A 45,704-nucleotide genomic window follows, 5' to 3' on the forward strand; every position below is an offset into this window, starting at 1 on the left:
CCAGTCCCTTGGGCGTCCGGTCAGGTGGAACGGCTCGGCCACGAGCCGCTCGACGGTCCAGCGCGGATCGAAACTGCCGAAGGGATCCTGGAACACGACCTGCATCCGGGCGCGCAGAGCCGCAGGGATTTTTCGCCCCGCGCGGATGTTCTGGCCGGCGAGCCGGATCGTGCCGCCCTCGGGCATGTCGAGGCCCAGAATCAGCCGCGTCAATGTCGATTTTCCGCAGCCCGATTCCCCGACCAGGCCGACCGCCTCGCCTTCATGGATGGTCAGGCTGACCCGGTCGACCGCCTTGATCCGCGGCGTGGGGCCGGTCTGGCGGCTGCGGCCAAGCCCATAGGAACGCGAGACTGCCTCGACCTCGAGCAGGGCGGGCGAGGGGGCGCTCAGGATCAGCCGTGGCATCGACCGCGCCGCGGCCAGCAAGTCGCGCGTATAGGAATGCTGCGGGGCCCGGAAAAGCGGCTCGGTCGGCCCTTGTTCGACAATCGCCCCGCGCTGCATGACGGCAACCTCATCTGCCAGGCTGGCGACCACGGCGAGGTCGTGGGTGATGAACAAAAGCGCCATCCCCTCGTCCCGCACCAGGCCGCGCAGCAGGTCGAGGATCTGCGCCTGCGTGGTCACGTCCAGCGCGGTCGTGGGTTCATCCGCGATCAGCAGATCGGGGCGGCGCGAGATCGCGAGTGCGATCGCGACCCGCTGGCGCTGCCCGCCGGACAGTTCATGCGGATAAAGCGACAGGGGAAAGCGCGGTGCCGTCAGCCCGACGCGGTCAAGCCGCTCGCGCGCTCTTGCCAAGGCAGTCTTGTGGTCCAGCCCCTCATGCAGATGCAGAGCCTCGGCGACCTGCTCCCCGATCGACATCAGCGGGTTGAGCGCGGTCATCGGCTCTTGAAAGATCATCGAGATGCGCTTGCCCCGGATGCCGGCAAGGACGCTTTCGGGCAATCCGACCAGATTGCGACCTTGCATGTCGATCATCCCCTCGACCGACATGCCGGGTGGCAAGAGGCCGATCATCGCCAAGGCGGTCAGCGACTTGCCCGAGCCACTTTCCCCGACCAGCCCGGTGATCTTGCCGGGGGTCAGCTTTAGGCTCACGCGATGCAAGAGCACCTGCTCGCGATGGGTGACGGTCAGCTTGCGCGCCTCGATCATCGCGCCCCGCGCAATCTGGGGTCCAGCGCATCGCGCAGACCATCGCCCAAGAGGTTGAGCCCAAGCACCGTCAGCAGGATCGCAAGCCCCGGCACGATCGCGACATGAGGGGCCAGGGATGCCATGGTCTGCGCCTCGGCCAGCATCCGGCCCCAGCTTGGCGTCGGCGGCTGGGCTCCCAGCCCGACATATGACAGCCCCGCCTCGGCCAGGATGCCAAGGCTGAACTGGATGGTCGCCTGCACGATCAGGACATTGGCGATATTGGGCAGGACATGTTGCAGGCTGATCCGCGCCATGCCCTTGCCTGCGACGCGGGCGGCGCGGATATAGTCCAACGTCCAGATCGGCAGGGCCGAGCCCCGCGTGACCCGGGCGAAGACCGGGATGTTGAAGATGCCGATGGCAATGATCGCATTCACCGCCGAAGGCCCCAGCGCCGCCGTGATCAGGATCGCGATGACAAGGCTCGGAAAGGCAAAGATCAGATCATTGGCCCGCATGATGATTTCATCGAGCCAGCCGCCGCGATCGGCGGCGGCGGCCAGTCCCAGCGGCACGCCGATCCCCATGCCGATCCCCACCGCGACCAGCGCGACCGCGATCGAGGTCCGGGCGCCCACCATGATCATCGAGAACATGTCGCGCCCCAGATGATCCGTTCCCAGCCAATGCGCGGCCGATGGCGGCCGCAGCTTCTGCGTGACGGCAAGCTGGGTCACGTCATAGGGCGTCCAGATCAGCGAGAGCCCCGCCGCGAACAGCGCCAGCCCGGCCAGCAGAAAGCCGAGAAACAGCGAAAGCCTCATTTGCGCCGCAGCCTCGGGTCGATGGCCGCATAGCCCAGATCCACAAGGAATGTGACAAGGATCACCGCCGCGACCAGCACCAGCACCGCGCTTTGCACCACGATCAGGTCGCGCTGGTTGATCGCCTGAAAGATCATCCGGCCCAGTCCCGGCAAGTAGAAGACATTTTCGATGATGATGGCCCCTGCGAGCAGGAACGAGAACTGCATCCCCATGATGGTCAGGACCGGGATCAGCGCATTGCGCAGCGCATGGCGGCGCAGCGCCTGTCCCTGCGTCAGCCCTTTGGCGCGGGCGGTGCGGATGTAATCCTGCCCCAATGCCTCGACGAGCGCCGAGCGCAGGACGCGGGCAAGGATCGCGGCCTGCGGCAGAGCCAGCGCGACCGCCGGTAGGAGCAGGGATTTAAGCGCCGAGATCGGCTGGCCCCAGCCGGGAAAGCCTCCGGCGGGCAGCAGGCGCAGATGGACGGCGAAAAGCAGCACCAACAGCATGGCGAACCAGAAATTCGGCAGCGAGACCCCGATCTGCGACGCCCCCATCAGCATGGTGTCCGAAGCCCGGCCCCGCCTTGCGGCGGCGATCATACCGACGGGAAAGGCGACCAGAACGGCCAGGGCCAGAGCCAGCAGGGCGAGCGGCAGCGAGACCTGAAGCCGCTCGAGGATCATCCCGGCAATCGGCGTCTTGTAGGTGAAGCTGTGGCCCAGATCGCCGTGCAGGATGCCGGCCAGCCAGCTGGCATAGCGCAGCGGCCAGGGCTGGTTCAGGCCAAGTTGCTCGCGCAGGGCGGCAAGGGTCTCGGGCTGGGCGCCGGTTCCCAGCATGTAGCTGGCCGGGTCGCCGGGCACCAGTTCGACCACGCCGAAAATGACCGCCGTGGCCACAGCAAGGCTGAGGCCAAGAGCAATCAGGCGGCGCAGAAGATAATGTCCCATGGCTGCCAAGCTAAACTCCGGCCCGGATTCGGTAAAGCCATGGAGCGCAAAGGCTTGCGCGAAAGTCACGGAAGTTCGAGCTTGCCGATCAAAGGCAGGTCGTCGCTTGCATCGACGGAATGTCTTTCGATCATCCGGTGAACCAGCGGAGGCCTGTCGCCGCGATGCAGCCTGTGCAGCGCCTCATAGCTTTCGAAATCGGCCTTGGTCCGGCGCAGGTTGTGGCGGACATATTCGTCCCAGGTCGCGATATGATAGCTTTCGGACCATTGCTCGGGATGTTCCAGATCGCGCAGCAAGGCCCAGTTCCGGGCCCCGTCGCGGCGGCGGATGTCGCGCCGCTGCGCCATGACGCGCAGGAATTCCGGGACGTCCTTTTGGTCGATCAGATAGTCGATGATGATATTGATCGGTCCGGACCGCCCGCGCAGATCGATTTTCAACTGCGGCTCGCGGAATCTGTTCACCGGATCAAGGTCCAAAGTGCCGAATTCCGGCGCGCGGAACCAATGCCCGATCAGCGCGCCCGCGATCAGGGGCAGGGCGGCCAGCGCCAGCGCCCTGTCGATCCCATGTCCCGAAGCAATGCTGCCCCAGACCCAGCTGCCCGCCGCCATACCGCCAAAGGTGGCGGTCTGATAGAGTGCGAGCGCGCGCGCCACGACCCAGCGCGGGGTCGAGAGCTGGACGGTGACATTGAACAGCGAAAGCGCAAGCACCCAGCTTGCGCCTGCGGGCAGCATGGCCAGCGCATGCAACCAGACCCGATCGGTAAAGGCCAGGACGAGCGCCGCGAGGGCAAATCCCAGAAACGCGAGACGGACGATGTTTTCATTGTTCAGCCGTTCGCGGAGGCGCGGATTGAGCAGCGCACCCATGATCGCCCCCAGCCCGTAGCACCCCAGCAGCAGCCCGAAGAGCATCGAGCCGCCTTCGGGATGCGATTTCGCGACCAGAGGCAGAAGCGCCAGGATCGCCACCGCCGAAAAACCGAACAGCGCGCCCCGCGCCAGCACCCGCATCAGGTTCGGGGACAAGGCGACATAGCGCAGTCCCGCGCCCACGGCCGAGACAAAGGGCTCACGCGTGGTCAGTCGTTCGGGCGTGCGGGGATGCCAGCGCAAGAGCGCGCCCAGCAGCGGGATGTAGCTGCAGGCATTGACCGCGAAGGCCGCCGCCGCGCCAAAGGCCGCGGTGATGATCCCGCCCGCCGCCGGGCCGACGCTGCGCATCAGGTTGAACCCGACCGAGTTCAGCGTCACCGCAGCGGGCAGGTCCTCGCGCGGGACCAGATCACCCATGCTGGCCTGCCAAGGAGGGTTGTAGATCGCCTGCCCGACGCCGATCAGGAAGGTCAGCGACAGCAGCAGCAGCGGTGTCATCCAGCCCTGCCAGGTCAGGACCGCCAGCAAAAGCGACACGCTGGCCATGAAGACCTGCGCGCCCAAAAGCAATGTCCGGCGGTCGAAATTGTCGGCAAGTGCCCCGGAGGCGAGGGCGAAAAGCATGATCGGCAGCGTATTCGAGGCCTGAACCAATGCGATCAGGGTGGGCGACTCGGTCAGTTGGGTCATCATCCATGCCGCGCCGACGGCCTGAACCAGACCGCCGAAATTCGAGATCAAAGTTGCGGACCAGAGCAGTCGGAAATCCCCGTGCCGAAACGGGGCGAGGGCGTTCTTGCGCGGCTGTACGGGCATGGTCTCACCTGTGCTTCGCGCCAAGCTTAAGCAGCGCCGAGGACGGCGACAACCTCTGCGGCGTGCTGCCTGATTCCGCGGAGATGCGGGCATATTTGCCGGTCGGTTCCAAAATTGCCGAAGAATATGTCGCGAAAGGCCATCATGCGCGAAGAAACTCGCGCTGCCATTCAAGTCTGCGGGCAAGTTCGGGATTTCCTTTCGGCCCGTTGCGCTATCCTTCGGGCAAGTTCAGTGAAAGGCGCGCAGCATGAAGGTCCTCGTTCTGGGAGCAGGCGTAATCGGCGTTACCTCGGCTTGGTATCTTGCCAAGGCGGGGCATGAGGTGACGGTGATCGACCGCCAGTCCGGCGCCGCGCTCGAGACCAGCTATGCCAATGCCGGCGAGATTTCGCCCGGCTATTCCTCGCCCTGGGCCGCGCCGGGCATCCCGCTCAAGGCAATGAAATGGATGTTCCAGCGCCATGCGCCGCTGGTTCTGCAGCCGCGTCTCGACATGCACCGGCTGGGCTGGTTGGCGCAGATGTTGGGGAACTGTACCAGCGCCGCTTATGCCGTGAACAAGAGCCGGATGGTGCGCATCGCGGAATACAGCCGCGACTGCCTGGGCGAACTGCGTGCCGAAACCGGCATCCAGTACGACGAGCGCACCCAAGGCACGCTTCAGGTGTTCCGCAAGCAAGAGCAGCTTGACGGTGCGGGCAAGGATATCGAGGTTCTGCGCGCCGATGGCGTCCCCTTCGAGGTGCTGGACCGTGCGGGCTGCATCGCGGCAGAGCCGGGGCTCGCGCGCTCGGCCGAGAGGATCGTCGGCGGCTTGCGGCTGCCGGGCGACGAAACCGGCGATTGCTTCAAGTTCACCAACAACCTTGCGAAAATGGCCGAGGCGCTGGGCGTCACCTTCCGTTGGGGCGTGACCGTCCAGGCGATCGAGGCCGAGGCCGGGCGGATCAGCGCCGTGCAGACCGATCAGGGTCGCCTGAGTGCGGATCGCTATGTGCTGGCGATGGGGCCGCATTCGCCGCAGATGGTCCGTCATCTGGGCCTGAAATTGCCGATCTATCCGCTCAAGGGCTATTCGTTGACGATACCCGTCGAGGATGCCGACCGTGCCCCGGTCTCGACCGTCATGGATGAGACCTACAAGGTGGCGATTACCCGTCTGGGCGACCGGATCCGGGTCGGCGGCCTGGCCGAGATTGCGGGCTATGACCTTAGCCTGAACGATCGCCGAAGGGCCACGCTGACCAAGTCGGTGACCGATCTCTTCGGAGGGGCGGGCGATCCGGCGAAAGCCGAGTTCTGGACCGGGCTGCGGCCGATGACGCCTGACGGCACGCCCATCGTCGGCGCAACCCCGATTCCGAACCTGTTCCTGAACACCGGTCACGGCACGCTGGGCTGGACCATGTCGGCGGGCTCGGGGCGGCTGCTGGCCGACCTGATTTCGGGGCGCCGCCCCGAGATCGAATCCGAGGATCTGGGCTATGCGCGCTACATGCGCCGCGGCAAGACCAACGTGACCGGGGCGCTGCAACCCGCTCGCGCCTGAAAGCTAATGGCGGACCGGGGGCGCATCGGCCCCCGGCTTATGCTTCATGCGCGCCTGATCAGGCGAAGGATGACAAGCAATATCACCGCGCCGATGGTCGCGTATATGATGGATCCGAGGATCGCGTTGCCCTCGCCCATGCCAAGGCCGACGGCCGGAAAAAGAAAGCTCGCGATCACCGCGCCGACGATGCCGACGATGATATTGGTGATCAGATCCTGACCGTGGCCCTTGACGATCAGGCCCGCGAGCCATCCCGCGATGGCGCCGACGATGAGTGTGACGATAAGTGCCGTGAGTGTCATGTTTGACGTCCCTGTCCAGCATTGAATCGGCGCGGCTTGTGCCGGGCCGGAGTCAGGCCATAACCCGCTGGCGGCAAACCGGTTCCCCGCCCCATGGGCGAAGTGGGTACAAGGCCACAGTCATATAGCGAAAACCGGGCCGCTTACTGGCTTGTACTTGACGCATGGACTAGGCAGGCGACTCATGTAGATATCGGACTCGAATCCGCTCTGCTCGGCGATTCCGGTTTGGCGATATCTTTTCTGCTGCCACCGGCCGTGCCTTGCGCGGCCGCGTAAAGAAGGGAAACCCGATGCGTCTTATCCCCTTGATGCTTGCGATTGGCCTAGGTCTTGCCGCTTGCGCACCCACTCCCACCACGCCGGTTCAATCTTCGGTCGGCGACGGGGTCTATGGCGCGCGTGTCGATTCCGGCCCCAGCGGCGAGCCGATCGAGATTCACGCCGTCCGCAAGGCCTATCTGACCGATCGCAATGTCCGCCAGCGCGTCGCCTATGCCGGTTCTGAAGCGCCCGGCACGATCGTCGTGGACCCCTATGCGCGCTTTCTCTACCACGTCATCGCACCGGGAGAGGCGATGCGCTATGGCGTCGCGGTCGGCCAGGCGGGCAAGAATTTCTCGGGCGGGGCGACCATCGGGCGCAAGGAAGTCTGGCCGAGCTGGACGCCCACCGCGAATATGGTGCGTACGATGCCCGATCTTTACGGGCCGCTGCGCAATGGGCTTGGCGGTGGTCCCGAAAACCCCTTGGGCTCGCGGGCCTTCTATCTGTATCAGGGCGGCCGCGATACGCTTTACCGCATCCACGGCACGCTTGACCCATCCTCCATCGGCAAGGCGACCTCGGCCGGATGCATCCGCATGTTCAATCAGGACGTCATGGACCTGTTTGGCGAAATCCCGACCGGCACGCGCGTCAAGGTGCGCAGCCGCGCGGAAAGCCTCGCGCTTGAAGGGGAACTGATCCAGATGCCCGACGGCTATTTGCAGCCTGCCTCTGTGGCGACCACTGCTGCGACCGCCCCGTGACTTAGGCGCAACCCGGCGTCAGGAATTCGCCCCGGCCCTTTGGTCGGGGCGAATTTTTCTGGAGCGTCCAGCTTCCTCATGGCAGATTCGCAGTAGCGCATTTGCAGAGGAATATCGAATGTCCGACACGACCGAGACGATTGCCCCCGCTACTGCCGATCTGGCCGCCATGGTCGAACAAACCCATCCGGCGGCCCTGCGACTGCTTGACGACAAGGCGCTGGCCGCGATCTTGCGTGACCTGCGCAAGATGAAGGCCGCCGAGACCGAGCAGAAGATGCAGAAGGTGCTTGGCCAGGCGATCCGGCGCGCCGCTGCCGAAAAGCAAGAGCGGGCCGCCCCGGCGGAGGATGCGCCCGAAACCGCGCCCGAGACGTCGGACAAGCCCGGAAAATCCGAGAGAATCGAAGCCAAGCGCCTGAAAGAGGCCGAAAAAGCCGAGAAAAAGCGCGTGAAGGACGCCGAGCGTTCTGAGCGCAAGGCCGCCAAACATGCCGAACGCGACCGGATCAAGGCCGAGAAACAGTCGCTCAAGGCCCAATCCAAGGCAAAGCAAAAGCCCGCCTGACCGCGTCGCGGTTTCAAGGCGGTTGTGTTCCTGATATCACTGCGTCTCCCTCCGTTCCGAGTAGCCCATGCGTCGTCTGGTTCTTGCCCTTGCCGCCCTTTTCGTCGCCACTCAGGCCCCGGCCTATGAGGCGCTGGACGCCGTGAACGGGATGCGGGCACCGATCGTTTCAAAGGTGCCGGTTGCTTCCCCGACGCCCGCCGATCCCAGCAAGCGGCGCTGCACCGATGATGGGGTGTTTTGCATCTCGGTCGCGAATTACGTCCCCGATGTTTGCAGCGCCATCGAGCGGGCGGCAGGTCACAATGGCTTGGACCCGCATTTCTTTGCCCGTCTCTTGTGGAAGGAAAGCCTGTTCGAGCCGAGCGCGGTCAGCCCGGTCGGGGCCATGGGAATCGCGCAGTTCATGCCGGGAACGGCCAAGATGGTCGGGCTGGACGATCCTTTCAACCCGGCAAAGGCCATCGTCGCCTCGGCCCGCTACCTGCGCAACCTGACCGATGGTTTCGGCAATATCGGGCTGGCCGCCGTGGCCTATAACGGCGGCGAGAACAGGGCCGCGCGCTTCATCTCGGGCGGGGGCGGCCTGCCCTGGGAGACGCAGGACTACGTCCAGGCGATCACTGGCCTGACTGCCGCAAGCTGGCGCGACAGCCCGCCCAAGGAAACCGACCTGCGGCTGGACAAAAAGCGCGAGTTTCTGCCCGCCTGCATGGATCTGGCCGCGAGCCGCAAGCTGCGTGAATTCACGACACCCGAGCGGGTCTGGCCCTGGGGCGTGATCGTCGCGACCCATCCCAGCCAGGCGGGCGTGAACAGCCAGGTCTCGCGCCTGAACAAGACCCTGCGCCCGATCCTTGGCGGCAAGCGCGTCAGCTATGTGCGGCGCAAGATCTCGGGTGGGCCGCGCCGGGTCTATACCGCGCAGATCGGCTATTCCTCACGCAATGAGGCCTTTGCCTTCTGCACGCGGCTGCGGAGTTTCGGCGGGCGCTGCATCGTCCTGAAGAACTGAGGCAGCGCCCCCCGCGCTTATTCGCTCCAGCGTACCTTGGTCAGGTCATTGGCCGGCATGGGAGCGTTTTCCCAAAGTCCCTCGATCCCGGCCTTGGCCACGCCGGTTTTGGCCAGTTGGAACAGGAAGCCATTGGCATAATCATCGGCAAGAATTTCCTGCGCCTTTTTCAGCAGGTCCGAGCGGGCAGCCGGCTCGGTCGCGGCCCCGAGTTCCGCCATCACGCGTGCAAATTCCTGATTGGCATAATTGAAGTAATATCCGTCGCGGGCATAGATCCCGATATCCATCGGCTCGACATGGCTGATCACCGTCAGGTCGAAATCGGCATTCTTGAACACCTGCTCAAGCCATTGGGCCCATTCCATATTCGTGATCTCGGTCTTGATCCCGACCGCTGCCAGTTCGGCCTGAATGATTTCACCGCCCCGGCGCGCATAGGGCGTCGGCGGCAGGGCAAGCCGCAGCGTCAGGTTTTCGGCCCCGGCCTCGGCCAGAAGCGCCTTGGCCCGCTCTGGGTCATGGCCCGATTTCGCCGTCAGATCGACATAATCGGGATTGTGGGGGGCGAAATGCGTGCCGATCGGCGTACCATAGCCGAACATCGCGCCTTCGATGATCTCGCTGCGGTTCAGCGCGTGGGCAATGGCCTCGCGGACCTTGATATCGGCAAGGGCGGGATGCTTGTGATTCATCGCGAGAATCGTCTCGCCTTCGGTGGTGCCGACAAGCACCTTGAAGCGGGGATCGGCCTCGATCTGCGCCAGTGTCTCGGGCGCGGGATAGATCGGGAAAGCGTCGATATCACCGGCCATGATCGCGGCATAGGCGGCACTCGGGTCCGGGACAAAGCGGAAGGTCGCGGATTTGAGCATGGGCTTTTCGCCCCAATAGCCGTCGAAGGCGGTCAGGGTGATATGGTTGCCCTGTCCCCATTCCTCGAAGCGGAACGGTCCCGTGCCGACGGGCTTAGTCGCGTTCGACGCGGCGCTTTCGGGCGCGACCATCACCGCGTCGCCCCAGGCCATCTTGAAGGGAAAGCCGCCATCGGGCGCTTTCAGCGTCACCCGGACGGTCTGTGGATCGACCGCCTCGACCTTGTCTATCCCCTCGAACAGGGCCTTCTGCGCATTCGTGCTGTCGGCTCCGCGTGCGCGGTCGAGCGAAAAGATCACGTCCTGCGCGTCAAAACCGGTGCCGTCATGGAAGCTGACACCGGGGCGCAGGTGGAATACATAGCTCGCGCCCCCCTCGGTCACATCCCAGGACGATGCGAGCCCCGGCGCGACGCTGCCATCCGGGCCGATCCGGGTCAGACCCTCGAACAGATTGGCATAGACAACCTCGTCGATGGCGGCGGCCGCATTGCCCGTCGGGTCCAGGTTTGGCGGCTCAAGCACCATGCCCAGAGTGATCCGGTCCGAGGCGGCCCAGCCGGCCGAGGCCGACAGGGCGGCCAAAGCCGCAGCAGCAAGGAATCGTTCAAGCATCATATGTCCCCCAAGGCATCCTGAGAGACAGCTTTTCAACCAAAGAAAGCCGTGTTCAAGCCCGCTTCTCGGTCAGCTGCTGCAGAAAGCCCGCACAGCTCAGCCAGAGCGAGGTCAGCAGCAACCCCCACCGGGCCAGGCTGTCGGGGTGGAAATTGACCAGCACGGCCCAGACCGCAAAGCCGACCCAGGCCATCGTCACCGGCAGCGAGATCGCGCGCCAGCGCCGGGTGCGGACAGGATGGATGAATTTCACATTGCTGAACATGGTCGCCGTGAGCGCGACCACGACGAAGAGAATGATCCAGAAATTCGGCTCGAGCGCGAAAAGGACCAGCACCACCATGTTCCAGCAGGCCGGAAAGCCGGCAAAGGAATAATCCTTGGTCTTCATCCGCGTATCGACGAAATAGATCACGCTGCCATAGGTGATGGCGATGATCGCGATCCAGCCCGTCCAGCCCGGCAAGAGGCCGGATTTGAACAGCGCATAGGCCGGGATGAACACATAGGTCAGATAGTCGATGATGAGATCCATCAGGACCCCGTCATAGGTCGGCCAGTTGACCCGGACATGGTAGCGCCGGGCCAGAGGCCCGTCGATCCCGTCGACGATCAGGGCGATCACCAACCACAGGAACATCAGTGACCATTCGCCATCGGCGGCGGCCAGCAATGCAAGCATGGAGAGGACCGCGCCGGTCGCGGTCAGAAGATGGACAGACAGGGCTTTGTAGCGAAGGTTCATGACCCGCTTCTGTCATCGAATGGTCGCATTCGCAAGTTCGCGGTCCCGTGAATGCGCGTCACGCCCCGGCAATGCTCAGCAGATGAACTCGTCGGCGGCATAGCCCTGAAGATAGAGCAGCGCGGTGAGATCGGCGTGATTGATCCGCAGCGCGACCTGTTCAGCGACGACCGGCTTGGCATGAAGCGCGACGCCGCTGCCCGCAAGCTGCAACATACCGAGATCATTCGCGCCATCGCCCACGGCCATCGCGTCGGCCGGGGTCAGGCCGCGTGCGGCGGTGATGGTTTCGAGCGCCTCGACCTTGGCTTCGCGGCCCAGGATTGGCAATCCGACATGGCCGGTCAGCACGCCCTCATCGGCCAGAAGGTCATTCGCGCGATGTTCGTCAAAGCCGAGCGCGGCCGAAACCGGGCCGGTAAAGACGGTGAAGCCGCCCGAGACCAATGCCGTATAGGCACCTTGCGCGCGCATGGTCGCGACCAGTTCCTTGCCCCCCGGGGCCAAGGTGATCCGGCTTTCGAGCACCTCGCCGATCACCGATTCCGAAAGCCCCGCGAGCAGGCCGACGCGGGCGATCAGCGCCTCGTGGAAATTCAACTCGCCATTCATCGCCTGTGCGGTGATGGCGGCGACACGCTCGCCCACGCCCGCGAAATCGGCCAGTTCGTCGATGCATTCCTGCCGGATCATGGTCGAATCCATATCCGCCAGCAGGACCGATTTGCGGCGTCCTTGCGTCGGCTGGATCGCCAGATCGAAGCCCTTGGCTTGCAGGATCGCCCAGATGTTCCAGAAATCTGCGGGCAGGGTTTCAACCGGAAATTCCGCAGCGATTCCCTGATTGAGCCAGAGGACATGGCCGCCATTCCAGTCCTGCCGCAATTCGTCGACAAGCGCGGTTGCGAGATTGGCGCGATCAGGGGCGGCAAGGACGGTGATGGTGAACATGGGGCCTCCGCAGCAGATAGTTGCGCGCAGGACTAGCCAAAGCGCGCCCCGGCTTCAATCGAACAGGGCGGATTAAAATCTTTTGCGTCACCCTGGAAAAAATTCTTGCCTGAATCATGGGCGGGTTATATGGCCGTCAGCGGGACACGCCGCCCCAACGCGGCGCTATCTAGCTGGAAGGCTACACATATGAGCATGACTGCTCCGGCTGCGCGCCCGGTCAATCCGCGCTTCTCTTCGGGCCCCTGCGCGAAGATTCCGAATTTCTCGCTCGACATGCTTGCTGATGCGCCTCTGGGCCGCTCGCACCGTGCAGCGATCGGCAAGTCGAAACTTGCCGAAGCCATCGACCTGACCCGCGAAGTCCTTGGCGTTCCCGCTGATTATCGCATCGGCATCGTTCCGGCCTCCGATACCGGTGCCGTCGAAATGGCGCTGTGGTCGCTCTTGGGCCCGCGCCATGTCGAGATGTTGGCATGGGAAAGCTTTGGCGAAGGCTGGGTCACCGATGTCGTGAAACAGCTGAAACTGGACGCCACGACCCGCAAGGCCCCCTATGGTGAAATCGTCGATTTCGCCGAAGTCGATTTCAACAATGACGTGGTCTTCACGTGGAACGGCACCACCTCGGGCGTTCGCGTTCCGAATGGCGACAGGATCCCGGCCGACCGCGAAGGTCTGACCATCTGCGACGCGACCTCGGCCGCTTTCGCGATGGATCTGCCCTTCGACAAGCTCGATGTCGTGACCTTCAGCTGGCAGAAGGTTCTGGGCGGCGAGGGCGCGCATGGCGTCCTGATCCTGTCGCCCCGCGCCGTCGCCCGTCTGGAAAGCTACACCCCGGCATGGCCGCTGCCCAAGATCTTCCGCATGACCAAGGGCGGCAAGCTGATCGAGGGCATCTTCAAGGGCGAGACGATCAACACGCCCTCGATGCTTTGCGTCGAAGATTACCTCGTTGCGCTGAAATGGGCGCAAACTTTGGGTGGTCAGAAGGGTCTGGAAGCCCGCGCCAATGCCAACTCGGCAGCCGTGCGCGATTTCATCGCGGGCAAGGACTGGATCACTGATCTGGCCGTGGACCCGGCGACGGCCTCGACGACCTCGGTCTGTCTGAAATTCACCGACCCGCGCATCAAGGACGGTGCGGCTTTCGCCAAGGCGGTCGCCAAGCGTCTGGAAAAAGAGGGCGTGGCGCTGGACGCCGGTGCCTATCGCGACGCGCCGGCCGGCCTGCGCATCTGGTGCGGCTCGACCGTCGAGGCATCCGATGTCGCGGCGCTGATGCCGTGGATCGAATATGCCTTCAACGCCGAGATCGAAGCTCAGGCCGTCGAGGCCTGATTGATCTGACCGGACCGGGGGCGCTGCCCCCGGACCCCCGGGATATTTAGACAAGAAAGAAGCTGACTTGCGGTGCGCGCGGCGCGACGCCGACCCCGCATATCCAGAGGATAGAAAAATGCCCAAGGTTCTCGTTTCGGACAAGCTTTCGGAAACCGCGGTCCAGATCTTCCGCGACCGTGGCGTCGAGGTGGATTACCTGCCCGATGTCGGCAAGGACAAGGAAAAGCTGGCCGAGATCATCGGCCAATATGACGGCCTCGCGATCCGCTCGGCCACCAAGGTGACCGCGAAGCTCTTGGAAAGCGCGACCAATCTGAAGGTCATCGGCCGCGCCGGGATCGGCGTCGATAATGTCGAGATCCCCGCCGCCTCGAAGAAGGGCGTGATCGTGATGAACACGCCCTTCGGCAATAGCGTCACCACCGCCGAGCACGCCATCGCGCTGATGTTCGCCGTTGCGCGTCAACTGCCCGAGGCCTCGGCCTCGACCCATGCCGGGAAATGGGAGAAGAACCGCTTCATGGGCGTCGAGGTCTTCAACAAGACCCTCGGCATCATCGGCGCGGGCAATATCGGCTCGATCGTGATCGACCGCGCCCTCGGCCTGCGCATGAAGGTCCTGGCCTATGATCCCTTCCTGTCGGAAGAGCGCGCACTGGAACTGGGCGTGAAGAAGGTCGAGCTGGACGAGATGCTTGCCAAGGCCGATTTCATCACGCTGCACGTTCCGCTGACCGAGAAGACCAAGAACATCCTGTCGCGCGAGAACCTCGCCAAGACCAAGAAGGGTGTGCGCATCGTCAATGCCGCGCGCGGCGGTCTGATCGACGAGGAGGCTTTGGCCGAGCTGCTGAAATCGGGCCATGTCGCCGGTGCTGCTCTGGATGTTTTCGCGACCGAGCCGGCAACCGAAAGCCCGCTTTTCGGCCTGCCGAACGTGGTCGTGACGCCGCATCTGGGTGCCTCGACCAATGAGGCTCAGGAAAACGTGGCCCTGCAGGTCGCCGAGCAGATGGCGGATTACCTGTTGACCGGCGCCGTGCAGAACGCGCTGAACATGCCTTCGGTCACCGCCGAGGAAGCCGCCGTCATGGGGCCCTGGATCAAGCTCGCCGGGCATCTGGGTGCCTTCATCGGCCAGATGACCGATGAGCCGATCAAGGCGATCAATGTGCTTTACGATGGCGTCGCCTCGGAAATGAACCTGAAGGCGCTGAATGCCGCGGTGATTTCGGGCGTGATGAAGGCGACCAATCCCGACGTGAACATGGTCTCGGCCCCGGTCATGGCCGCCGAGCGCGGCGTGCAGGTTGCGACCACGACGCAGGGCAAGACCGGCGTGTTCGACGGCTATATCAAGGCGACCGTGGTCACCGAGACCCGTGAGCGTTCGATTGCGGGCACGGTCTTCAGCGACGGCAAGCCGCGCTTCATCCAGATCCGGGGCATCAATGTCGATGCCGAGATCGGCCAGCACATGCTTTACACCCGCAACAAGGACGTTCCGGGCGTGATCGGCGCTCTGGGCACGACGCTGGGCGATCTGGGCGTGAACATCGCGAACTTCACCCTTGGCCGTACCAAGGCCGCGGATGACGCGATCGCGATCCTCTATCTGGACGAGGAACTGAAGCCCGAGGTCATTGAGGCGCTGCGCGCCACCGGCAAGTTCGTTCAGGTTCGGCCGATCAATTTCGAAGTCTGATCGCTTCGCTTGCGCCTGCCAGCCCCCGGAGTAACCTCCGGGGGCTTTGTCATTCGGAGTTACTCATGCGCAGCTATGTCATCGGCGATATTCATGGCCATCTGGACCTGCTGAAGGCGGTCCATGCGCGGATCGCCCGGGATGATGCTGCACATGGCGGCGGCGGCCAGATCGTGCATGTGGGCGATCTGATCGACCGCGGTCCGGATTCTCGGGGCGTCGTGGAATATCTGATGCGGGGCCAGATGGACGGCAGGCCCTGGATCGTGCTCAAGGGCAATCACGACCGGTTCTTGTCGCGGTTTCTGGCAGATCCGGGCTGGATCGATCAGGGCCTTGCCTCGCGGCGGCACTGGCTGGACCATCCCAATCTGGGGGCAGCGCAGACACTGGCATCCTATGGCGTCGATCTCGCGGGCCGCAGCCATGCCGAATTGCACGAGGCCTTGCTGCGGGCGGTTCCGCCGGCCCATGCCGATTGGCTGGACCGTCTGCCTTTGTGGCATGCTCTGCCGGAAGCCATTATCGTCCATGCCGGCATCCGCCCTGGCATCCCCATCGAGCGGCAGGCCGAGGATGATCTGGTCTGGATACGTCACGGCTTTCTTGACGACCGGACGGATCACGGCAAACTCATCGTGCATGGCCATACCGTGGTCGATCAGGTGACGCATTTCAGCAACCGACTGGCGGTCGATACCGGCGCGGCATATGGGCGTGACCTGAGCGCCGTTCTGTTCGAGGATGGCAATATCCACCTGCTGACAGATCAGGGGCGCGAGGCGATCTGTCATGCGGATGGCGCTTGGTGAGCGCAGCAAGCGCGCCGGACGTCAGGATTCGGGCGCTTTTTTGCGCAATCCGCACGGGGCGCGGCGGGGGACGGCCGGTTGTGGACAGTCGGGGCATGCCGCGTTAAGAGCGCGGTGCAGAAGGAATAGCACGATGCGGATCCCGGCAAGAACGGCGAAATACAACCTCGGGCAAGTTGTCCGTCACCGCGAGCACCCGTTTCGCGGGGTGATTTTCGATGTCGATCCGGAATTCGCCAATACAGAGGAATGGTACGAATCCATTCCCGAAGAGGCGCGCCCGGCCAAGGATCAGCCGTTCTATCATCTCTATGCCGAGACCGACGCCACCTATTACGTCGCCTATGTTTCCGAGCAGAACTTAGTTCCAGACAGTTCTGGCGAGCCGCTGGATCATCCCGAGGTCGATGTGATGTTCGGGGAATTCCGTGACGGTTTCTACCCGCTGCAATTTGGCCTGAACTAAGGTCCGTGGACATTCGGCATGAGGCGATGATCATCGCAGCCAGATATCATTTGACGGTGTAGCAGCAGCTATTGTTTTCGTGTCGCGCGGCTCGGGCTCGGTATTTTCTGGGTCATCGTGAAGAGATTGTCGACCGGCTGTCCCAACGTAGAGGCCGTGTCGCTTGGGCTTCCGGCGCGCTAGCGGCGGATAGGGTCGCGTCGTCGCGCGCCGATCTCTGTTGCACGCCGATCCGCGTCGAAGGGCGTTTCCACGCGAATGGCTGCGAATGCCGTGGGATGAGGGGGTGCGCCACCTTGCAACTCAATGGACCGACCCGGCTGCAGGGCGAAATCAGTCGGTTGTTTAGGCGCATCGATCAACGCGGCGCGTCCGGTCAGGCCCGACCTGCTCCCGCCACAGAGCGGTCTGCGCAAAGAAGCGGCCAACCTTGTCCCAGGCACCACCGTCACGCGTCTTGCCGTGTCCAAGACCTGCCCAAGGCCGATGCGTCGTCACGATTTGCGGCTATCGCGTTCGGCGTTCCCTTCGGGCCTGTCGCCTCGGGGATCAGGTCAGGGGCCACTTGCCTAGACCTGAGCCTGTTCCGCGGCTGCCGTTGGCACGATGGGCAATTGGGTCTCGGCGACGGGTATCGTGAAGGCGAGGAAGTTTCGCGGCCCTTCACGGAAATAGCTGAGCGAGCTTGCGACATTCTGGATCAGGAACCAGCCGAAGCCGCCCTCGGGCAAGGCAAGGCTGTCCTCTGAGATCAGGGACAATTCGCGCAGGGCCCTTGGGGCAAGGCAGTCCGCGGGCAGGGGGATGCCGTCATCGGTGACGGCGCAAGCGATGCCGCCGACATGCCGCACGATCCAGAGATGGATCAGCGGGGGACCGTCAGGCCGTACCCGGCCGCTGTCCAAGACCGGGTCGCCATGCTGGCAGACATTGTTCAGCGTTTCGGCCAAGGCGAGTTCGAGCCTGGACAGAACCTCGGGCGAAGCGCTGCCGGCGAATTGTTCGCGCATGAAGATCAGCGTGTCGCGCACGGTCGATGGATCCGCGCGAAACTGCCGGTGCATCACCGGCTGTCGGTCCGGATCCATCTTGTAGAGGCGGCATTGTTCGGTCCCGCCTGTCATTCCACCCGCCGTTCGGCCGTCTGGCCTGTATCCGAGGCGGGCCGAATGGCAATCACGCTGTCCATGCGGGTCAGGCGAAACACGCGTTCGACATTGGGTGTCAGGCCGATCAGCGAAAAGCTTCGTCCCGCAGGCATGGATTTGTAGATCGCTATAATGGCCCCGAGGCCGGAACTGTCCATGAATTCGACCGCGGAGAGGTCCAGAACCACCCGGTCACCGCCATGCGCGACCAGGCTCCTGATCCGGTCCTTGAAGGCCAATGCGATGGCGGCGTCGATCCTTCGCTCGTCGACTTGGATGGTGACACCATCGCTTTGCGGAAACAGGTTCAATTGCATGGCGGCCCTCTGGATGACAATTTTTTTTGAGGGTTACGACGAAAAGATTAGGAAATCGTAACTTGCCGATCGGGACGGGCCGACAGCCTTCTGCCGGTTTGCAGGGCAGGGACTGCCGTCCGATGCGGCATCGGGGAACTTCCCGCGATCTTTTCTGTTGGCCTGATGGACACTGACGGCCTGATTGCGAAGATCATGGGCAAGAGGTGAGGGAAAACCTTGGAATGTATTACAATGAAATGATCGAAGAAGGTGCCGTTCGCGCGCCCTATGCGATGTTGTCCGACTGGGTCGAAACCATGCCTGCCGAGATCCGGCAGATGAAACAGGCCGAGGCCGAGGCGCTGTTCCGCCGCATCGGGATCACCTTCGCCGTCTATGGCGAGGGGGGCGATCCGGACCGGCTGATCCCCTTCGACATGATGCCGCGGGTTTTCCTGCAAAGTGAATGGCGCCGGCTCGAACGCGGCATCAAGCAGCGCGCCCGTGCGCTGAACGCCTTTCTGCGCGACGTCTATTCGCGGGGCGAAATCGTCCGCGCGGGGCGCATCCCGGCGCGCCTCGTCTATCAGAACGAGGCCTATGAAAAGGCGGTGGTCGGCATCGTCCCGCCGCGCGGCGTTTTCTCGCATATCGTCGGCATCGACATCGTACGCACCGGGCGCGACGATTTCTTTGTCCTCGAGGACAATTGCCGAACCCCGTCCGGCGTCAGCTACATGCTGGAAAACCGCGAAATCATGATGCGCATGTTCCCCGGGCTCTTCCGCAACAACCGCATCGAGCCGGTGGACCAATATCCCGAACTTCTGCGCCGCACGCTGGCCTCGGTCGCGCCGGCGAAATGCGAGGGCACGCCGACGGTCGTGATCCTCACGCCCGGCCATTTCAACAGCGCCTATTACGAGCACAGCTTCCTTGCGAACCTGATGGGCGTGGAACTGGTCGAGGGCAGCGACCTGTTTGTCGATGGCGGCTTTGTCTACATGCGCACGACGCAGGGGCCAAAGCGCGTGGACGTGATCTATCGCCGCATCGACGACCCTTTCCTTGATCCGCTGTGCTTTCGCAAGGATTCCATGCTGGGCGTGCCGGGGCTGATGGATGTCTATCGCTCGGGCGGGGTGTCTATTGCCTCGGCGCCGGGAGCAGGCGTCGCCGATGACAAGGCGGTCTATACCTATGTCCCCGAAATGGTGCGCTTCTATCTGGGCGAAGAGCCGCTCTTGCAGAATGTCCATACCTGGACGCTCTGGAAGGATGACGATTACCGCTATGTCATGGAGAACCTCAAGGATCTCGTGGTCAAGGAGGTGCATGGCTCGGGCGGCTACGGCATGCTGATCGGACCCAAGGCCAGCAAGGCCGAGATCGAGGAATTCGCCCTGCGCATCAAGGCCAATCCCGGCAATTACATCGCCCAGCCGACGCTCGCGCTTTCGACCAGCCCGACCTTTGTCGATGAGGGGATTGCGCCGCGCCATGTCGATCTGCGGCCCTATTGCCTTTGCGGCGACCGGGTCGAACTGGTGCCCGGCGGTTTGACGCGGGTGGCGCTGCGCGAGGGCTCTCTGGTGGTGAATTCCTCGCAGGGCGGCGGGGTCAAGGACACCTGGGTCTTGACGGAATAAGGAGGCCACATGCTCAGCCGCACCGCAGCCAACCTGTTCTGGATGGGCCGACATCTGGAGCGTGCCGAGACCGCCGCGCGCCTTCTGGATGTGGGTGCAAGGATCACGCTCTTGCCCAACACCCCCGAGGGCTACCGCAATGAATGGGAATCGCTTTTGCGCGCGTCGGGGTCGCAACATACCTTCGCCGAGCATTACGACAGCCAGATCAACCAGGAGAATATCGAATCCTGGCTATTCTTTGACGCCGAGAACCCCTCGTCGGTTGCCTCTTGTATCGAGCGCGCGCGCGAGGGCGGGCGGATCATCCGCACGGCGCTGACAAGCCAAGTCTGGGATGCGCTGAATACCGCCTTTCAGGAGTTGCGGCAACTCAAGAACCGGCCCCGCAGCCAGATCGACACCGCGCTTCTGACCGATTTCACCACGCGCCACGGCGCGACCGTGCGCGGCGCGATCAATGCCAGTCAGTTGCGCAATGACGGCTGGCATTTCATCAACCTCGGTTATTCTCTGGAGCGCGCGGACGCGACCTCGCGCCTGCTTGATGTGAAATATTTCGTCCTCTTGCCCCGGATCGAATTCGTCGGATCTGGCCTCGACAATTACCAATGGCAGGTGATCCTGCGCGCGCTTTCCGCGCATCGGGCATACCACTGGGCCTATGGTGGCGATGTCACCGCGCATAAGGTGGCGGATTTCCTGATCTTGAACGGGGAAAGCCCGCGATCGCTTCTGACCTCGCTTTACGAGGCGGTGTGGAATCTCGACGGGCTGGCGCGGCGCTATGGCGATCAGGTGCCGTCCTCGGCCTCGGCGCAGGCCCGCCAGACGCTGGACGCCCTGATGGCGCGCGATATCGACGCGATCTTTGACGAGGGGCTGCACGAGTTCCTGACGTGGTTCATCGGCGAGATCTCGGCCATCGCGAATGCGGTCCATGACGATTACTTCAGCGGGCGGATGTAGGGGGTAGGGATGAAGCTGAAAATCCTTCACGAGACCAGCTACAGCTATGACACGCCCGTCGAAGCGCTGGTGCAGAGCCTGCGGTTGACTCCCTCGGCGTTTGAGGGGCAGAGGGTCGGGGAATGGGTCATTTCCGTCAGCGGCGGCCAGCGCGGCGCGGCGTTTCGCGACGGGGCGGGCGACTGGATCGAGGCTTGGACGGTGCGCGGTCCGGTCGATGTCGTCACCGTCTCGATCGCCGGGGTGATCGAGACGCGGGATACGGCGGGGGTTCTGCGCGGCCATCGCGAAAGCGTCAATCCGTTGGTCTATCTGCGCGACACACCAGCCACGGCCAGCGACGAGGCGTTGCAGACTCTGGCGGATTCCGTCGAGGGCGAGGATGCCTTGGACCTGGCCCATCGGCTTGCCGCCGCAGTCAATGAGGCAATCGAATTCGTCGAGGGCGCGACCGAGGCCTCGACCTCGGCGGCCGAGGCCCTGGAACTGGGGCAGGGGGTCTGTCAGGATCATGCCCATGCGCTGATCGCCTGCGCCCGCGCGCGCGGTCTGCCGGCACGCTATGTCTCGGGCTATCTGCATTCCACCGAGGACGGCAAGCCGCATGACGCCGCCCATGCCTGGGCCGAAATCCATGTGGGGTCGCTGGGCTGGGTCGGTTTCGACGCCGCCAATGCCTGCTGTCCCGACGAGCGATATGTCCGTCTGGGATCGGGACTTGACGCGCAGGACGCCGCGCCTGTGCGGGGCATGGCCTTCGGGATCAGTGTTGAAAGTCTTGACGTGCGTGTCCATGTCGAAGAGGTCCAGCAATAGCCGCAGTTGCGCGGCACCAGGTGCGGCTTGGAACGAAGCCGGGAGTGGCGGCAATGACCTATTGCGTGGGTTTGAAACTGAATGCAGGGCTGGTCCTTCTGTCGGACACCCGCACCAATGCGGGGCTCGACAATATCGCGACCTATCGCAAGATGTTCTTCTTCGAGGAACCCGGCGAGCGGGTGATCGCCATCATGACCGCGGGCAGCCTTTCGGTCACCCAGACGACGCTGGGCCGGTTGCAGGAGGCGATCGACGAGCCCGATGCAGACGAGACGACTTCGATCATGCAGGCGGGCTCGATGCTGCAGGTGGCGACGATCATCGGCGATACGCTGAACCGGACGCGGCGCGAGATCGCGGAACAGACCCGCGAACTGGACCAGCAGGCCAGCGCCAGCATGATCGTCGCGGGGCAGCGCCGGGGCGGCGAGATGCGCATGTTCCTGATCTATCCGCAGGGCAATTTCATCATGGCGACCGAGGACACGCCCTTCTTGCAGATCGGCGAGCATAAATACGGCAAGCCCATCCTCGACCGGGTGGTGACGCCCGAGACCAGCCTTGCCGATGCGCAAAAGGCGGTGCTGCTGTCGATGGATTCGACGCTGCGTTCGAATCTCTCGGTCGGGATGCCGCTGGATATGGCGGTGATCGAAAGGGGCGATCTGCGGCTCTCGCACAAGCGCCGCATCCATGAGGGAGACCCCGCCTTCATGGCCATGTCGGCCGCTTGGTCCGCCGCGCTGCGCGACAGTTTCGGCAAGGTTTCGATCTAGGCCTGCGCGAGCATCCCGCGTAATTCATAGACCAGATCCAGCGCCTCGCGGGCGCTGATCATGTCGGGGTTCAGCGCGCGCAGGCGGTCCTCGACGATCGAGGCCTTCGGTGCCGCCACGGGCGGCGGCGGTGGCGCGGCGCGGAACAGCGGCAGATCGTCGAGCAGGGCTGCAGGCTTGCCCGCCCCCTCGCGCTCGCCGCTTTCAAGCTGGTGCAGGATTTCCTTGGCGCGCTCCACGACCGAGGGCGGCAGGCCCGCCAGCCGCGCGACCTGCACGCCATAGGACCGATCCGCCGCGCCCTTCAGGACCTCATGCAGGAAGATCACCTCGCCCTCCCATTCGCGCACCGCGACGGTGGCGTTCTCGACGCCGGGCAGGCGGGCGGAAAGCGAGGTCATCTCGTGGTAATGCGTGGCGAAAAGCGCGCGGCAGCGGTTCTTGGCGTGCAGATGCTCCATTACCGCCCATGCGATGGAAAGCCCGTCCCAAGTCGCGGTGCCGCGCCCGATCTCGTCAAGGATCACCAGCGCATGGTCGTCGGCTTGGTTCAGGATCGCGGCGGTCTCGACCATCTCGACCATGAAGGTCGAGCGGCCCCGCGCCAGATCGTCCGCCGCCCCGACGCGGCTGAACAACTGACTGACCATGCCGATATGGGCCGCGCGCGCCGGGACAAAGGCCCCGGCCTGCGCAAGGATTGCAATGAGCGCGTTCTGGCGCAGGAAGGTCGACTTGCCGGCCATGTTCGGGCCGGTCAGCAGCCAGATCGCGGGGGTTTCCCCCTCGGTCAGGGCGCAATCATTGGCGACGAAACTCTCGCCCTTGCGCTTCAACGCGCGTTCGACGACCGGATGGCGGCCGCCCTCGATCACGAAGGCGCGGCTGGCATCGACCTGCGGCTGCACCCATCCCTCGCCCGAGGCGATATCGGCGAAAGCAGCGTTCAGGTCGACTTCGGCCAGCGCCCGCGCGGCCTGCCCGATCTGCGGGGCTAGGTCGAGGACGGCGCGGCACAGGCGGGTGAAAATCTCACGCTCGATCTCCAAGGCGCGGTCGCGGGCGTTGAGGATCCGGGTTTCCAGTTCCGAAAGCTCCACCGTGGTAAAACGGATCTGGTTCGCGGTGGTCTGGCGATGAATGAAGCGTTCGTTCAGCGGCGCGGCCAGCATCCGCTCGGCATGGGTCGAGGTCGTCTCGATGAAATAACCCAGCACGTTATTGTGCTTGATCTTGAGGCTCGTGACCCCGGTCTCGGCGATGTAATCGGCCTGCATGCGGGCGATAACGCCACGGCCCTCGTCACGCAGGCGCCGGGTCTCGTCGAGGTCATTGTCATAGCCCGGCGCGACGAAGCCGCCATCGCGAGCCAGAAGCGGCGGTTCCGCCACCAGCGCCTCGTCGAGCAGGTCAATCAGCGTGTCATGGCCGGTCAGGTCGCGGGCGGCGTCGGCAAGGATGCGGATCTCGTCATCGCCGAGCATCGCGGCAATGCTGCCGCCTTGCGTCAGGCCCGCGCGGATCGCCGCGAGATCGCGCGGCCCGCCGCGTTCCAGCGCCAGCCGAGACAGAGCGCGGTCCATGTCGGGGGCGCGCGCGAGCGCCTCGCGCAGATCGGCGGTCAGTCGCGGGTCATCAACCAGCGAAGCCACCGCGGCTTGTCGCGCATGGATCAGGTCCAGATCGCGCGAGGGGGCGCTGATCCGGCGTTCCAGAAGCCGCGCGCCCCCCGCCGTCACGGTGCGGTCGATGGCGGCCAGTAGGCTGCCCTCGCGCCCGCCCGAAAGCGCCTGCGTGAGTTCCAGATTGCGACGGGTTGCAGCGTCGATCTGCATCGCGCCACCCGCCGCCTCGCGCACCGGCGGGCGCAAAAGCGGCATCCGGCCCTTTTGCGTCAGGTCGAGGTAATCCGCGATCGCCCCCATCGCGGCCAGTTCGGCGCGCGAGAAATGACCAAATCCCTCAAGCGTTTCCACGTGGAACAGCGCGCAAAGACGCCGCGTGGCCGAGGCGCTGTCGAAGCTGCCCGCAGGCAGTTCGGTCAGGGCGGTGCCCGCATCCGTGGCGATGTCATCGAGCCGCGAGCCCTCGGCGGCCAGAAGCTCGCGCGGCGCGTGGCGGGCAAGCTCGGGGGCGAGACGCGGCTCGGGGCAGGGCATGACGCGGAACTCGCCGGTCGAGATATCGACCCAGGCCAGGGCCGACTCGTCCCGGACCTGCGCGAAACTGGCAAGGAAATTGTGGCGGCGCGCCTCGAGAAGCGATTCCTCGGTCAGCGTGCCGGGGGTGACGAGGCGGACCACATCGCGGGCAACGACGGATTTCGCGCCGCGCTTGCGGGCCTCGGCGGGGTCTTCCATCTGCTCGGCGATGGCGACGCGAAAACCCTTGCGGATCAAGGTCAAAAGGTAGCTTTCGGCGGCATGGACCGGGACGCCGCACATCGCGATGGGCTCGCCCAGATGCGTGCCGCGCTTGGTCAGGGCGATGTCCAGCGCGCTTGATGCCGCAACCGCATCCTCGAAGAACATCTCGTAGAAATCGCCCATCCGATAGAAGAGCAACGCCCCCGGATTGGCCTCGCGGATCGCGAGATACTGGGCCATCATCGGGGTAGGTTGGTCGCTCATCTTCCGGCCTGTGCATTTTGGGCTAAGCCCTTCTAGGGGAACAGGCCCTCAATGCAAACCTTGTCGCGGTAAAGTTGCGGAATTCCCCGTGACACCAACCCTCGCTTCATGCAACGTCACGCAAAAGACCAATTGACCGAGGGGCAGATGAGAGCGTTGATTCTGGGCGCAGTTCTGGCGTGCTGCGTGACGGCGGCGGAGGCCGCCTGCCCGGATGTCTCGCTGATGCAGAATGCCGCGCGGGGCTGGATCGCGGGCCAGCGCTTGCCCGATCCGCTGTTGCGGCGGATGGATGACGCGCTTTGCGGCTACGATTCCTTTCGCGGCGTGCTCGAGGCAGAGCTGGGTCCGCCGGTGGGCGTTAAGGTCGGCTTCGCCTCCGATGACGAGCGTCGCCAGTTCGATGTCGAGGGTCCGCTGGCCGGCGCGATCTTTGCCCCGATGCTGGTGCAGGATGGCGCGCGGCTTAGCCTGAAGGGCAGCCGCAACCCCCAGTTTCAGGCCGGGCTGGTGGTGACGGTCGGAGCGAATTCGATCATGCAGGCCCGCAGCCGCGAGGATGTGGCGGCGGCGCTGCGCGATGTCCGTCCCTATCTCGAATTGCCCGATTTCGCCTATGCCCGGGGCGTTTCGCCTTCGACGGTGCTGATGGCGACCTATGGCGGGATGCCCTGGCGCGGGGTGCTGGGCGGGGGCATCGCCATGTCGGATCTGCCTGACCCGGTCGCCGATCTGGAGCGAATGGCGGTCGAGTTGCGGCTGAACGGACGAATCGTGGCCGAGGCACAGGGCGGCATGCTGATGGGCCATCCGCTGGACGCGGTGCTCTGGCTGATCGAACAGCGCCGCTTCGACCTCAAGCGCGGCTCGATCATCGCGCTGGGATCTTTTGCCAGCTTCGGCCCCGCAACCGCGGGTCAGCGGATCGAGGTCGATTACAGCCTTGCGGGGAAATCCATGGATGTCCGGGTCACGCTGACGCCGTAATGTCGTCAAAAACCGCCCTGAGCGGAAAAGAAATCGTTTTGTCTTTGGGGGTTTGTGTCGCAACACTGTCACCGGGCGTCGCTAGGTGGCACGGGATGCCGCCGCTAGCGGCACAGTTGGAACGGAGTTTGCGACATGACGATACACTCGACCGCGACCGGACTCGCTGCCTTATTCGCGCTTGTTACGACCGGCGCGGCCTCGGCACAGGACCTTGCCGCGCTGGAGGCGGCCGCCAAGCAAGAAGGCATGCTCACCACCATCGCGCTGCCCCATGACTGGTGCGGCTACGGCGCGGTGATCGAGGGCTTCAAGAAGAAATACCCCGAAATTCAGGTCAACGAACTGAACCCCGATGCCGGTTCGGCCGATGAGCTTGAGGCCATCCGCGCCAATAAGGACAACAAGGGTCCGCAGGCCCCCGACGTGATCGATGTCGGCCTGTCCTTTGGCCCGCAGGCCAAGGCCGAGGGCCTGATCCAGCCCTATAAGGTCGCGACTTGGGACACGATCCCGGATGATGCCAAGGATGCCGAGGGCTTTTGGTATGGCGATTATTACGGCGTCATGGCCTTTGGCGTGAATACCGACCTGATCGACAGCGCGCCGAAAAGCTGGAAGGACCTCACCAAGCCCGAATATGCCAATGCCTTCGCGCTGGCCGGTGATCCGCGCGCCTCGGCGCAGGCGATCATCTCGGTCATGGCGGCCGGCATGGCCAATGGCGGAGAGGCAGGCGAGGCTTCGGGCCAGAAGGGCATGGAACTGATGGCCGAGGTGAACAAGGCCGGCAATTTCGTCCCCGTGATCGGCAAATCCGCCACCATCGCGCAGGGTGCGACCCCGATCGTCACCGCCTGGGATTACAACCTTTTGTCCTGGCGCGACGGGCTGAACGGCAACCCGCCGGTCGAGGTCATCATCCCCGAGGACGGCGTCGTCGCGGGCGTCTATGTGCAGGCGATCTCGGCCTATGCGCCCCACCCCAACGCGGCCAAGCTGTGGATGGAATACCTGTATTCAGACGAAGGGCAGCTGGGCTGGCTCAAGGGCTATTGCCATCCGATCCGCTTCAACGATCTCGTCAAGGCCGGCAAGGTTCCGCAAGAGATGCTGGACGCTCTGCCCGAGGCCTCGGCCTATGAAAAGGCGGTCTTCCCGACGCTAGAACAGCAAGAGGCCAACAAGAAGGTCGTGACCGAAGGTTGGGATACGGTCGTCGGCGCGGCCGTCAAGGAATAAGGCAGGCCAGCCCCGCCTTCGGGCGGGGCTGCTTCGGGGACCGTGATGAGAACTGGCTGGAACTGGCTGGGCGTGCTGCCCTTTTTCGTCTTTGCCGTGCTGTTTCTGGTATTGCCCACGATGAACATCGTCATTGGCGCATTCCGGAACCCGCAGGGTGAATTCACCCTGGCCAATCTGGCCGGGCTCTCCGCGCCGCGCATCGTCGACAGCTTTGCGATCTCGATTCGGATTTCGCTGGCTTCGGCGGCGCTGGGCTGTCTGGTCGGCTTTGCCATGGCCGCGGCGGTGGTGATGGGTGGCGTGCCGGCATGGCTCAAGGCGCCGCTGATGACCTTTTCGGGCGTCGCGTCGAATTTCGCCGGGGTGCCGCTGGCCTTTGCCTTTATCGCGACGCTGGGCCGGGTCGGGCTGGTGACCATGCTGCTGCGGCAATGGTTCGGTATCAATATCTACGCGATGGGCTTCAACCTGCTGAGCTTCTGGGGGCTGACGCTGACCTATCTGTTCTTCCAGATCCCCCTTATGATCCTGATCATCACCCCCGCGCTCGAGGGGCTCAGGCGCGAATGGCGCGAAGCGGCCGAAGTTCTGGGCGCGAGCACCGGGCAATATTGGCGCATGGTGGCGCTGCCGATCCTGTTCCCGTCCCTGCTGGGGGCATTCGCGCTGTTGTTTGCCAATAGCTTTGGCGCTGTGGCCACGGCCTATGCGCTGACCGGATCGTCGCTCTCGATCGTGCCGATCATGCTTTTCGCGCAGATCCGGGGAGACGTGCTGCAGGACCCGCATCTGGGCTATGCCATGGCCTTTGGCATGATCGTGGTCACAGGGATCGCGAACCTCGCCTATGTGATCATGCGCAGCCGGGCGGAAAGGTGGATGCGGTGAAGCGGCTCTGGTCCTGGGGCGCGATCATCGCGGGCGCGCTCTATTTCCTGCTGCCCTTGATCGGCACGCTCGAATTTTCGCTCCGGATGCGGCGTGGGGAATATTCGCTCGATGCCTATCGTTCGGTGCTGGCCGATCCTGCCTTTCGCGCGACATTTGGCTATTCCGTGGCGATGGCGCTCTTGACCATCCTGCTGGGCGTGCTGATCGTCGTGCCGACCGCCTATTGGGTGCGCCTGCGCCTGCCGCGCCTGCGCCCGGTGATCGAGTTCATCACCCTGCTGCCCTTGGTCATTCCCGCCATTGTCGTCGTTTTCGGCTATATCAGGCTCTACAATACCTCGTCACTGCTGCCGCTGACAGGTTCGGCCACGGGCACGAACCTGCTCCTGCTCTGCGGATATGCGACCCTTGCGCTGCCCTATATGTATCGCGCCGTCGATACCGGCCTGTCGACGCTGGACGTGCGCAGCCTGACCGAGGCCGCGCAATCGCTGGGCGCGGGCTGGGTCCGCATCATCGGCAACCTGATCCTGCCCAATGTGATGGGCGCTGTGATGTCGGGGGCGTTTCTGTCCTTCGCCATCGTGATCGGCGAATTCACCATGGCGGCGCTGCTGAACCGCCCGGCCTTTGGCCCCTATATGCAGCTTCTGGGCGCCAACCGGGCCTATGAGCCGGCCGCTCTGGCCGTGATCGCCTTTGCTGCGACCTGGGGCTGCATGGGGCTGATGCAATTGATCTCCCGCCTCGCTTCTGTGCGAAGGACCGCTAGATGAGCTTTCTGAACCTCGATCACCTGCAAAAATCCTTTGGCAGCACGCAGGTCGTGCATGATTTCAGCCTGTCCGTGGACAAGGGCGAATTCATCTCGTTTCTGGGTCCCTCGGGATGCGGCAAGACCACCGTGCTGCGCATGGTCGCGGGGTTCGAGGAGCCCAGCGAGGGGCGTATCCTGATCGATGGGCAGGACGTCACGCGGCTGCGTCCGAACCAGCGTCAGATCGGCATGGTGTTTCAGGCCTATGCGCTGTTTCCCAACCTGAACGTTGCCGAGAATGTCGGTTTCGGGCTCAAGGTGGCGGGCGTGCCACGCTCCGAACGCGCAAGCCGCGTGGCCGAGATGCTGGAATTGATCGGCCTGCCGGACATGGCCGCGCGCTTTCCCTGGCAGCTGTCCGGCGGCCAGCAGCAACGTGTCGCCCTGGCCCGGGCGTTAGCGCCGCGGCCGCGCGTCCTCTTGCTGGACGAGCCGCTTTCCGCGCTCGACGCCAAGATCCGCGTGAGCCTGCGCAACCAGATCCGCGAGATCCAGCAGCAGTTGGGCATCACGACGATTTTCGTGACCCATGACCAGGAAGAGGCGCTGTCCATTTCCGACCGCATCGTCGTCATGCATCGCGGCATCGCCGAACAGACCGGAACCCCGCCCCAGATATACAACCAACCCGCGACCGAATTCGTCGCGGGATTTGTCGGCAAGCTCAATCTCTTTGACGCGACGGTGCTGGATCGGGCCTCGGGGCTGGTCAGCCTTGCCGGTTCCGAGATCCGGCTGAACCGTCCGATACCGCCCGGCCGCGTCAGCCTGGCCGCCCGGCCCGAAGGGCTGGTCCTGGCCGAAACTGGCATCCCCGCCGAGGTGACCGGGGTCGAGTTCCTTGGCTCGGTGCAGCGCCTGCGTGCGCGGGTGGGCGAGCGCGACATCGTGCTTGACCGGTTCAATACCGATGCCTCCCTGCCGCAGACGGGCGACAGGCTGCATCTTTCGCCCGAGCTTTCCCGCTGGCTGCTGGTCAGCCACGAGCAATAAATCCAAGCGCGGAGGGCGCTGCCCAAGCATGGGGTGGGCGCTTTGGCCAAAATCCGCAAAAATGCCCCAACAGGGTTGTCAGAGCCGGACGGGCAGGACAGAGTTCGGACATAGGTTTTTTGTGCATTTCGGATTATTTGCGATGAAGGCGTCCGTCAAAAGCAAAGACAATCCCGAGGTTTTCATTCCCGGACTCGATCCCGGAATGTCTTTCCTGCCCGGCGGTCAGGTGTCACCCGCCGCAAGCTTGGATCGCAAGACCGAGATCTCCTATCTCAAATCAGCGATCAGCCTGCCCCAGACCGTGGCGCTCGAGCGGATGATGCAACGCTCGGTCACCGAGCGCGACAATGAAACCAGCATCATCTTTCCGTCCTTTCCGGTCGTGGTCGAGAATTTCAGCTTTCGCGCCGGGCTGCCCTTGATCAACGGCCGGTTCGTGTTGACCGGGGCTTCCGGCACGCGGATCAGGAATGCGCTGGCAAAATCCCATGGCGAGGCCGCCGAGGCCGCCATGCATGAGCGCATCAACGCGGCTCGGGCCGTCAAGCCGCCGCTGATCCCGGTCCTGCAGGACCAAAGTCTCGAGATCCGCGGGCTGCCCTTTCTGATCGAGGCGCGCAATTATTACAATTATTACCACTTCACCTCGGAAAGCCTGATCTATCTGAGCCTTTACAAGAAATTCGGTCTGACCGGCCCAATCAGCTTTTTCACCAAGAAGGGTAATGAGCCGCGCTCTTATATCCGGCGCACGGTCGAGGATTTCTATCCGGACCTTGCCGATCGCGTCACCTTCGAAGCGGGGCGCATGCAGCATGCGCGCGCGATCATCCCCTTCAACACACGCTATTATTACCACATGACCGGCCCCGACGTGATGCCGGACATCAGGAACGGGCAGGGCAAGGTTCTGGGCCGCAGCAGCGAAGCGACCGAAGGCATGAAACCCATCGCCAAGCGCAGCCGCGATGCCTCGCTGGACGATCACCGCAGTATCGCGCTGGCCCGCGCCAGTGACATCGGCGGCCCCTTTCCCAAACGCGTCTATATCGGCCGCAAGAGCGGGCGCGACCGCGGTGTCTCGGGCGAGGGGAAGCTGATCGAGATGCTGGCCCGGCTGGGTTTCGTCGAAATGTATTTCGAGGACATGACGCCGCTCGATCAGGTCGCGCTGTGCCGGGATGTCGAGATCCTGGTTTCGGCGCATGGCGCGGGTTTCACCAATATGCTCTATTCCTCGCCCGGCGCGATCTTTGTCGAACTGAGCCATCTTCAGACCGCCCGTCACCGCTTTGGCGATTTCAACATGCATGCCGCCGCCTCGGGGGCGCGCTACATCCATTTCTTTGCCGATCATCTTTTCGACGATTCCGACCGCGTGCCCAGCATGAGCGACGATGGCCATGTCGGCGTCACGCTGAGCGATTTTGCCGTGACGCGGCTCGAAGCCTGTCTGGTCGACATGATCGAGGCCGACCGCAGCCCGGTGCTGGTCGAGGCGCGCTGGCATTTCGACAAGGGCGAATATGAGGAATGCGCGAATATCCTGGCGGATTCCCCGATGCGCTTTCTGCATTCGGAATCGGCCTATATGGCCGCAAGGGCGTTTTCCGCCGTGGGCCGGATCGCCGAGGCCAAGGAATGCTATCTGGCCGCGCTGCGCATCCAGCCGTTCCGGCCCAAGGTCTTTGCCGATTTGCTGCGCTTGCTGCAATGGCATGGTGAAGCGGACGAGTTCGAACGCCATCTCGCACTGTTCAGGGACGCCCTGCCGCGCCAGGCCCGCACATTCGAGGACAGCCTGGCGACGGATCCGACCCGCTCATCCGCCCTTTCCCAAGCCGCGGGAACGACCTGAGGCGGGACGGGCTCAGCCGCCCGCGCCGCCGCGGCGCTGTCGCCAGGCTGCAGCGGCATGGCCGGGAAGGATCGAAAAACCCTTGGCATAGCGCGTGGTCAGCCGCCGGGGGTCGGACAGAAGCCGCCACAGCCATTCCATCCTGACCCGGCGCAGCAGGCGCGGTGCCCGGCGCTGCTGGCCCGACAGGAAATCCAGCGCCGCGCCGATCGAGGCAAAGCCCACATCGGGCAGCGCGTCCCGGGCGCGGATGGCAAAGATCTCTTGTCGCGGCGCACCCAAGGCGAGAAAGCACAGCCTTGCGCCGCTGTGCCGGATGCGCTCGATGATGGCATCTGCCTCGCTTCCGTTCGGATCAAAGGGAAAGCCCGGCGCGCAGGTCAGCGCCACGCGCAGATCGGCCACACGGCTTTGCATGACCGCGGCGGCAGAGGCGAGCGAGGCCTCGTTGCTGCCGATCAGGGCGATGGGAAGCCCCAGTCCGGCCGCCTCGGCCGCGAGGGGCAGGACAAGGTCAGAGCCCGGAGCCAGCCGGACGGGGCGGGCGGCGATGCGCGACAACCAGACGATCGGATTTCCATCCGCGCAAATAAGATCCTGCGCGACATAGGCGCGGCGGAACTCCGGGCTTTCTCCCAGGCGCTGCAGGTGATCGACATTGATGGTGGCGAGGGCAAAGCCGGTCCCGCCTGCCAGACGCTTGCGGACCTGACGCAGCAGGCTTTGGGAATCGGCGCAATTGATTCGGACGGCGGCACCGTCGGCAAAGGTGAACTGCATGCGGCAAGGCTCCGGTGCGGTTTGCCGGCAGGATGGGTTGAGCCTGACCCGAATGCAATTGGATTTCGCCTGGCTCTCCGGTCCGGGTGCTGTCTCTCTGGCCAACTGGGGGGCAAGGAAAGAGGCAAGGGGGCTGTTCTGCCGAAAAAGGCAGGCAAGGAAGGCATTTTATAATTTGGTGACTGGCTCGGGACAGGATATTCCGGAATACGCGCACCAGTTGTTTAATGATTCCAGCGCCGCCAGGCGTCCAGTTATTGCAGAGGGATCAGAATGGCCTTCGACGTAAGCAAGCTGTCTGATACGGCTATCGCCATTGTCGGAATGGCAGCGCAATTGCCCGGCGCTTCGGGCGTTTCAGAATATTGGGACAATCTTTGCCGCGGGGTGGAATCGATCCAGCGGGTGACACAAGAGGATCTGGTCGCGCGCGGCGAAGCTCGGGCAAGGCTTTGCGACCCGAATTACGTGCCTGCCGCCGCCATTCTGGATCAGTTCGACGGGTTCGACGCCGAGTTCTTTGGCCTCTCGCCGAAAGAGGCGGCGATCATGGACCCGCAGCACCGGAAGTTTCTGGAAACCTGCTGGCACGCGCTCGAGGATGCCGCCCACAGCCCCGAGGGCTTTGGCCGTCCGATCGGCATCTGGGCCGGCTGCGGCATGGGCAGCTATTTCTACTGGAATGTCTGCTCGAACCGCGATCTGGTCGAGGGCGTCGGGCATTTCCTGCTGCGCCATACCGGCAATGACAAGGATTTCCTGTCGACGCGGGTCAGCCATGTCTTTGACCTGACCGGGCCCAGCGTCAATGTGCAGACCGCCTGCTCGACCTCGCTGGTGGCGATCCACATGGCCTGCCAGTCGCTTATCTCGGGGGAATGCGACATGGCGCTGGCGGGGGGCGTCACGATCGAACTGCCCCATGGCATCGGCTATCTCTACAAGGAGAACGAGATCCTCTCGCCCGACGGCCATTGCCATGCCTTCGACCATCGCGCGCAGGGCACGGTCTTTGGCAGCGGGGCGGCGGTCGTGGTGCTGCGCCGCCTCAAGGATGCGGTGGCGGATGGAGACCACATCTGGGCGGTGATCAAGGGCTCGGCGATCAACAATGACGGCGCGAGCAAGGCGAGCTACCTCGCACCCAGCGTCGAGGGCCAGGCCCAGGCGGTGGCCGAGGCGCTGGTCATGGCCGGGGTCAGTTCGGATGGCATCGGCTATGTCGAATGCCACGGCACCGGCACGGCGCTTGGCGACCCGATCGAGGTCGCGGCGCTGAACCAGGCCTATGCGCGGGTCTCCGAGGGCGGGCGGCAGGGGCCCTGCCGCATCGGCTCGGTCAAGACCAATATCGGCCATCTCGACACGGCGGCGGGCGGCGCGGGGCTGATCAAGACCGCGCTCGCGCTGCATCACGGCCAGATCCCCCCGAGCCTCGGCTACGAGGCCCCGAACCCGGCCATCGATTTCGCGGGCGGCCCCTTCGAGGTCAATGACCGGCTGGCCGATTGGCCGCTGCCGGGCCTGCGCCGCGCCGGGGTGAACTCGCTCGGGGTCGGCGGCACCAATGCCCATGCCGTGCTGGAAGAGCCGCCCTTGCAACCCGCCTCCGAGGCTTCGGACTGGCCTTTCCAGATCCTCGCGGTCTCGGGGCGCAGCAAGGCGGCGCTGGACGCCAATGGCGCGGCGCTGGCGGGCTGGCTCGCGCAGAACCCGCAGGCCGACCTCGCGGATGTCTCGCATACGCTGATCAATGGCCGTCGCCATTTCGACCGCCGCCGCGTGCTGGTCGCGCATGACGCCGCCGAGGCCGCCGCGCTGCTCGCCGCGCCCGATCCGCGGCTGGTCTTCGACCACCAGCCGGTCGCCGAGGATGCCGAGGCGGTCTTCATGCTGCCGGGCGGGGGCGCGCAATATGCCGGCATGGCGCGCGGGCTCTACGAGACCGAGCCGGTCTTTCGCGAATGGATGGATCGCGGGCTCGACCACTTGGCGCAGGCGCATGGCACCGACCTGCGCGGGTTCTGGCTGCCCGAGCCGGGCGATGAGGCCGAGGCCGACCGCCGGTTGCTGCAGCCCTCGCTGCAATTGCCGCTCTTGATGATCACCGAATATGCGCTGGCGCAGCTCTGGATCGGCTGGGGCGTGCGGCCCACGGCGCTGATCGGCCATTCCATGGGCGAGAACACCGCCGCCTGCATCGCTGGGGTGATGTCCTTCGAGGATTGCATCGGCCTTGTCCGGCTGCGCGGGTTGCTGATGGACCGCGTCCCGGCGGGCGGGATGCTGAGCGTGCCGCTCGCGCCCGAGGAATTCGCCGCCGAGATGGGCGACCTGGACCTTGCGGCAGTGAACGGACCGGGCCTGTCGGTGGTCTCGGGGCCGGATGCGGCGCTGGATGCCTTTGCCGCCAGACTCGCCGCGCGCGAGGTGGAATGCCAGCGCATCGCCATTTCCATCGCCGCACATTCGCGGCTGCTGGACGATGTGCTGCCCGAGTTCCGCGCCTATCTGGCCTCGATCCGGCTGAACCCGCCGCAGATCCCGATCATCTCGAACCGCACCGGCCAGCCGCTGACCGTGGCCGAGGCGACCAGCCCGGATTACTGGACCGCCCATCTGCGCGGCACGATCCGCTTTGCCGATGGCCTCAGCCATCTCGCGCAGCAGGGCGAGCGGGTCTATCTCGAGGTCGGGCCGGGCCGCGCCATGCAGGCCATGGCCAAGGCGCATCCGGCGCTTTCGGCCAATCAGGTGATCTCGACCCTACGCCACCGCGACCACCAGACCCCGGATGACGCCTGGTTCGTGGCGGCGCTGGCTCGGTTCTGGGCCTGTGGCGGGCGGATCGACTGGGACCAGATCTGGGGCGATGCGCGGCGCAGGCGGCTGTCGCTGCCGGGATATGCCTTTCAGCGCAAGCGCCATTTCATCGAGCGCGTGGCGCAGGTCAGCCATGCCACCGACCCGGATCTGGCGCGGATCGAGAACCCCGCCGAATGGGGCTGGCGTCCGGCATGGAAGCTGGCAGCGCCGGCTGTCGAGATCGGCCCGGCTGGCCCGGTCGCGCCCAGCGTCCAGAATTGGCTGATCTTCGCGGATGAGACCGGTCTGGGCGAAGACATCGCAGCGTGCCTCACGGCTTTGGGACAGACCGTGTCGCTGGTGCAGATCGCCGATAGTTTCGCCGATCGCGGCGCGGGGCGTTTCACCCTGCCGCTCGAATCCGATCGCGAGGGCTATGAAATGCTTCTGGCCTCGCTGGTCGCGCAGGATCGCGTGCCGCAGCACATCCTGCATCTGTGGTCGGTAACCGAGGGCGAGACATTCCGCCCCGGTTCCAGCCTGCTCAATTCCTGGCTCGAGCGCGGCTACTTCAGCCTGCTGCATCTGGCGCAGGCGCTGGGTTCGGAACTGCCCGAGGCCCGGCTGGATCTGGTCGCCTTTTGCAATGACGCGGTGAGCATCGGCGCGGAACCGGCCTCGTCGCCGGAAAAGGTGACGGCTGCGGGGCCGATACGGGTGCTTCCCCGCGAGATGCCCAATGTCTCGGCGCGGCTTGTCGATCTCCGGCTGCCTTCACGCAAGGCAGGCCGTTCGGAGCTGGTCGAGCAGATGCTGCTCGAATGCCTTGCGCCTGCAAGCGATGCATTTGTCGCATGGCGGGAGGGGCGCCGGCTTGCCCAGAGGCTGGAGGCCGTCAGTTTGGCCGAAGACAGCCTGTCCGGCCTTCCGGTGGGTGGGGCCTGCCTGATCACAGGAGGTTTCGGCGGCATCGGTCAGGCCATCGCGCGTGAACTGGCGCAGAAAGGCGGCGCGCGACTGGCCTTGACCACACGCGGCCCGGTCGATGATCCGCGTGTCACAGCCGCGCTGCGCCAGCTTCGCGCGCTGGGGGCCGAGGTTTTGCCGATCCGCGCGGATGTGACCAGTCCCGAGGACATGGCGCGGGCCGTCGCAGAAGTCAGACAGTGCTTCGGGAGCCTCGATCTGATCCTGCACGCGGCGGGACTGGTGCGCGACGGGCTGATCGCGGGCAAGAGCGACGATGACAGTTGGGATGTGCTGGCTCCGAAACTACTCGGGGGGCGCGCGCTGGTCGAAGCGCTGGCGGATCAGCCTGTGGCGATGACGGTGCTGTTTTCATCGACCTCGACAGTGATCGCGCCAGCCGGGCAGGCCGATTATGTCGCGGCGAACGAATATCTGAACGCTCTGGCGCGCTCGGCCCCACGCGGCCTGGGCCGGGTGATCGCGGTCAATTGGGGGGTCTGGGCAGATACCGGCATGGCCGCCCGCGCGCTGGGCCTTGAAGACGCGGAGGCACTGGGCGAGCCGGTCGGCCAGCCTTTGCTCGATGAGGCGATGCCGATGCCGGGCGGGCGCGAGTTCCGCACCGTCCTGACCCCCGACAACTGGATCATCGGCGGCCATCGCACCGCGCGGGGGCAGGCGCTGATGCCCGGCACCGGATGGGTCGAGATGATCGCTGAGGCCGCCTGCAGCACGGGACTGGCCCTGCCGCTTGAGATCCGCGACCTCGAATTCCATCGGCCCGGTTTGGTCGAGGACCGCTTGCTGGTGACGACGCGCATTCAGCCCGAAGGCGACGCGATGCGCGTGCACATCCTTGACGATCCGCAGGGCGAGGCGAATGTCACCGCGCTCGTTCTGCCCTTCGAGCCTGCGCCTCTCCGGCCGCTGTCGCGGCCAGAGGCATGGGATCAGGACGGGCAGGGGGCCGCGCTGGCATCGGCACAGGAAGGGCAGATGCAGTTCGGCCCGCGCTGGAAGGTGCTGCGCCGCTGCCGTCTTGCCGGGGATGAGGGACTGGCCGAGCTTGCGCTTGCCCCCGAGTTTCTGGCCGAACCCGCCCAAGGATGGCTGACCCATCCCGCGCTTCTCGATATCGCGACGGGCTGGGCAATGGCGCTGATCCGGGGCTGGTCGCCGGATCATCTCTGGGTGCCGATGGGATACCGTTCCATCCGCATCCTCCAGCCGCTGCCCGCGCAGGTGCTGAGCCGGGTCCGCAATGCAGGCGAGAACAGCGATGCCCGCGGCATGGCCCAATTCGACATCACGCTGGCCGCGCCCGATGGCACGGTCTGCGTCGAGATCAGCGGCTTCTCGCTGCGCAAGCTCGAGGGCGCGATCGCCGCACGCCCCGCGGGGCGGAGCCGTCCCGCGCGCAGCCTTTCGCCAGCCGAGCGGCGGTTGCATCACAATATCAGCCAGGGCATTCCCGGGGCGATCGGACCGGCGATGTTGTCGCGGGCGATCTCGACGGGATTGTCGCAGGTCTATGTCTCGTCCCTCGCGCTGCCCGCCCTGATGGCCGAGGCCGGACGCGTCGAGACGCCCGCCCCGTCGGATGGCGGCTTCGAACGCCCGGATCTGGACAGCGATTTCGTCGCGCCGACGCCGGGCACTCAGGCGGAACTGGCCGAGATCTGGTCCGAGCTTCTGGGCATCGCAAAGGTCGGCGCGGCGGACAGTTTCTTCGACCTGGGCGGGCATTCGCTGATCGCCGTGAGGATGTTCAGCCAGTTGCGCAAGAAATTCGCGCTCGACCTGCCGATCTCGACCCTGTTCGAGGCCCCGACCATCGCCGAGCTTGCTGCCCTGATCGAGGAGCGGACCGGCCCGCGCGAGGTCAGCGCAGACAATGTCCGGACGCTGCCGGGCCAAGATCGGCCGCGCTATCGTTTCCTGGTCGATATGGGGGGGCGCGGCGACGGAACGCCTTTCTTCATGGTCGCGGGCATGTTCGGCAATGTGATGAACCTGCGGCAATTGGCTCAGCGTCTGGGGCCGGACCGGCGCTTCTGGGGTATTCAGGCGCGCGGCCTTTTGGGCGAGGATGCGCCGCATGACAGCTTTGCCGATGCGGCGCGCGACTACATTGCGGAAATGCGGCAGGTGCAGCCGCAGGGGCCATATCTGATCGGGGGGTTCTCGGGCGGCGGGCTCACCGCCTATGAAATGGCGCGCCAGTTGCGCGATGCGGGCGAAGAGGTCGCGATGCTGGTGCTGCTCGACACGCCTCTGCCGCTGCGCGAGCCGCTGAGCCGGCGCGACCGGCTGCTGATCCGCCTGGGCGAGATGCGCGAGGGCGGATTTGGATTTTTCCGGGCATGGGTGGAAAACCGGCTGCGCTACGAGATCGCTCGTCGTCGCAAGGCCCAGGCGCTCGAGGCCGGGGCACCGGCCGCCGAGGGGGCGTTCCACGATCTTGCGATCGAGGCGGCCTTCCTGTCATGGTTGCCGGGACTGCAGGTCACGCGCTGGGATGGTCCGGTCGCGATGTTCCGCCCGCCGCTCGATCCGCGCTGGAAGGTCTCGGGCGGGCGGCATGTCACCACGGGGCGGGAATATCTGCTGGCGGATAATGGCTGGACGCCCTGGATGCCGGATCTGCAGGTGATCGAAGTGCCGGGGGATCACGATTCCATGGTGCTGGAACCGAATGTGAGGCGCATGGCCACTGCGCTGCGCGATCTGCTGCGCGAGGCGGATGCCGCGCCCGCGGCGGATATGCGGGCAGCGGAATAAGGGGCGTGACGATGACGCCCAGCAATCCGCTCGTGCAGGTCGTCGTGCTGAATTGGCGCACTGCCGAACTGACCCTTGCAGCGGCCGAGGCAGCGCTGCGCGAAATCGAGGGTCTGGCCGGCGGCGTCACCATCGTCGACAATGATTCAGGTGACGGCTCCTTTGAGCATGTCCTGACCGAGGCGCGGCGGCGCGGCTGGCTCGCCCAGCATCGCCTCGCCGTGGTGCAATCGGGTTGGAATGGCGGCTTCGGCGCGGGCAACAATCACGGCATCCGCCAGGGCCTGCCCGATGGGCAGAGGCCCGATCTGGTCTATCTGCTGAATTCGGACGCGATTCCCCAGCCCGGCGCGATCCGCGCCTTGGTCGATCGCCTGGCGCGCCATCCCGAGGCCGGAATTGCCTGTTCGCGCCTGCGTGGCCCTGATGGCGCACCGCATCAGACCGCATTTCGCTTTCCCAGCCCGGCGGGAGAGTTCGAAGCCGCCAGCCGCACCGGCCCGATCACCCGGCTTTTGCGTGACAAGGTCATCGCGCTGCCCCAGCCGGGCACATCCTGCCGTGTCGACTGGTCCGCTGGAGCCTCGATGATGATCCGCAGGGATCTTCTGGACCGCATCGGCATGTTCGACGAGGGCTTTTTCCTTTATTTCGAGGAAACCGATCTGTGCCGTCGCGCGGCGGCGGTCGGGGCCGAGACCCATTATGTCGTCGAAAGCGAGGTCGAGCATATCGGCTCGGCCAGCACCGGGATGAAGACCTGGCGGCGCGTTCCCGATTACTGGTACGATTCCCGCCGCCGCTATTTCGAAAAGCATCACGGCCGCGCGGGCGCGCTCTGGGCCACGCTGGCATCGCTTTCCGGAGAGGGCCTATGGGCGCTGCGCTGTCTGATCCAGCGCCGTGCAAGCGAGGTCCCGCCCGGCCATGCGCGGCAATTGGCGCGACATGCCTTGCGCCGTCAGCCCCTGCCATTCCATGTCGAAAAGGGTAAGCCATGACGCAGTTCTCGGCGATCATCATTGGCAATGAGCTGCTCATGCGCCATGCTGCGGAAACCCTGATGCAGCGCGGGCATCGCATCCTGGCGGTTGTGACGCGCAATCCCGATCTGGCCGGCTGGGCCTCTGCCGCGGGCCTTGCCGTCGAGGATCAGGACGCCGCGATGCCTGCGGATGCGCCGCGGGCGGATTGGCTCTTCAGCGTGGCGAATCTTTCGATCCTTCGCCCCGAGATGCTGGCGCGGGGCCTGCGCGGCGCGATCAATTTCCACGACGGGCCGCTGCCCCGGCTTGCCGGTCTCAATGCGCCGGTCTGGGCCATTATCGCGCAAGAGCCGCAGCATGGCGTGACCTGGCACATGATCGAAGGCGGCGTCGATGAGGGCGATATCCTTGCGCAGCAGGTCTTTGAAATCCGGCCCGACGACACCGCCCTGACCCTGAATGCACGCTGCTTTGCCCGGGGCGCGGAAAGCTTTGCCGAGGTTGTGGCGCAGCTTGAAGGCCCCGGCCCGCAGCGTCTGGCGCAGGATCTGTCGCAACGCAGCTATTGCGGTCGGGACAAGCGCCCAGACGCGGCGGGCGTGCTGGACCTCACGCGCCCCGCGGCAGAGATCGCGGCGCTGCTGCGCGGGCTGAATCATGGCGATTACTGGAACCCGTTGACCGCGCCGAAGCTGGCGCTCGGTGAGGGGCGCTTTGCAACGGTCGGGCGTTTCGACGGCATCGTCTCGGGCGTGGGGGTTCCGGGAAGCGTGCTGGCGCAGGAGGGCGCGAACATCACCGTCGCTGCCGGGGATGGCGCGCTGCGCCTGCGGCTCGCGGGCAGCGTTCCGCCCCTTGGCAATGCGCTGCCCTTGCTGGACGAGGAGGCAAGGCAGGACCTGTCGGCGCTCGCGCAGTCCGCCGCGCGGCATGATCCGTGGTGGCGCGGGCGTCTGTCACGCATGGAGCCCGCCGTGATCCCGGGCGAGGCCTCGGGCCGGATCGAGCGTCTTGCGCTGATGCCCGGCGTCACGCCGGAGCGGATCGCGCTGGCGGTTGCGCTGCTCGCGCGTCTGGCCGGGCAAAGGCAATTCGACCTTGCGCTGTGCGAGAAGGATCTGCCCGACCATGCCCTTGTGGGGTCCTGGCAGCCGCTTCGCGTCGCGCTGGAGCGCGGAATGCGACTGGGCGACCTGTCGGGCCAGATCCTGACGTCGCGTGCCGAGACCGCCGCCCATGGTTATTTCATGGCGGATCTCTTGCTACGGGCGCCCGAATTGCGCGACGCCGCAAGGCCCGATCTGGGGATCAACCTGCGTGAGACAGGGCCGATCGAGGGCATCGCCCTGACCATTGCGCTGACCCCCGAGGGTGCCGCGCTGTTCCATGATCCGGCCCGCATCCTGCCCGCGCAGGCGGCGCGTCTGGCACGGGCGATGGATGCGGGGCTTGCCGTCAGCGCGGATATGGCCCTGCGCGACATCTCGCTGCTTGATGCGACAGAATTGCAGGATTTGCTGGTCGTTCGCAACGATACCGTCGTGGATGCCCGGCTCGATTGCATCCATGATCTGATCTCGGAGAAAATGGCCGAAGAGCCAGAGGCGCTGGCGCTGGTCTTCGAGGATCACAGCCTGACGCGGGGCCAGCTTGAGCGCGCCGCGAATGCGCTGGCGGCGCGGCTGGTCCGGATGGGGGTGGGGCCGGATCAGCCGGTCGGTCTCTTTGCCCGACGCTCGCCGGAACTGGTGATCGGCGCGCTGGCGATCTGGAAGGCGGGCGGCGCTTATGTGCCGCTGGATCCCGATTACCCGGCGGATCGCATCGCGCTTTATCTCGAGGACAGCGCCGCGCCGATCATTCTGGTGCAAGAGGGCTTGCAGGATCGGCTGCCCGCGCATCAGGCGCAGGTGGTGACGATCCCGACCGATCTGCCGGGCGGCATGGTCGCCCCGCCCGTAGCCTCGGCCCGGCCCGAAAATCTGGCCTATCTGATCTATACATCGGGATCGACCGGCCGACCCAAGGGCGTCATGGTCGAACATCGCAATGTCGCGAATTTCTTCGCCGGAATGGATGCCGTCATTCCGCATGGGCCGGGGGATGCCTGGCTTGCGGTCACCAGCCTGTCCTTTGACATCTCGGTGCTGGAAATCTTCTGGTCGCTGGCGCGCGGGCTGAAACTGGTCATCGCGGGCGAGGAATCGCGGCTCGCGGTTTCAAATGCCACGCCCGCCATGCCGCGTCCCGAGCGCCACGGGGGCATGGCGTTCAGCCTGTTCTACTGGGGCAATGACGACGGAGAGGGGCCGAAGAAATATCAGCTTCTACTGGATGGGGCACGCTTTGCCGATGAGAACGGCTTTGTCGCGCTCTGGACGCCAGAGCGGCATTTCCATGCCTTTGGCGGCCCCTATCCGAACCCGGCGGTCTCGGGCGCGGCGGTTGCGGCGGTGACGCGAAACATCGCCGTCCGGGCAGGAAGCTGCGTCCTGCCGCTGCACCATCCGGCCCGTGTCGCCGAGGAATGGGCGGTGATCGACAATCTGACCGGCGGGCGGGCAGGGCTTGCCATTGCCTCGGGCTGGCAGCCGGATGATTTCGTGCTGCGGCCCGAAAACGCCCCGCCGAACAACAAGTCCCGCATGATCGAAGGCATCGACCAGCTGCGCCGCCTGTGGCGGGGCGAAAGCGTTGCGTTCCCCCGCGCGGATGGCAGCAGTTTCGCGGTGGTGACCCAACCCCGGCCCGTGCAGCGGGAAGTGCCGCTGTGGATGACGGTGGCGGGCAACCCCGACACATGGGTCGAGGCAGGGCGGCTGGGCATGAATGTGCTGACGCATCTCTTGGGCCAGAGCATCGACACGGTCGAGGCCCGTATCAAGGACTATCACGCCGCATTGCGCGCGGCCGGCCATGATCCCGCCAGTTTCACCGTCACCCTTATGCTGCATACCTGCCTGGCTGCGGATCGCGAAACCGCGCGCGAGATCGCCCGCGAGCCGATGAAAAACTACCTGCGCAGCGCGGCGGCGCTGGTCAAGCAATATGCCTGGGATTTCCCGGCCTTCCGGCGTCCGGCGGGGATGACCAACCCGATGGCGATCGATCTCGGCAGCCTGTCCGAAGAGGAAATGGACGGCATTCTCGAATTTGCCTTCCTGCGCTATTTCGAGGATTCCGGTCTTTTCGGCTCGCTCGACGACGCCATTGCACGGATCGAGCAGTTGCAGCGGATCGGGGTGGGCGAGGTCGCCTGCCTGATCGATTACGGAATCGCGCCGGCGCAGGTGGTCGAAAGCTTTCCGCTGCTCGCGCGGCTGCGTGCCGAGGGGAATCCGCAGGCCGATGCGCCCGCCGAAGGGGATTTTTCGATCGCGGCGCAAATCAAGCGCTGGAATGTGACGCATCTGCAATGCACGCCCAGCATGGCGCGAGTGCTGGTCTCTGATCCGAATGTTGCGCAGGCCATGACGGGGCTGAAATGCGTGATGCTGGGCGGCGAGGCGCTGCCGCCGGCTTTGCTCGCGGATCTGCGGGGGGTAACCTCGGGGCGCATCCTGAACATGTATGGTCCGACCGAAACGACGATCTGGTCCACCGTGGCCGATGTCACGCGGGCATCCGATGTCACGCTGGGCCGCGCCATCGCCAATACCCAGATCTATGTGCTGGACGCCGAAGGCGGACCCGTCCCGCCCGGGGCGCAGGGCGAGCTTTGGATCGGCGGACATGGCGTGACGCGCGGTTATTGGCGGCGCGAGGATCTGACCGGACAGGCCTTTCGCCCCGATCCTTTCGTTCCGGCCGAACGGGCCGCCCCCTGGGGCGCGCGCATCTACCGGACCGGCGATCTCGTGCGCTGGCGCGAGGATGGCGGGCTTGATTATCTCGGCCGCGCCGATCACCAGGTCAAGCTGCGCGGCTTCCGCATCGAACTGGGCGAGATCGAGGCGGCGCTGGGAGCGCAGCCCGGGATACGCGAGGCCGTGGCCCTGGTGCGCGAGGACAGTCCCGGAGACAAACGGCTGGTGGCCTATGTCACCGGCGAGGCGGATCTTCGCGAAACGCAGCTGCGGGAGGCGTTGGTCGGGACCCTGCCGGCGCATATGGTTCCCGGCCGCATCATCCGGCTGGAGCGCATGCCGCTGACGCCGAACCGCAAGATCGACCGCAAGCAGCTTCCTGCACCCTCCGCCGCTCTTTCGGCGGCAGCGCCCGCGCCGGTCATCGAGACCGCCGCGGCCGCCCCGGTCGCTTCGCCGACCGGGGATCTGGCGCGCACGGTCCAGGATCTGTGGTGCGAGACACTGGGACTGGGACAGATTTCCCCACGCGATAATTTCTTTGCCCTGGGCGGGCATTCCCTGCTGGCGATTCAGTTGCATCGGACGCTGCGCGACCGCCTCGCGTTGGCGCGGCTGGGAGTCACGGATATTTTCCGCTTTCCGGTGTTCGCGGATTTCCTGCGCCATGTCGCAAGCCTGGCGCCACAATCCGCCCCATCGGTGTCGCCACCCCCCGTGGCACCGATCCCCCCCGCCGAGATGGTGCTGCCGGATGGCAATGACGCATTGGCGCGCCGGCGTGCGTTGCGGGCCCAGCTGCGCGGCGGCAGATGACTGCGCAAGCCGAGGCGCTGCGCGCGCTGGCGCTGCGCCTCTTGCCCAAGGGATATGGTGTCGCGGTCTTGCCGATGGCGATGCCGACGCCGGTCTTGCTTGCAGCCGAGCACGAGGTGGTGGCGCGGGCCGTGCCAAACCGGCGGCATGAATTCGCGGTGGGGCGTCTTTCCCTGCGTCTGGCACTGGCCGAGGCGGGTCAGCCGCTTGATCCCGACAGGCCGATCCTTCCCGACGCGGATCGCCGTCCGGACCTGCCTTTGGCGCGGCCAGCAAGCCTGTCTCATGCCGGCAGGTTTTGCATCGCCGTCGCGAGCCCCTTGGGCGGCCCCTCGATCGGCGTGGACCTCGAGCCCGAGGATACGGAGCCGATCCCGGGGCTGGGCCAGATGATCTCACCCTGCCGAATGCTGCCTCAGATGGATCCCCTGCTGGGATTTTGCGTCAAGGAGGCGATGTACAAGGCCCAGTTTCCCGTGACGCGCCGTATGCTGGATTTTGCCGATGTTCCCGTCGTGATCAGAGACCGACGCGCGAAAGGCTGTCTGGGACGCAGGTTGATTGCCGCCCGATGGGGCAGGGCGGCCGGGCATTACCTCGCCATCAGCCTGTGGCGCGGCTGAAAAGCGCCCCAGGCGCGCGGATTGCCTGATGTCATGGCGCTGGTGAAGGCGGGCGCGGGCCGAAGCCTCTATCCGGGCCAGATTGTTGCCCGAGGCTGGTCGCGAGAACGGGGCGTGCGCGGCCCACGGCCTTTATGATCACCAGCGGCAGGCCCTCGCAAGGCTGGGGTGAACAGAACATGTGCCGCGTCGATCCCGGACGCCCATGCGGTCATCCCAGCAGCCGGACCGAACGGCAAAACGGCCGACCGCTGCCATAGAGAAGGGACCTTGCGGAAGGTCGGACGGATCTCGACATTGCGTCATGTTCTGTTCAGGTCATGCTGATTGGTCTGGCCTGAACAACCGCTTCAGGCGAGCGCCAAGGCACCCTGATGGCTTTTTGCATCCCAGATGGCCGTCGCGACCAGTTCCAGGATTAGAGACCAAAACGCCCGGAGATGGGCGAGGATC

34 protein-coding genes (1 of these 34 cut by a window edge) are annotated in these 45,704 nt (G+C 65.0%); 22 read left to right on the forward strand and 12 right to left on the reverse strand.

What is annotated here, in order from left to right:
* The 4 genes from ESZ60_RS09040 to ESZ60_RS09055 all read right to left on the reverse strand — a co-directional run.
* A protein-coding gene (locus tag ESZ60_RS09040) for a dipeptide ABC transporter ATP-binding protein (protein WP_134680242.1) crosses the window boundary here: on the reverse strand, window positions 1-1,164 show its 5' portion. The gene continues 414 nt to the left of window position 1, outside the view; the window shows 1,164 of its 1,578 coding nt (coding positions 1-1,164); the start codon lies at window positions 1,162-1,164; its stop codon lies off the left edge, out of view.
* On the reverse strand, window positions 1,161-1,973 hold the full coding sequence (locus tag ESZ60_RS09045) for an ABC transporter permease (RefSeq protein WP_134680243.1): 813 nt from the start codon (window positions 1,971-1,973) through the stop codon (window positions 1,161-1,163). The genes ESZ60_RS09040 and ESZ60_RS09045 overlap by 4 nt, the downstream gene beginning before the upstream one ends.
* Entirely contained in the window at window positions 1,970-2,911 is a 942-nt protein-coding gene (locus ESZ60_RS09050; RefSeq protein WP_134680244.1) for an ABC transporter permease, read from the reverse strand. Before ESZ60_RS09050 ends, ESZ60_RS09045 begins: the two co-directional genes overlap by 4 nt.
* Before the next feature lie 65 nt (window positions 2,912-2,976).
* Window positions 2,977-4,611 (reverse strand): MFS transporter, encoded by a 1,635-nt coding sequence (locus ESZ60_RS09055; RefSeq protein ID WP_134680245.1) that lies wholly within the window; start codon window positions 4,609-4,611, stop codon window positions 2,977-2,979.
* 250 nt (window positions 4,612-4,861) lie between these two features.
* Here ESZ60_RS09055 and ESZ60_RS09060 point away from each other — a divergent pair, with 250 nt between their 5' ends.
* Entirely contained in the window at window positions 4,862-6,163 is a 1,302-nt protein-coding gene (locus tag ESZ60_RS09060; protein ID WP_134680246.1) for a D-amino acid dehydrogenase, read from the forward strand.
* A 44-nt stretch (window positions 6,164-6,207) separates the two neighbouring features.
* Here ESZ60_RS09060 and ESZ60_RS09065 read toward each other — a convergent pair whose 3' ends face one another.
* A complete protein-coding gene (locus ESZ60_RS09065) occupies window positions 6,208-6,468 on the reverse strand; it encodes a GlsB/YeaQ/YmgE family stress response membrane protein (protein ID WP_134680247.1) in 261 nt (86 codons plus the stop codon).
* Window positions 6,469-6,761: 293 nt separating this feature from the next.
* Between ESZ60_RS09065 and ESZ60_RS09070 the strand changes: the two genes are divergently transcribed.
* From ESZ60_RS09070 to ESZ60_RS09080, 3 genes are all read left to right on the forward strand, one after another.
* Window positions 6,762-7,499, forward strand: a complete 738-nt coding sequence (locus ESZ60_RS09070) for a L,D-transpeptidase (protein WP_134680248.1) — start codon at window positions 6,762-6,764, stop codon at window positions 7,497-7,499.
* A gap of 118 nt (window positions 7,500-7,617) precedes the next feature.
* Window positions 7,618-8,067: a hypothetical protein gene (locus ESZ60_RS09075; protein ID WP_134680249.1), complete on the forward strand. Its 450-nt coding sequence runs from the start codon at window positions 7,618-7,620 to the stop codon at window positions 8,065-8,067.
* 67 nt (window positions 8,068-8,134) lie between these two features.
* On the forward strand, window positions 8,135-9,082 hold the full coding sequence (locus ESZ60_RS09080) for a lytic transglycosylase domain-containing protein (protein WP_134680250.1): 948 nt from the start codon (window positions 8,135-8,137) through the stop codon (window positions 9,080-9,082).
* 17 nt (window positions 9,083-9,099) lie between these two features.
* On the opposite strand, the gene ESZ60_RS09085 is transcribed toward ESZ60_RS09080, so the two are convergent.
* The 3 genes from ESZ60_RS09085 to serB all read right to left on the reverse strand — a co-directional run bounded on the left by ESZ60_RS09085 (window position 9,100) and on the right by serB (window position 12,271).
* A complete protein-coding gene (locus ESZ60_RS09085) occupies window positions 9,100-10,575 on the reverse strand; it encodes an ABC transporter substrate-binding protein (RefSeq protein WP_425331315.1) in 1,476 nt (491 codons plus the stop codon).
* A gap of 52 nt (window positions 10,576-10,627) precedes the next feature.
* Window positions 10,628-11,320: a CDP-alcohol phosphatidyltransferase family protein gene (locus ESZ60_RS09090; RefSeq protein ID WP_134680251.1), complete on the reverse strand. Its 693-nt coding sequence runs from the start codon at window positions 11,318-11,320 to the stop codon at window positions 10,628-10,630.
* 75 nt (window positions 11,321-11,395) lie between these two features.
* Window positions 11,396-12,271: a phosphoserine phosphatase SerB gene (gene serB, locus ESZ60_RS09095; RefSeq protein WP_134680252.1), complete on the reverse strand. Its 876-nt coding sequence runs from the start codon at window positions 12,269-12,271 to the stop codon at window positions 11,396-11,398.
* Window positions 12,272-12,460: 189 nt separating this feature from the next.
* Between serB and ESZ60_RS09100 the strand changes: the two genes are divergently transcribed.
* From ESZ60_RS09100 to hspQ, 4 genes are all read left to right on the forward strand, one after another.
* Window positions 12,461-13,615, forward strand: a complete 1,155-nt coding sequence (locus tag ESZ60_RS09100; protein ID WP_134680253.1) for a phosphoserine transaminase — start codon at window positions 12,461-12,463, stop codon at window positions 13,613-13,615.
* A gap of 118 nt (window positions 13,616-13,733) precedes the next feature.
* A complete protein-coding gene (serA, locus tag ESZ60_RS09105) occupies window positions 13,734-15,323 on the forward strand; it encodes a phosphoglycerate dehydrogenase (RefSeq protein ID WP_134680254.1) in 1,590 nt (529 codons plus the stop codon).
* 65 nt (window positions 15,324-15,388) lie between these two features.
* Window positions 15,389-16,135: a metallophosphoesterase gene (locus ESZ60_RS09110; RefSeq protein WP_134680255.1), complete on the forward strand. Its 747-nt coding sequence runs from the start codon at window positions 15,389-15,391 to the stop codon at window positions 16,133-16,135.
* A gap of 133 nt (window positions 16,136-16,268) precedes the next feature.
* Entirely contained in the window at window positions 16,269-16,601 is a 333-nt protein-coding gene (hspQ, locus tag ESZ60_RS09115; protein ID WP_134680256.1) for a heat shock protein HspQ, read from the forward strand.
* 569 nt (window positions 16,602-17,170) lie between these two features.
* On the opposite strand, the gene ESZ60_RS09120 is transcribed toward hspQ, so the two are convergent.
* Entirely contained in the window at window positions 17,171-17,725 is a 555-nt protein-coding gene (locus ESZ60_RS09120) for an ATP-binding protein (RefSeq protein WP_134680257.1), read from the reverse strand.
* Window positions 17,722-18,066, reverse strand: coding sequence for an STAS domain-containing protein (locus tag ESZ60_RS09125; RefSeq protein WP_134680258.1), 345 nt, complete (start codon window positions 18,064-18,066; stop codon window positions 17,722-17,724). Before ESZ60_RS09125 ends, ESZ60_RS09120 begins: the two co-directional genes overlap by 4 nt.
* A gap of 224 nt (window positions 18,067-18,290) precedes the next feature.
* Between ESZ60_RS09125 and ESZ60_RS09130 the strand changes: the two genes are divergently transcribed.
* The 4 genes from ESZ60_RS09130 to ESZ60_RS09145 are packed head-to-tail and all read left to right on the forward strand — an operon-like array spanning window position 18,291 to window position 22,261.
* Window positions 18,291-19,697 (forward strand): circularly permuted type 2 ATP-grasp protein, encoded by a 1,407-nt coding sequence (locus ESZ60_RS09130; RefSeq protein ID WP_134680259.1) that lies wholly within the window; start codon window positions 18,291-18,293, stop codon window positions 19,695-19,697.
* A 9-nt stretch (window positions 19,698-19,706) separates the two neighbouring features.
* The gene (locus tag ESZ60_RS09135; protein ID WP_134680260.1) at window positions 19,707-20,666 is read left to right on the forward strand and encodes an alpha-E domain-containing protein; all 960 of its coding nucleotides are present in this window, start codon (window positions 19,707-19,709) and stop codon (window positions 20,664-20,666) included.
* A gap of 9 nt (window positions 20,667-20,675) precedes the next feature.
* Complete coding sequence (locus ESZ60_RS09140) at window positions 20,676-21,482, forward strand: transglutaminase family protein (RefSeq protein ID WP_134680261.1); 807 nt, start codon at window positions 20,676-20,678, stop codon at window positions 21,480-21,482.
* A gap of 53 nt (window positions 21,483-21,535) precedes the next feature.
* Complete coding sequence (locus ESZ60_RS09145; protein ID WP_134680262.1) at window positions 21,536-22,261, forward strand: Ntn hydrolase family protein; 726 nt, start codon at window positions 21,536-21,538, stop codon at window positions 22,259-22,261.
* Here ESZ60_RS09145 and mutS read toward each other — a convergent pair.
* Window positions 22,258-24,891, reverse strand: a complete 2,634-nt coding sequence (gene mutS, locus ESZ60_RS09150; protein ID WP_134680263.1) for a DNA mismatch repair protein MutS — start codon at window positions 24,889-24,891, stop codon at window positions 22,258-22,260. The genes ESZ60_RS09145 and mutS overlap by 4 nt on opposite strands.
* A gap of 147 nt (window positions 24,892-25,038) precedes the next feature.
* On the opposite strand from mutS, the gene ESZ60_RS09155 reads away from it, so the two are divergent.
* The 6 genes from ESZ60_RS09155 to ESZ60_RS09180 all read left to right on the forward strand — a co-directional run bounded on the left by ESZ60_RS09155 (window position 25,039) and on the right by ESZ60_RS09180 (window position 31,685).
* Window positions 25,039-25,878: a hydratase gene (locus ESZ60_RS09155; RefSeq protein ID WP_134680264.1), complete on the forward strand. Its 840-nt coding sequence runs from the start codon at window positions 25,039-25,041 to the stop codon at window positions 25,876-25,878.
* 135 nt (window positions 25,879-26,013) lie between these two features.
* Window positions 26,014-27,120, forward strand: a complete 1,107-nt coding sequence (locus ESZ60_RS09160; protein ID WP_134680265.1) for an ABC transporter substrate-binding protein — start codon at window positions 26,014-26,016, stop codon at window positions 27,118-27,120.
* A 45-nt stretch (window positions 27,121-27,165) separates the two neighbouring features.
* On the forward strand, window positions 27,166-28,011 hold the full coding sequence (locus tag ESZ60_RS09165) for an ABC transporter permease (RefSeq protein ID WP_134680266.1): 846 nt from the start codon (window positions 27,166-27,168) through the stop codon (window positions 28,009-28,011).
* Window positions 28,008-28,790 carry an ABC transporter permease gene (locus tag ESZ60_RS09170; RefSeq protein WP_134680267.1) on the forward strand — a complete coding sequence of 261 codons (783 nt, stop codon included), beginning with the start codon at window positions 28,008-28,010 and terminating at the stop codon, window positions 28,788-28,790. Before ESZ60_RS09165 ends, ESZ60_RS09170 begins: the two co-directional genes overlap by 4 nt.
* Complete coding sequence (locus ESZ60_RS09175; RefSeq protein ID WP_134680268.1) at window positions 28,787-29,824, forward strand: ABC transporter ATP-binding protein; 1,038 nt, start codon at window positions 28,787-28,789, stop codon at window positions 29,822-29,824. Before ESZ60_RS09170 ends, ESZ60_RS09175 begins: the two co-directional genes overlap by 4 nt.
* Window positions 29,825-29,966: 142 nt before the next feature.
* Window positions 29,967-31,685, forward strand: coding sequence for a glycosyltransferase 61 family protein (locus tag ESZ60_RS09180; protein WP_167620097.1), 1,719 nt, complete (start codon window positions 29,967-29,969; stop codon window positions 31,683-31,685).
* Between the two features lie 12 nt (window positions 31,686-31,697).
* Here the strand turns inward: ESZ60_RS09180 and ESZ60_RS09185 are convergent, their stop codons facing one another.
* On the reverse strand, window positions 31,698-32,465 hold the full coding sequence (locus ESZ60_RS09185; protein ID WP_134680270.1) for a WecB/TagA/CpsF family glycosyltransferase: 768 nt from the start codon (window positions 32,463-32,465) through the stop codon (window positions 31,698-31,700).
* Between the two features lie 273 nt (window positions 32,466-32,738).
* Here ESZ60_RS09185 and ESZ60_RS09190 point away from each other — a divergent pair, with 273 nt between their 5' ends.
* From ESZ60_RS09190 to ESZ60_RS09205, 4 genes are read left to right on the forward strand one after another with little or no spacing between them, the layout of a single operon-like run.
* Window positions 32,739-39,020, forward strand: coding sequence for a type I polyketide synthase (locus ESZ60_RS09190; protein ID WP_134680271.1), 6,282 nt, complete (start codon window positions 32,739-32,741; stop codon window positions 39,018-39,020).
* 11 nt (window positions 39,021-39,031) lie between these two features.
* Window positions 39,032-40,021 carry a glycosyltransferase family 2 protein gene (locus tag ESZ60_RS09195; RefSeq protein WP_134680272.1) on the forward strand — a complete coding sequence of 330 codons (990 nt, stop codon included), beginning with the start codon at window positions 39,032-39,034 and terminating at the stop codon, window positions 40,019-40,021.
* Window positions 40,018-44,628 carry a MupA/Atu3671 family FMN-dependent luciferase-like monooxygenase gene (locus ESZ60_RS09200; protein WP_134680273.1) on the forward strand — a complete coding sequence of 1,537 codons (4,611 nt, stop codon included), beginning with the start codon at window positions 40,018-40,020 and terminating at the stop codon, window positions 44,626-44,628. The genes ESZ60_RS09195 and ESZ60_RS09200 overlap by 4 nt, the downstream gene beginning before the upstream one ends.
* Window positions 44,625-45,251 (forward strand): 4'-phosphopantetheinyl transferase family protein, encoded by a 627-nt coding sequence (locus ESZ60_RS09205; protein WP_134680274.1) that lies wholly within the window; start codon window positions 44,625-44,627, stop codon window positions 45,249-45,251. The genes ESZ60_RS09200 and ESZ60_RS09205 overlap by 4 nt, the downstream gene beginning before the upstream one ends.
* The last annotated feature ends 453 nt before the right edge of the window (window positions 45,252-45,704 follow it).

Source organism: Paracoccus ravus (assembly GCF_004522175.1).
GTDB lineage: Bacteria > Pseudomonadota > Alphaproteobacteria > Rhodobacterales > Rhodobacteraceae > Paracoccus > Paracoccus ravus.

Excerpts from the sequence above, each read along its gene's own strand:
- ESZ60_RS09125 (WP_134680258.1), bottom strand. The coding sequence starts at position 18,066 with ATGCAATTGAACCTGTTTCCGCAAAGCGATGGTGTCACCATCCAAGTC.
- serA (WP_134680254.1), top strand. The coding sequence starts at position 13,734 with ATGCCCAAGGTTCTCGTTTCGGACAAGCTTTCGGAAACCGCGGTCCAG.
- ESZ60_RS09145 (WP_134680262.1), top strand. The coding sequence starts at position 21,536 with ATGACCTATTGCGTGGGTTTGAAACTGAATGCAGGGCTGGTCCTTCTG.
- ESZ60_RS09175 (WP_134680268.1), top strand. The coding sequence starts at position 28,787 with ATGAGCTTTCTGAACCTCGATCACCTGCAAAAATCCTTTGGCAGCACG.
- ESZ60_RS09200 (WP_134680273.1), top strand. The coding sequence starts at position 40,018 with ATGACGCAGTTCTCGGCGATCATCATTGGCAATGAGCTGCTCATGCGC.
- ESZ60_RS09050 (WP_134680244.1), bottom strand. The coding sequence starts at position 2,911 with ATGGGACATTATCTTCTGCGCCGCCTGATTGCTCTTGGCCTCAGCCTT.
- ESZ60_RS09045 (WP_134680243.1), bottom strand. The coding sequence starts at position 1,973 with ATGAGGCTTTCGCTGTTTCTCGGCTTTCTGCTGGCCGGGCTGGCGCTG.
- ESZ60_RS09100 (WP_134680253.1), top strand. The coding sequence starts at position 12,461 with ATGAGCATGACTGCTCCGGCTGCGCGCCCGGTCAATCCGCGCTTCTCT.
- hspQ (WP_134680256.1), top strand. The coding sequence starts at position 16,269 with ATGCGGATCCCGGCAAGAACGGCGAAATACAACCTCGGGCAAGTTGTC.
- serB (WP_134680252.1), bottom strand. The coding sequence starts at position 12,271 with ATGTTCACCATCACCGTCCTTGCCGCCCCTGATCGCGCCAATCTCGCA.
- ESZ60_RS09070 (WP_134680248.1), top strand. The coding sequence starts at position 6,762 with ATGCGTCTTATCCCCTTGATGCTTGCGATTGGCCTAGGTCTTGCCGCT.
- ESZ60_RS09075 (WP_134680249.1), top strand. The coding sequence starts at position 7,618 with ATGTCCGACACGACCGAGACGATTGCCCCCGCTACTGCCGATCTGGCC.
- ESZ60_RS09195 (WP_134680272.1), top strand. The coding sequence starts at position 39,032 with ATGACGCCCAGCAATCCGCTCGTGCAGGTCGTCGTGCTGAATTGGCGC.
- ESZ60_RS09085 (WP_425331315.1), bottom strand. The coding sequence starts at position 10,575 with ATGATGCTTGAACGATTCCTTGCTGCTGCGGCTTTGGCCGCCCTGTCG.
- ESZ60_RS09160 (WP_134680265.1), top strand. The coding sequence starts at position 26,014 with ATGACGATACACTCGACCGCGACCGGACTCGCTGCCTTATTCGCGCTT.
- ESZ60_RS09155 (WP_134680264.1), top strand. The coding sequence starts at position 25,039 with ATGAGAGCGTTGATTCTGGGCGCAGTTCTGGCGTGCTGCGTGACGGCG.
- ESZ60_RS09185 (WP_134680270.1), bottom strand. The coding sequence starts at position 32,465 with ATGCAGTTCACCTTTGCCGACGGTGCCGCCGTCCGAATCAATTGCGCC.
- mutS (WP_134680263.1), bottom strand. The coding sequence starts at position 24,891 with ATGAGCGACCAACCTACCCCGATGATGGCCCAGTATCTCGCGATCCGC.
- ESZ60_RS09190 (WP_134680271.1), top strand. The coding sequence starts at position 32,739 with ATGGCCTTCGACGTAAGCAAGCTGTCTGATACGGCTATCGCCATTGTC.
- ESZ60_RS09080 (WP_134680250.1), top strand. The coding sequence starts at position 8,135 with ATGCGTCGTCTGGTTCTTGCCCTTGCCGCCCTTTTCGTCGCCACTCAG.
- ESZ60_RS09135 (WP_134680260.1), top strand. The coding sequence starts at position 19,707 with ATGCTCAGCCGCACCGCAGCCAACCTGTTCTGGATGGGCCGACATCTG.
- ESZ60_RS09065 (WP_134680247.1), bottom strand. The coding sequence starts at position 6,468 with ATGACACTCACGGCACTTATCGTCACACTCATCGTCGGCGCCATCGCG.
- ESZ60_RS09120 (WP_134680257.1), bottom strand. The coding sequence starts at position 17,725 with ATGACAGGCGGGACCGAACAATGCCGCCTCTACAAGATGGATCCGGAC.
- ESZ60_RS09180 (WP_167620097.1), top strand. The coding sequence starts at position 29,967 with ATGAAGGCGTCCGTCAAAAGCAAAGACAATCCCGAGGTTTTCATTCCC.
- ESZ60_RS09205 (WP_134680274.1), top strand. The coding sequence starts at position 44,625 with ATGACTGCGCAAGCCGAGGCGCTGCGCGCGCTGGCGCTGCGCCTCTTG.
- ESZ60_RS09140 (WP_134680261.1), top strand. The coding sequence starts at position 20,676 with ATGAAGCTGAAAATCCTTCACGAGACCAGCTACAGCTATGACACGCCC.
- ESZ60_RS09090 (WP_134680251.1), bottom strand. The coding sequence starts at position 11,320 with ATGAACCTTCGCTACAAAGCCCTGTCTGTCCATCTTCTGACCGCGACC.
- ESZ60_RS09060 (WP_134680246.1), top strand. The coding sequence starts at position 4,862 with ATGAAGGTCCTCGTTCTGGGAGCAGGCGTAATCGGCGTTACCTCGGCT.
- ESZ60_RS09165 (WP_134680266.1), top strand. The coding sequence starts at position 27,166 with ATGAGAACTGGCTGGAACTGGCTGGGCGTGCTGCCCTTTTTCGTCTTT.
- ESZ60_RS09055 (WP_134680245.1), bottom strand. The coding sequence starts at position 4,611 with ATGCCCGTACAGCCGCGCAAGAACGCCCTCGCCCCGTTTCGGCACGGG.
- ESZ60_RS09110 (WP_134680255.1), top strand. The coding sequence starts at position 15,389 with ATGCGCAGCTATGTCATCGGCGATATTCATGGCCATCTGGACCTGCTG.
- ESZ60_RS09130 (WP_134680259.1), top strand. The coding sequence starts at position 18,291 with ATGTATTACAATGAAATGATCGAAGAAGGTGCCGTTCGCGCGCCCTAT.